The following is a 57401-nucleotide window of genomic DNA, read 5'->3' as shown; positions in this document are numbered from 1 at the left end:
TAACTAGGCCGCGCAACAGGTCGAGCAGGCGGGCCTGGACCGAGACATCGAGACCGCCTGTCGGCTCATCCATGAACACCAGCCGTGGTCCGGTAACGAGGTTGCGGGCGATCTGCAGGCGCTGGCGCATGCCGCCGGAAAAGGCGCGCGGCTCGTCGTCGATGCGATCCTCGTCGATCTCGACGCGCGACAGCCAGTCGACGGCCGTGGCGCGGATCTTGCCGTAGTGACGGTCGCCAACCGCCATCAGTCGCTCACCGACATTGGCGCCGGCCGAGACAGTCATGCGCAGCCCATCCGCCGGGTTCTGGTGAACAAAACCCCAGTCGGTGCGCATGAGGAAGCGGCGCTCGGCCTCGCTCATACGGTAGAGCTCGCGAAACTGGCCGTCGCGCATGCGATAACTGGCGGTGCCGGAGCTCGGCAGCAGCCGTGTCGACAGGCAGTTGAGCAGCGTCGTCTTGCCGGAGCCCGACTCGCCGACGACCGCCAGAACTTCGCCCGGCCACAGGTCGAAGGAGACATTGTCGCAGCCGACGCGCGAGCCATAGAATTTGGACAGTGCCGAAACGCGCAGTAGCGGTTCGTCGGTCATTGCGCCGGCTCCCTGTTTCCTGGGGCAAGATGGGTATCGGGGGCAAGATGGCCGCGATGACCCTCTTCACGCCGCTTCTCGCAGTGATCGGTGTCGGAGCAGACGAACATGTGGCCGCCATGGTCGTCGAGGATGACTTCGTCGAGATACACGTTCTCGGCCGCGCAGAGCGCGCAAGGCTGGTCGAAGGTCTGCACCTCGAACGGATGATCGTCGAAGTCGAGGCTGACGACTTCGGTGAACGGCGGCACCGCATAGATGCGCTTTTCGCGGCCGGCGCCGAACAGCTGCAAGGCCGGCGAGCGGTGCATCTTGGGATTGTCGAATTTCGGCGTCGGCGACGGGTCCATCACGTAGCGGCCCTCGACCTTGACCGGATAGGCGTAGGTGGTGGCGATGCGGCCGTGCCTGGCGATGTCCTCATAGAGCTTTACATGCATCAGGCCGTATTCCTCCAGCGCGTGCATCTTGCGCGTCTCGGTCTCGCGCGGTTCGAGGAAGCGCAGAGGTTCCGGGATCGGCACCTGGTAGACCAGCACCTGGCGCTCCGTCAGCGGATGCTCGGGAATGCGGTGGCGGGTCTGGATGATGGTAGCCTTCGCCGTCTCGGTGGTGACGGCGACATTGGCGACCTTCTTGAAGAAGGCGCGGATCGAGACCGCGTTGGTGGTGTCGTCGGCGCCCTGGTCGATGACCTTCAAGACATCGTCGGGGCCGATGATCGAAGCGGTGACCTGGACGCCGCCAGTGCCCCAGCCATAAGGCATCGGCATCTCGCGCGAGGCGAACGGCACCTGATAGCCGGGGATGGCGATGCCCTTGAGGATCGCACGGCGGATCATTCGCTTGGTCTGCTCGTCGAGATAGGCGAAGTTGTAGGTGGCGATGTCGGTCATGGCGCGACTTCCAATTCTTTGGCGTAGCGTGCCAGCCGCTCAGTGAGCGTGCCGGTGTGCAATTCGAACATGTGGTTGTCGTCGTCGTAGAAATAGATCGAGCGGCCTTCGCCCTCGACGCGTGGGCGCGGCGGACGCATGTCGAGCCCTAGCTTGCCGATGCGCTCGGCGTAGCGGTCGAAATCGGCGTCATCGATTTTGAATGCGATGTGATTGTAGCTGCGCTCCGGCAGCTTCTCGCCCTCCATGATGGCGATCCAGATGTCGCCGATCAGAAAGAATTTTTCACGCGACAGCGAGAATTGCCTGGCGCCGCTGTCATAGACCTCGCGCGCGTCGAAAATCCCGGTCAGGATCGCGGTCATCCGGTCGAGATCGCGGACGATGAAGGTCATGTGGGACAGGCCTAGAATCATTCCGCGGCCTCCCGCTTCTCTTCGACCTTCGCGGGATTCTCGCGGGCATCGTACTCGGCGCGCATGCGGCGCACGAGGTCGAGTTCGGCCTGGAAGTCGACATAGTGCGGCAGCTTCAGATGCTCGACGAAGCCGGTCGCCTGAACATTGTCGGAATGCGAGATGACGAACTCCTCGTCCTGCGCTGCGGCGACGACATCCTCGCCCAACTCGCTGGCGCGCAGCGCCCGGTCGCAGAGCGCCATCGCCATCGCCTTGCGCTCGCTCTGGCCAAAAACGAGCCCGTAGCCGCGGGTGAACTGCGGCGGCGCCTTGGCAGACCCCTTGAACTGGTTGACCATCTGGCATTCGGTGACCCGCACGCTGCCGAGCGGGACAGCGAAGGGTAGTTCGGGCACGTCGAGCTCCAACTCGACCTCGCCGATGCGGATCTCGCCCACGAAGGGATGGTTGCGGGCATAGCCGCGCTGCGTGGAATAGCCGAGCGCCAGCAGAAAACCCTCGTCGCCGCGTGACAGCGCCTGCAGGCGGATGTCGCGCGCCATCGGGAATTCCAGCGGATCGCGGGTGATGTCGCCGGGGACATGGTCCTGCGGCATCTCCCCATCCGGCTCGATCAGGCCTTCGCGGGAGAGGATGGCGGAGACGCGCGGCATGGCTTGCGCTTCCGTCTCACGCCGCAGCGGCTCGGCGACATCGCCGCCAGCGGCAAGCTCGGGATCGAGCAGCCGGTGCGTGTAGTCGAAGGTCGGGCCGAGCAACTGGCCGCCGGGCAGGTCCTTGTAGGTCGCTGAAACGCGCCGCTCGACCAGCATGGTGGCGGTGTCGATCGCCTTGGAGTAGCCGAAGCGCGGCAACGTGGTGCGATAGGCGCGCACCAGGAAGATCGCTTCGATCAGGTCGCCGCGCGCCTGGACGATGGCAAGGGCGGCCAACTCCCGGTCATAGAGCGAACCTTCGCTCATCACCCGGTCGACGCCGAGCGCCAGCTGCTCGACGATCTGGTCGAGGCGAAGCGCCGGCACCGAACGGTCGCCGCGCCGGCGGTCGGCAAGCAGGCTGTGGGCGTTGGCAATGGCCGCCTCGCCACCTTTTACCGCGACATACATCCTAGGCCTCCATCGTCTTGATGCGCGTGGTGCGCGGCAGGCAGGCGACGCCGTCTGATGTGGCGAGGATGATGTCGACGCCCCGCGGAAAGCGCTGGTTGTTCTGCTTCCACTGCTCGATGAAATGACGCGGCATCTGCGCCGGCGCGATCGTGGCACTGGTTTCGATGCCGGGACCTTCGAGCAGCAGCGGGGCGCCGGAGACGAGATCACTCACCAGCAGGATCAGCGTGGTGGAGCGGTCGGGATAGTCCTGCGTGCCTTGCGAAAAGCCGTCCAGAGCCATCATCTCTGCCGGCGTGGCGATCAAAGCGAAATGCGCATCGGCCGGCGTGTTGGCCAGCGGTGCGCCGGTGTGAAACCCAAGCCAGGATTTGATCGCGGTAGAGGCTTGCAAAGCCGGGTCGAGCCAGAGCGGCGTGTCGTTGTCGCAAAGTGCCAGTGCCACGGCGCCGGCGGTTGCCGAGAGCGGCGCCGGCGGGCGGGCGAAGGCGGGCAGGGGCTGCACGCTGCCCGGCCGCGCCATCGCGTCCATGACCGCGCGGAACACGGTCTGCGCGTTGAAGACTGGATCGGCAAAGCCGCCCTCGATCGATTGCGCTGCGATGTCCATCAGTCTTCTCCGCGAACCATGGTGAAGAAATCCACCTTCGTTGCCGCCGTCTCGGCGCGGCGCCGTTCATGCGCCGCGATCAGGGCCGACCGCAGCGGCGCTATGATCCCGGTCTCGACCTCGGTGCGGCGGGCCGGGTCCTGCCACAGCGCGTCGGCGATGGCCGCCAGCCTCGCCTTTTGCTTGTCGCGGCCAAGCGCATAGCAATGGCCGACCTGTCCGGACGGCAAACGAACTGTGGCGCGGGTAACGGTCGCCTCACCGACATTGAAGGGCGAGCCGCCACCGCCGATGCGGCCCCGCAGGGTGATCAGGCCGGTCTCGGGACCACGCAACAGTTCGGCTTCGGAAGGCAATCCGGCTTCATTCCAGAGCCGGACAATGTCATCGCCGCTGGATTGCGCCAGCGTTGCCATGGCGGCCTTGCGCTCGGCCTGGTCATGAGCTTCCTGTCCTCGCATGAGCAATATTCCTCTTGTCTGAAATTTGTCTATTGATATAGACAACTATACAAATTATATCTTTTATCTAGCGCGAGTCCATGACGTGTGGATGACAGGGATAGAAGGCTGGGGGCAATTGATGGTCGGGCAGCTGCCAGCTGACAGCATCGAGCGGCGTAGTGGTGTCTCGCTGTGGCGGCAGATTGCCGACAAGATCCTGCATGCGATCGCCATCGGAGATTTCGCCGAGAATGCAGCGCTGCCGCCGGAGGTTGCGCTGGCCGAACGCTATGGTGTCAACCGCCATACAGTGCGCAGCGCCATATCAGCCCTCGTACAGGAAGGAGTGCTGCGGGCCGAGCAAGGGCGGGGCACTTTCGTGTTGTCGCGCAAACGGCTGTCCTATCCGATCGGCGCGCGCACACGCTTTTCGGCAGGCCTGCAAGGGCAGGCGTCGGAACGGCATACAGTGCTGCTTGCCTCGTCGGTCGAGCCGGCCAGCCAGCGCGTCGCCGAGGGGCTTGGCATTGCCAGGGGGACTGACGTGATCCGGCTGGAAACGCGCGGCGAAGCCGATGGCCGCCCGGTGTCGCGGGCTGCCGGCTGGTTCGAGGCCAGGCGCTTTGCCGGCATCGATGCCGCCGTGGTGGAAACCGGCTCGATCACCGCATCGCTGGCACGTTTCGGCATCGACGATTATCTCAGGCAATCGACCATCCTGTCGGCGCGCCATGCCGATGGCGCCGACCTTGCCGACCTCGACCTGCAGCCCGGTGCCATCGTGCTGGTCACGGTCGCCGTCAACGTCACGCCCGACGGCCAGCCGATCCAGTTTTCGGAGTCGCGCTTCCCGGCCGAGCGGGTCGAGCTCAAACTATCGGCACTGTGAGCCGACACCGCCGCTTGGCTAAATTGTCTGACGCAAATACCCCCAGGGAAAGCGCCACGCGCTTTTCCCGGGAAAACCGCTTCACCCTTTTCCTGGAATTGCTCCTATCCGACCTCAATCACCGCCTTGATCAGGCCGGATTTCTCGTGCGCCCAGCGGGCGAGATCGCGCGGCGTGCCGGCCAGCGTGGTGCGGTGGGTGACGAGCTTGGCCAGCGGCACGGCGCCGTTGCGAATCGAGGCGGCGACGTGGTCGAAGTCGGCGCGCAAGGCATTGCGGCTGCCAATCAGTGTCATCTCGCGCTTGTGAAATTCCGGATCGGAAAAAGCGATGTCGTCCTTGACGACGCTGACCAGCACCAGTGTCCCGCCATGCGCGACATGGGCGAAGGCCGCCTGCACCGACTGGGTGTTGCCGGTCGCATCGAAAACCACATCGAAGCCTTCGCCGGCGGTTGCTTGCTTGACCAGATCGGGCACCGCGCCACGCGAACCGTCGAGGGTCTGGAAACCAAGTTCGTTCACGGCAAAGTCGAGCCTTTCGCTGCTCATGTCGAGCAACGTCACGTCAAGCCCGGCGATGCGGGCGAAGATGGCGGTACCGAGCCCGATCGGGCCGGCACCGATGACCAGTGTGCGGGCGCCGGGCCGACCCTGCGCGCGCCGCACGGCGTGCGCGCCGATGGCCAGGAACTCGACGGCGGCGGCGTCAGCCAGCGACAGGCCGTTTGCCGGATAGAGATTCTGTGCCGGCACCAGGATCCGTTCGCACATTGCTCCGTCGCGATGGACGCCGAGCACCTCGATCCTGACGCAGCAATTCGGCTTGCCTTGCCGGCAGGCAATGCATTTGCCGCAAGACAGATAGGGGTTGATGACGACCGGTTCGCCAATGGCAAGATCGACGCCGTCGCCAGTCTCGATCACGGTTCCCGACACTTCATGGCCCATGATGCGGGGATAGGCGAGGAACGGGTGCTTGCCTTCGAAGATATGATAGTCGGTGCCGCAGATGCCGACATGGCTGACAGCCACCAGCGCCCAGCCGGGAGCGGGCGCGTCCGGCGAGGGCCGGTCTTCCAGGACAAGATCGTCGGGCGAGCGGCAGACGACGGCTTTCATGCTTCAATCCATCTGTCATGAAATCGCCGGCCCGTCATGTGTGGAGGGCCGGCGGTCAGTTGCGGTCGACTTACTTGCCCCGGCGGCGCAGCCCGTCGAAGTAGACGATGATGATGATCAGCGCGCCGGTGATGATGCGCTGCCAGAACGAGTTGACGTTGAGCAGATTGGCGCCGTTGTTGATGGTGGCCAGGATGAAGGCGCCAAGCAGCGGCCCGTGCACCGAGCCGACGGCGCCGAACAGCGAGGTGCCGCCGATCACCGAGGAGGCGATCGCCTGCAGCTCCCAGCCCTCGGCCTGGGTCGGGTTGCCGATGCCGATGCGGGCGGCGAGCAGCACGCCGACGAAAGCCGCGCACAGGCCCGATAGCGTGTAGGCCATGTAGATGGTGCGCTGGACATTGACGCCGGAAAGACGCGAAGCCTCGGCGTTGGAGCCGACCGAGAACAAATACCGGCCCCAGCGGCTGTGGTGCAGGAAAATATAGGCCGGAATACCCACCAGGATGACCATCCAGAACAGGTTGGGAATGCCGATAAAGGAATTGCGTGAGAACGCCGTGAAGGTGTCGCTGTTGATGTTGATCGAGTTGCCGTTGGTCATCAAAAGGCCGATGCCGCGCAGCGAGGTCAGCGTCGCCAGCGTGATGATGAAAGGCGGCAAGCCCATCTTGACGATGCCGAAGCCGTGCAACATGCCGATGGCAACACCGACCAGCAGCGTCACCAGAATGGCGAGCCAGATGGGGAAGCCGGCATTGATCATCATGGCGACGACGACGGTGGCGAAGCCGACCACGGCGCCGACCGACAAGTCGATGCCGCCGGTGATGATGACGAAGGTCTGGCCGACCGCCATGATGGCGATCATCGAACCCTGGCGCAAAAGATTGGCGATGTTGTTGCCCGAGGCGAAACTCGGCGTAGCCACGGAAAGCACGATCCACAGCAGAACCAGCAGCGCCAGAAGCGTCAGTCCAAACAGGACGTTATAGTTGCGCTTCGGTTTTTCGACAGCAATCGCCTCGGTGCTCATATCTGTCCTCCCAGCTTTTCTTGTTTCTCGGCGAGCGCCTGCGTCAGCACGTCTTCGTGGCTGGCGGCGCGAAAGCCATGGCTTGCCACCAGTTTGCCGCGCCGGAACACATGCAGCGTGTCGGCGAGCTCATAGACTTCCGGCAGATAGGACGAGATCAGGATGATGCCGGCGCCCTTCGACAACAGCGCGCCGAACAGGCGGTAGATCTCGGCCTTGGTGCCGACATCGACGCCAACCGTCGGCTCGTCGAAGATGAACAGCTTGGCGCCGTGCGCCAGCCATTTGCCGATGACGATCTTTTGCTGGTTGCCGCCCGACAGGCTGGAAGCCAGTGCGTTCCGCGTTGGCGTCTTGATGCGGAGGTCGGCGATCTGGCGGTCGGCTTGCGTCTTCTCCTGCGCGCTCGAAATCAGCAGATTGTTCGAGATGCGCTTGTAGATCGGCAGGTTGAGATTGAGGCCGACCGGCAGGTTGAGGCAGAGACCCTGGTCGCGGCGGCTTTCCGGCGCCAATGCCATGCCGAGCTTGATCGCGTCGTGCTCGGAATTGATCTGGACGTCCTTGCCTTCCCAAAGGACCTGGCCGGCCGATTTGCGGTGGCGGCCGTAGAGCGTGGTGACGAATTCGCTGCGCCCGGCGCCGATGAGGCCGTAGAGTCCGACGATCTCGCCGGCGCGAACCGTCATCGAGACATTTTCAAACCCCTTGCCGGACAGGTTCCGTGCTTCGATGATCGGCGCACCTGGGGTGAAATGCTCCTTGTGGTAGACCTGCTCGATGGAGCGGTTGATCATCATCTTGACCAACTCGGCGTCGTTGGTCTCGGCAATGTTGCGGGTGCCGACCAGCGTGCCGTCGCGCAGCACGGAAACACGGTCGGCAAGCTCGAACACTTCCTCCATGCGGTGGCTGATGTAGATGATCGTCACGCCCTCGGTCTTCAGCCGGCGGATCAGGGTGAAAAGCTGGTCGGCCTCCTTGCGGGTCAGGTAGGCGGTCGGTTCGTCGAAGATCAGGAATTTGGTGCCGCGTACGGTGGCGCGGGCCGCTGCAATCAGCTGCTGCTGGCCGATGGTGAGATCGCCCAGCGTGACGTGCGCCGGCAGGTCGAAGCCGAGATCATCGATGATCTTCTGCGCCTCCTTGACCATGGCCCGCTGCTGCAGGATGCCGAAGCGCGAATTCTCCTCGCCGAGGAACATGTTGGCGGCGACCGTCAGATGACGGCAGAGCACGACCTCCTGGTGCACGGCATTGATGCCGAGCGCCATTGCCTCATGCGGCGTTGCCAAGGCTGCCGGCTGGCCCTCCCAGATCACCTCTCCGGAGGTGCGCGGCATGACGCCGGTCAGAAGCTTGATGAGTGTCGATTTGCCGGCGCCGTTCTCGCCGACGATGGCGTGGATCTCGCCGGATTTGAAGGCAAGGTTGACAGGCTTCAGCGCGTGGGTGCCGGGATAGCGCTTCTCCAGCCCGCGCAATTCGAGGATGGTCCGCCCTGGCTCCAGCACGGGAGCCGGATGCAGTTCCTGCGCCGTCGACGTCATGACAATCCTCCCAGATTGGTCTCACGATTGGCACGCGGCGAGGCAAGGATATGCCCCGGAAAACAGCCTAGCTTAAGCTTGTGGATTGCCAAGCCGTTTGTGCCGGCAATGGATGTTTCCGGGGCGCGAGGCCCCGGAAACGATTTGAATACGACGGCTCAGAGCTTCGGGTTGAGCAGTGCGTCGATCTTCGGGTCTTTCATGTTGTCCTTGGTCACCAGATTGGCGCCGGTGTCGACATTGGCCTCGACCTTCTCGCCCTTCGAGGCGGCGAGCGCGGTCTTGATGCCGTCATAGCCCATCCGGTACGGGTCCTGGACGACGAGGGCGGAAATGACGCCGTCATTGAGGAACTTGATCAGCTTCTCGTCGCTGTCGAAACCGACCAGCGCCAGCTTGCCGCCAAGGTTGTTTTCGGCGACAGCCTGACCGACGCCCTGCGCCATGATCAGGTTGGAGGCGAAGATACCCTTGAGGTTCGGGTTGGCGGTGATCAGGTCGGTGGCGATGTTGAGGCCGGTGGTGGCCTGGCCGTCGGCATACTTGTCGGCGACCAGCTTGAGGCCCGGATATTTTGCCTTGAGCTGTTCGGTGAAGCCCTGCTTGCGCTGTTCGAGCGAGCCGGCGCCCGGTGCGTTGGTGATCAGGGCGACGTCGCCCTCGACCTTGCCGCCGTTGGCGGCGCCAATGGCGGCTGCGAGACCGTCGGCGGCGACGCGGCCGCCCTGCACGTTGTCGGTGGTCAGGAACGAGGTGAAGGCCTTGGAGTCGGCGCCGGAGTCGATGCCGATAACCTTGACCTTGGCAGCGGCTTCATCGATCGGCTTGCCAAGTGCCTTGAACTCGGTGGGGGCGATCACGATGGCCGCCGGGTTGCTGGCAACAGCGTTCTCGAGGATCGAGACCTGGCCATTGACGTCGGTTTCAGCCTGGGCGCCGAGCTCCGGCACGTTGACGCCGAGATCCTTGCCGGCCTTGCGGGCGCCGGCCAGAACGATCTGCCAATAGAAGGACGTGGTGTCCTTGACGATGATCGGAATGGTCACGTCCGCCGCTGAAACCGGCGCCGAATGCATGACGCCGGCGAGCATCGACGCTGCTGCCAGTGCCATGACGGCGCGGCGGTTGAGAATGCTGGTCACGAATTTCATTAGGAATCCTCCCTAAGTCGCCCGGTGAACGTTACGGAAGCTCCGTCCGGATAGGCGTGGCCCAAACAGAACTTTATCAATAAAAAACAGTTGCCATGTTTTGATAGTGCATCGACCCGGCCGATGCAAGCGGTGTTTGACCAGTCCTCGCGGGCTTGGCAGAGCCAGATCCACCGCGCTGCTCTTCCCTTGCCGCCGTCAAACGCTCCCGTCTCCGTCCCGTCAACGCATGGAATATTAATTCCATTAATTCGTCAATATGGAATGTTCATTCTTTCATGGGATCGCAAGAATGTGAAGCCCGGGTCACCCGTACTCCGCGGGTGGATGCGGGTTCACACCAGCTCCTGCACCAGCGTATAGGGGCGGTATCTCGCGTATTCCGCATCCGGCACGTCGACGTCGAGCAGTTCGAGATTGCGGGTCAGGTTTGCCAGCTTGGCGGTGCCGGTCAGCACAGTGGCGACCGCCGGCTCATGCAAGGGAAACTGGAATGCGGCAGCGGCCAGGGGATAGCCGGCCTCAGTGGCGATCCTTTCCATCGCGCCGACGCGGTCGAGCACATCGTGGCTGGCGGGCAGGTAGTCGAAATGCGCGCCTTGCACCGGGCCGGTCGCGAGGATGCCGGAGTTGAACACGCCGCCGATGACCAGCGACGTCTGTTGCGCCCGGCACAGCGGCAGCAGTTCCGCTTCGGCACTGCGGTCGAGCAAGGAATAGCGGCTGGCGAGCAGGATGCAATCGAGTGGTGCCCGGCGCATCACGTCGAGGCAGATCTGGACCTCGTTGACGCCAAGTCCGTAGGCGGAAATGATGCCGGCTCGCTTCAGCTCCTCGAGTGCCTTGAGGCCGCCATCCATCAACTCGCGAAAATGCAGCTTGGTCCTCTCGACACCGTGCGTGTAGGCGCCGATGTCATGGACGAACAGGATGTCGATCTTGTTCAGGCCAAGCCGCGCATAGCTGAATTCGACCGAACGCATGATCCCGTCATAGGAATAATCATAGTCCAGCGCGAAGGGCAGCGGATCGACATAGGAGTGATCGGGAACCTGGTCGTCCGGCACCGGGCGGAACAGGCGGCCGACCTTGGTCGACAGCACATAGGAATCGCGCGGCTTGTAGCGCAGGAAGTCGCCGAAGCGGCGTTCCGACAGGCCGAAGCCGTAGAAGGGCGCGGTGTCGAAATAACGCAAGCCGGCCTCCCAGGCGCCTTGCAGCGTCTCCATCGCCGCCTCGCGCGAACAGGCGCGATAGAGCCCCCCGATCGCGGCGCCGCCAAAGCTGATCTCGGTGACCTCGAGCGCGGTCTGACCGATGCGGCGCTTGTTCATGCGAAAACCTCCCCGTTGCCGACCCTTGTCCGGCCCGCCGTCTACCAGATATCAGTTCAATCTAGAGCAATTCCAAGGGAAAGCGCATAGCGCTTTTCCCCGGGAATTGCGTAAAAACAAAGAGTTAGAGCGTTGCACCAAGATGCCAGGGCACGAACTCGTTGTCGCCGTAGCCAAAATCCTCGCTCTTGGTCTTGCGGCCGGAAGCCGTCTCGACGATCAGTTCGAAGATCTCGCGGCCCATGCCGGCGATGGTTTTCTCGCCAGAGGCGATGACGCCGCAGTTGACGTCCATATCCTCTTCCATGGTGTGATACATGGTCGAGTTGCTGGCGACCTTGATTGACGGCGTCGGCCGGCAGCCGAAGCATGAGCCGCGGCCGGTTGTGAAGACGATGACATTGGCGCCGCCCGCCACCTGGCCGGTGGCAGAGACCGGGTCGTAGCCGGGGGTGTCCATGAACACCAATCCGCTGCCGGTGACTTTTTCTGCATAGCCGAAGACGCCGTTAAGCGGCGTCTGGCCGCCCTTGGCGACCGCGCCCAGCGACTTCTCCAGGATGGTGGTGAGGCCGCCGCGCTTGTTGCCGGGCGACGGGTTGTTGTCGATCGAAGCGCCATGCTTGGCGACATGATCCTCCCACCACTTGACGAAACCGTCGAGCTTCTGGGCGATCTCCGGCGTTGCCGCGCGATAGGCGAGCAGGTGTTCGGCGCCATAGATTTCCGTCGTTTCGGAAAGGATGCCGATGCCGCCGACGCCGGCCAGGATATCGACGGCGGCGCCGAGCGCCGGATTGGCCGTAATGCCCGACATGCCGTCGGAGCCGCCGCATTGCAGGCCGACGACGATCTCGCTGACCGGGATCGGCTCACGCTGCAGCTGGCCGACTTCCTCGGCGATTTCCGCCAGCACCAGCATCGCCTTTTCCACCGATTTGCGCGAACCGCCGGCATCCTGGATGTTGAAATGACGTTTGCCGGCAGCGACACCCTTCTGGCCATAGAGGGTGAGCTGGTTGACCTCGCAGCCGAGCCCGACCATCAGCACGCCGCCGAAATTCGGATGGCGGGCATAGCCGGCGAGCGTGCGGTGCAGAACCATCATGCCGTCGCCGGTGCCGCTCATGCCGCAGCCCTGGCCGTGGACGATCGGGACGAAGCCGTCGATGCCGGGATATTTGGGCAGCAGCGTGCGGTTGGCCTGGTCGGCAATGGCATGGCAGACGGTGGCCGAGCAGTTGACGCTGGCGACGATGCCGATGAAATTGCGCGTCCCCGCACGGCCATCAGCGCGGCGATAGCCCATGAAGGTGCGGGCGCGGTCGGCTTCCGTCGCGTGCTCGGCCTCGCTCGGCGGCACGACTGGCAAGCGGCCGGATTCGAAAACCAGATTGTGCGAATGAACGTGCTCGCCCGCTGCGATGTCCTGTGTCGCGCGACCGATTGCCTGAGCGTATTTCACTACGGCCTCGCCGGCGGCGATCGGCTTGATCGCCACCTTGTGGCCAGGCTCGATCAGAGCGGTGGCGACGGCGCCGCCCGGCAGTGTGGTGCCGATCTCAATGCGGCCGTTGGCGACGGCGACATTGTCCGCGGGGGACAGAAGAATGCTGTTGGAGGCGTTCACGGGCGGTTTCCTGGGTGATCCTGGGATGCGCGGGCGGATTGACACGCGCCTGTTAAAAGATAATGTCTTTTATCGTGAAAAAACAGTTTTGCGTCAATTGTTTTTTCGCCGGGGAGTTCCGCATGTCCGTAGGTGTACCGAAAAGCGATTTCGCTTTTCAGAGGTCATGGGAACGGCATATTGCGCTTCAAGCCAGCAGCCGCAAGCGACGGCGTGCAACGGGTCAGGAATGTCGAAGAGCAACAACGTCTACAAGGATGCCTACAACAGGTGCCTCAGGCTGCTCGATGAAACACGCAGCCTGCCTTCGGAGCCGGAACTGGGTACATTGCTAGGAGTCAGCCGCACCACAGTACGCACCATCCTGGCGCGCATGGAAGAGACCGGGCTGATCGCCTGGAACAAGCGAGCCAAGACTGTGCTGCGCGAACCGCGTCCCGAGGATTTCTTCCCCGAGGAAGAGACCGACACATTGGCCGAGATCATCGAGCGGTCGTTCATGCGCCGGCTGCTCGCCGGCGGTGCCGAGGCCGGTATGCAGATCAACGAGCTCGAACTGGCGCGCGAGATCGGCGTCGGCACCACCAGCGTGCGCGAGTTCCTGATCCGCTTCTCCCGCTTCGGCCTGATCGAGAAGCGCCGCAACAGCCATTGGGTGCTGAAGGGTTTTACGCGCGCCTTCGCGCTCGAACTGACTGAAATCCGCGAAATGTTCGAACTGCGCTCGGCGGCTGCCTTCGCCGCCCTGCCGCTGGACAGCGCGGTCTGGGCCGATCTCGACCGTCTGGAGGGCGAGCATCGCCTGCTGGCAAGCGAGATCGCCGCCCGCTTCAACGAATTCTCCGAGTTGGACGAGCGCTTCCACCGGCTCATCCACCGGGCGTCGCGCAACCGCTTCATCGTCGATTTCTACGACGTCATCGCCATGATCTTCCACTACCACTACCAGTGGAACAAGGCACAGGAACGGGAGCGCAACGAGGTCGCCATCGGTGAGCATCTCGCCTATATCGAGGCACTCAAATCGCGCGATCTCGGCAAGGTGGATGCCGCCTGCCGCAAGCACCTGAAGTCGGCGCGCCAGACGTTGCTGACCTCGATCCCTGAAAGCCGGGCGTCACAAAAACCTTGATATGCCGCGTTGCCGCAGTGTCGATTTGGCGATTTTCGACCTTGGGCTGCCGTGGTAGGTATCTGTCGTTGATTGCTTGACGAGGCAGATCGTTTGAACAGGCAAGGCATTTGACCAAGAAGGGGAGACGGTGGAGCATGCCGGTCGCGCTTGTCGCGGCCTATCTGCTGTTGCTCCAGTCGACGCTCGGTGCGTTCGCCTTCGGCACCGGGCCGGATGCATCGCAACTCGATGCTTTCGGCAACGTCATCTGTACCCGTGAGGGTGCGACCCAGCTTCCTGGCGGCAACCCGCAGCCGTCACATCTGCCGGCATGCTGCGTGCTTGGGTGTGGTATGTTTTCGGGGGCCTTTGCGCCGCCGCCCGAGGCGGGGCTCGCACTTGGCAGCCTTTCCTTTGAAACACTCGCCTTCGTCTTTCCGGCGGCCATCCATCTCGACTTCGCGCGCGAGCGCTCGCCGTCGAACCCGCGTGCGCCGCCGCGAACGGCCTGAGCCTGTTTGCCCGACGGAACCTTTCGCGGGCGTCCCCATCCAAGGAACAGAACGGCTCGCGACCGGCAACGGCGTGACCATCACTTCATGGAGCAACCATGTCCCAACTTTTCCGCATCGCCGCGCGTCCTACGCTCGGCGGCATTTTCCGCAGCTTCGAGATGCGTCTCGGCATTGCCGTGTTGGCGTTTGCGCTGCTGTTCGCCGGCGCCCAGACTGGCTTCGCGCATGAGTTCAAAGTCGGCGATCTCGAGATCGGCCACCCCTGGTCGCGCGCCACACCGGCCGGGGCCAAAGTCGCCGGCGGCTATTTCACCATCACCAACAAGGGCAGCGCACCGGACCGGCTGCTGTCGATTTCCTCCGATGTCTCGGAAAAAGCCGAGCTGCACGAGATGGGCGTCAAGGACGGTGTCATGACCATGCGGCCGGTTGCCGGCGGCCTGGAAATCCCTGCTGGCGGCAAGGTGGCGCTGGCGCCTGGCGGCTATCATTTGATGTTCATCGGCCTCAAGCGGCAACCCAAGCAGGGCGAAAAATTCTCCGCCACGCTGACCTTCGAAAAGGCCGGCGCCGTCAGCGTCGACTTCGCTGTCGAAGGCATGGGTGGCGGCATGGACGACCATGCCAATTGATCCGGCCAGCAATTCCTGAAATCAGAGGGACCATCATGAACAAGCATCTTCTGTCGGCCGGCGCGTTTCTCGTCCTTGGGACAAGTGCCGCCTTCGCGCACATCACGCTCGAAACCCATGAGGCCGCCGTCGGCTCGACCTACAAAGCTGTTCTGCGCGTGCCGCACGGTTGCGATGGCAAGGCGACGACCGCCGTGCGCGTGCAGATTCCGGAGGGGGTGATCGCGGTGAAGCCGATGCCGAAGCCTGGCTGGACGCTGCAGACCAAGAAGGGAAAATACGACAAATCCTACCAGCTCTACGGTCAGGCGGTGACCGATGGGGTCAAGGAAGTCGACTGGAGCGGCGGCAGCCTGCCGGATGAATTCTACGACGAGTTCGTCTTTCGCGCGACGTTGACGGCGGATCTCCCCGTTGGCCAGAAGCTCTACTTCCCGGTGGTGCAGGAATGCGACGGTGCCGCGGATCGCTGGATCGAGATCCCGGCAGCGGGGCAGGATGAAGACGCACTGGAGAACCCGGCGCCCGGCATCAAGCTGTTGCCGAAGAAATAGTAATGTCTTTCGGCGGCGCGCTCCGTTCGCGGAATGCGCCGCCATTTCATGGCAATGGCAAGAACGCGATGTCCTCACGGCGGATGATTCATATGGCCGGCAAGTTCGTCAGCCGGGTTGCCGGCGGGCTGTTGGCCGTGGTCATGCTGCTCGTCGTCCTGGCCTCGACAAGTCCGGCCTTTGCCCATGCCGCACTGATCAAGACCGACCCGGCCGACGGTGCGGTGCTGGCGCAAGCGCCGGCGCAATTCTCATTGACCTTCAGCGAGCCGGTCTCGCCGCTGGTACTGACAGTGGTAAAGCCCGACGGCACGCCGGTTCCGCTGACCGCCTTCCGCCTCACCGACCAGACGGTCGAAATCGACAATCCCCAGATACTCAAGTCCGGCACGCATGTGCTGAGCTGGCGCGTCATTTCCGCCGACGGTCATCCGGTCGGCGGCTCGCTGCTGTTTTCCATCGGCGCGCCAAGCGAGCCGCCGGTCCTGTCCGAGGCTGTCGACTGGCCGCAACGGTCGGCGATCTGGATCGGCAAGGTCTTTCTCTACATCGGCCTTTTCCTTGGCGTCGGCGGCGCTTTCGCCCTTGCCTGGCTGGCACAGGGCGTGCCGTCCGGCCGGCGCTTCGTTATTGGGGCAATCCTTTGCGGGCTGATCGCGGCACCGCTGTCGCTCGGCTTGCAGGGACTGGACGCACTCGGGGCGCCGCTCTCCCATGTGGCGCAGCGGGTGATCTGGCGGACCGGGCTCGGCACCAGCTTCGGCTGGACGGTGCTGGTCGCCCTGATCGCGCTGGGACTCGGCCTGCTGTCGCTGGCCGGACCGCGCCCGGCTGCCAAGCCATTTGCGCTGGCCGGGTTGGCCGGGGTGGGGGTCGCGCTGGCCGCCAGCGGCCACGCCAGTGCCGCCGAACCGCAATGGCTGACGCGGCCGATGGTGTTCCTGCACGGCGTCGGCATCGCCTTCTGGGCCGGTGCATTGATGCCGCTCGGCCTGGCGCTGAAAGGTCAGTCGGCGGAGGCCGCGCCATTCCTGCGGCGGTTCTCACGCATGATCCTGCCTGTAGTGGCCGTGCTTGCCGTGGCCGGCATTGTGCTGGCGATCATCCAGGTGCAGACGCCGGCGGCACTGGTCAACACTGCCTATGGCAGACTGTTGTTGATCAAGCTCGGGCTGCTGGTCTTTCTCTTCACGCTCGCCGCCGTCAATCGCTGGAAACTCACCGCATCGGCCGAGGCCGGAGCGACGGAGGTGCAGCGCAGGCTCGCCCGCTCGATCGGCGTTGAAGTGCTGATCGTGCTCGCCATCTTCGGCGTTGCCGCGGGCTGGCGCTTCACGCCGCCGCCACGGGCACTGGCGATCGCGGCGGCGCAACCGGTCTCGGTCCACATCCACGCGCTGCAAGCAATGGCGGATCTGAGCATCACGCCCGGTCATGCCGGGCCGGTCGTCGCCTCGATGATCATCATGACCGGCGACTTTGGACCGCTCGACGCCAGGGAGGTGACTCTGGTGCTGTCGAAGCCCGATTCCGGTATCGAGCCGCTCAAGCGTGCCGCGACCAAGCCCGGCGATGGCAGCTGGCGCGTCGACAATCTCGTCATTCCGGTGCCTGGCCGCTGGACGGTGCGCATCGACATCCTGGTCTCGGACTTCGAGATGGTGAAGATCGAAGCACCCGTAGACATCAGGCCGTAATGCAGGACCGCCAAGCGCCTCGTACGAACTCGACCGAGAATCGATGCAACACAATTCGGCGAGGCGGTTGACGCGGCCCGAAAGGCCCGTCAATCATCTCGCCGAAGAATGGGCATCCCGGTAAACCGCGAGCTCGAACCAACAAGATCCGAAAGCAGGGAAGAAACGATGGAAAAAGCCGAAATCGGCCTGATCGGCCTTGGCACGATGGGCTCCAACCTGGCGCTCAACATCGCCGAGCATGGGCACCGGATCGCTGTCTTCAACCGCACCAGGGCACGCACCGACGCTTTCGTCGAAAATGCCGGCGCGCTGAAGGACATGGTGGTACCGTGCTACAGCCTGGAGGAACTCGCCGCGGCGATCCGGCCGCCACGCCCGATCATCATCATGGTGCTGGCCGGCAAGCCGGTCGACGAACAGATCGAAGCCTTGCGCGGCGTGCTGTCGGCCAACGATATCGTCATTGATGCCGGCAACGCCAATTTCCGCGACACGATGCGGCGCTTCTCCGAACTGTCGGGCTCGGGCCTGACTTTCATCGGCATGGGCGTGTCCGGCGGCGAGGAGGGCGCGCGCCACGGGCCGTCGATCATGGTCGGCGGCACCGAGGACTCGTGGAAGCGTGTCGAAAATGTGCTGACCGCGATCTCCGCCAAATTCAACGACGAGCCCTGCGCTGCATGGCTCGGAACCGACGGCGCCGGCCATTTCGTCAAGACCATCCACAACGGCATCGAATATGCCGACATGCAGATGATCGCCGAAATCTACGGCATCCTGCGCGACGGCCTCGGCATGGGGCCCAAGGACATCGGCACGGTGTTTTCCAACTGGAACGAGGGCAGGCTCAATTCCTACCTGATCGAGATCACCGCCAAGGTGCTGGCATCAGACGACCCGAAGACCGGCAAGCCGGTGGTCGACATCATCCTCGACCGCGCCGGCCAGAAAGGCACCGGCAAATGGTCGGTCATCGAGGCGCAGCAACTCGGCATTCCGGCGACCGCGATCGAGGCGGCGGTGGCGGCGCGCGTCCTGTCGTCGATCAAGGACGAGCGGCTGGCGTCGGAAAAAGCCTATGGCAACATCGGCGTGACGAAGATTTCCGGTGACACGGACGCATTGCTCAAAGACCTCGAGCTGGCGCTGTTCGCCGGCAAGATCGCCGCCTATGCGCAAGGTTTCGCGGTGATGAGCGGTGCCTCGAAGGAGTTCAACTGGAACCTGCCGATGCCGACCATCGCCAGGATCTGGCGGGCCGGCTGCATCATCCGCTCGCAGATGCTCGACACCATGGCGGAAGCCTTCAGCAAGGGCGGTGCCTCGACCAACCTTCTGATGGCGCCGGCCTTTATTTCGTTGATGCAGGAGGCGCACCCGTCGTTGCGGCGCGTCGTGGCAAGGGCATCGGAGGCCGGCTCGCCGGTGCCTGCGCTGTCTTCGGCACTTGCCTATTTCGACAGCTACCGCCAGGGCCGTGGCACTTCCAACCTGATCCAGGCGCAACGCGACTTCTTCGGCGCGCACGGTTTCGAGCGCATCGACGGACCGGGTGCGTTCCACGGGCCGTGGGGAAGTGGTGCGGCTGGCTAGGATATTGCCTGGCTGAGCGAAAGAACGTCACTGGCTGCGCTCAGGCTCTGCAACGAGCCGGGCGCGGCGCCGCCGATCCAGCCCAGCACGGAACGGGCAAGCTCGGAGCCTGCCAGCCGGAAGTTCTCGTTGACAACCAGCAATTCCGGCCGGAACAGGTGCAGCAGGTCCGACGACTGCTTGGAAACCACATCGACGTCGCGGCCTAGCTTGAGGCCGGCATCCTCGATGCCGGCGACGATAGCGAGTGTCGCGGCGGCAGCGCTGCTGACGAAGCCGTCCGGCCGGTTTTCGCGGCGCATCACCTGTGCGGTCCGGCTCCTGATCTGCTCGATCGTATGGTCGATGGAAACAGTGTTGAACGGAATTTCGCTGGCGCCAACCTCGCTCAGCGCATCGGCAAAGCCGTTCAGCGTGTGGCCATAGTAGGTCAGCCCGGGCGGCGGCGACAGAAGCGCCAGCTTGTGCCGACCCCTACTCGCCAAGCGGCGCACGGCTGCCACCGCGAAAGCATGGTTGTCGAAGTCATGGTAGGGATGGACGAGGCCCATGTCGGTGCGGCCATGCGTGGCAAAAGGCATGCCATGCTCCAGCATGTAGCGGGCGCGCGGGTCGTTCGGTTGGGTGCGCGAGATTATGACGCCGTCGGCGGAGCCGGTCTCGACCAGATAGCGTATGGGGTCGAGTGGATCCTGCGAGCGAGAATAGGGCGTGACGATCAGGTGATAGGGCGTTTCGGCGAGCACTTCCGAAACGCCGTAGATGATGTCCGAGACGAAGCTCATGATCTCGCGATCGGTGTTAAGCACGAGGCTGATGACATTGGTCCTGCCGGTGCGCAGGCGCACGCCGGCACGGTTCGGCCGGTAGCCGATCTGCTTGGCGACGAGCTGAACACGGCGCCTGGTTTCGGCGCCGATTTCCGGGGCGTCCTTCAAGGCGCGCGATACGGTGGTGACGCCGAGCCCGGTCATGAAGGCAAGCGTCTTCAACGTCGGCCGGCCCTGCGCCAACGCCTCCTCGTTCTTTTCCGTACGCCGTCTGTCCATTCGTCCCGCCCGTCAGGCGCATAGCAGCCGCAGGCCGGGTCGGCAATCGCCGCCATAGCGATACGATATGCGCTCCAGCCCCGTCGAGGCTTCAATATACTGAAACGTTACAGATTGCCAATGTCGAGATGCGCGACCGCTCTTGGCGAGATGCAGCGCTCGTTGCGAAACCCATTGGGATTCCAGAAGAAATCGCCCTCGCCACCACCTTTTGCCGGTTTTCACGCGTAATTCCGGTGTTTTGCACTGCAGCAGCCATGTTGCAGCGCACATGAGGTGGTTGCGCGTGCGAATTTGTTCGCGGCTCGAAAAAATGTCGAACTCGCTTCGTTCATGGGGTTGCGCAGTCCGCGCAATTCCCGTATCCAAAATCTGTAACGTTTCAGATTCTGGGAGGAACCGAAATGCGATACAAACTTTTGACCGCTGCGCTGGCAGCGACGGCTGCGCTGCAATTTGCCGGTCCGGCCGCGGCGACCGATCTGGAAGTGATTCACTGGTGGACGTCGAAGGGCGAGTCGGCGGCGGTCTCACAGTTCGCAAAGGCCTTCGACAATGACGGCCACGGTGACCGCTGGGTGGACAGCGCCATCGCTCTCGGCGAAACCGCCCGCTCGACCGTCATGCAGCGCGTGCTCGGCGGCGATCCGCCCGGTGCCGCCCAGTTCAACCCCGGTCGGCAGTACGAGGAACTGATTTCGGGCGGGAAGCTGCTCGACCTCACGGACGTCGCCACCGCCGGCAAGTGGGATGAGGTCATTCGCCCGAAGGCGATCGGCAGCGCCTGCCTCGTCGACGGCCACTGGTGGTGTGTTCCGGTCAACATTCATTCCAACTACTGGGCCTGGTACTCCAAGCCAGTGTTCGAGAAAGCGGGCGTGCCGGAGCCGAAGAGCCTGGCCGATTTCATTGCAGCCGCGCCGAAGATCAAGGAGGCAGGCCTCATTCCCTTCGCCATCGGTGGCGACGGAAACGGCTGGCAGATCCAGTTGCTCTTCCAGGATATGGTGACCGAAGCTCTCGGTGTCGCCAAACGCGATGAGATGTATACCAAGAAGAGCGCCGAAATTGCCGGCGGCCCGGAGATGAAAGCCGTCTTCACGCAGTTGCGGGCCCTGAAGCAATTCACCGACAACGGCTACGCCAACCGCAACTGGAACGACACCACCAACCTGGTGATCACCGGCAAGGCCGGGCTTCAGGTGATGGGCGACTGGGCGCGTGGCGAGTTCGCGGCGGCCGGCATGACCGGGGTCAAGGATTTCGGCTGCATGATCGGTCTGAACGAGGCCAAGCCAGTGGTCAGCACCGACGGCGACATCATCGTGTTCTTCAAGCAGGGCAATGCGGATGTCGAAGCAGCGCAGAAGCGTCTTGCGGCTCTGCTCATCAGCCCGGAGGTTCAGGTCGCTTTCAACAACGCCAAGGGTTCCATGCCCGTGCGTGGTGATGTCGACATGTCGACGGCCGATCCCTGCATGCAGAAGTCGCTGAAAGCGGTGGAAGACCCGTCCAACATCGTCACCGCGACGAACCGGTTCATCACCGAGAACACCAATCAGCAGATCAATGAACTCGTCGCGCAATTCTTCGCAGACGACTCCGTGACTGCTGACGACGCCACTGCGAAGTTTGCTACGATCATCGGCAATTCCGATTAGGAGCCGATCAGTACCCCGAGGCGTCGCCCTTGCGGCGCCGCCCCGGTCGCGTCCCGACCCCGACAGGAAGCTCCCTTTTCTCGGCGACGGGCTGACAATCGCGGGACGGGAAGCTGCGGCGGCCCGGAGCCCTGTGGTTCGGACAACGCTGACTTTCACGCCGGCAACTACCCCAAGGTGCCGGTGGAAGCGAGAAAGACGGACGATGCAGAAAAGCTGGAGGCACAGATTTCACCTGCCCGCCGTCATCGGAACGATACCGATGATTCTCGTTGCCGTCGGCGTGTTCGTGATCGGCATCGGCTTCTCGGTGTTGTGGTCTTTCACCAGTTCGAAGCTCTTCCCGACCTACGATTTCGTCGGTCTGGCGCAGTATCGGCGCCTTTGGGCCGATAACCGCTGGCTCGTCTCGGTCAACAACATCTGGTTCTTCGGCCTGATGTCCATCACCTGCAACATGGTGTTCGGCTACCTGCTCGCCGTTTTCATGGACCAGCGCATCCGCCAGGAGGACCTGTTCCGCTCGATCTTCCTGTATCCTTTCGCCATGTCGCTGATCGTCACCGGTCTGGTGTGGCAATGGGCTCTCGACCCGAACCTCGGCCTGCAGGAGGCGCTCCGCAACTGGGGCTGGTCGAGCTTCAGCTTCGCCCCCCTGGTCGATGCCGAGACCGCGCTTTACGCGCTGGTCGTGGCGGGCATCTGGCAGGGCTCGGGCGTGACGATGGCGATCCTGCTTGCCGGCCTGCGCGGCGTTGACGAGGATATCTGGAAAGCGGCGAGGGTCGACGGCATCCCAACGTGGCGCACGCACTTGTCCATCGTGGCGCCAATGATGAAGGGCGCCTTCGCCACCGCCTTCGTTCTCCAGTGCGTAAGCGTGGTGCGCGTCTACGATCTGGTTATTGCCATGACCGGCGGTGGTCCCGGCATCGCCACGTCCATGCCGGCAGTCTACGTCATCCAGCTCATTACAGTTCGCCAGAACGTCGGCCAAGGCATGGCTGCGGCAACGATGATGCTGCTGCCGGTCCTGATCGTGCTGGCTCTCAGCGGAATTCTACTATGGCGGCGAAATCGTCAGCGGGAAGCGGGCGCATGACCGCCGGCCAGATCACAGCAATTCAGCCTGTCCAGCAAGCGCCGGACCAGGCTGGCGTGGCGCCCTTCGGGCCGAAACCGCGACGGTTGTCGGCCGGCCGCATCGGCATTTATGCTTTCCTGGTCGTTGCGGCGCTCTTCTTCCTCATCCCGGTCTACATCATGATCGTCACCTCGCTGAAGGGGATGCCCGAGATCAGGCTTGGACATCTTTTCAACCTTCCGGGCGAGCCGACATTTCAGCCCTGGGCCGACGCCTGGCTCCATGCTTGCACCGGCCGCGACTGCAACGGCCTCAGTCCAGGCTTTTACAATTCGGTGAAGATCACCCTGCCGAGCGTGGTCATCTCGATCATCTGCGCGTCGATCAACGGCTACGCGCTGACCTTCTGGCCATACAAGGGTGCCAACTTGCTGTTCGGGTTGCTCGTGTTTGGTGCCTTCGTGCCCTATCAGGTCGTGATCTATCCATTGATCATCGGACTGAGCTCGGTCGGGTTGTTCGCGTCCCTTCCTGGCATCATCATCGTGCATACGATCTTCGGAATGCCCATCCTGACGCTGCTGTTCCGCAATTTCTACGCGGCAATACCGGTCGAGCTGTTCAAGGCGGCGCGCGTCGACGGTGCGGGTTTCTGGCGCATCTTTTTCTACATCATGCTGCCGATGTCGGTACCGATCACTGTCGTCGCCGTCATCCTGCAGGTTACCGGCATCTGGAACGACTTCCTGTTCGGCGTCGTGTTTGCCGGGCGGGCCAACTGGCCGATGACGGTGCAGCTCAACAACATCGTCAACACCACCACCGGCGTGAGGGAGTACAATGTCAACATGGCGGCGACCATTCTGACGGCTGCGGTGCCTCTGCTCATCTACTTCATCTCCGGAAGATGGTTCGTGCGCGGCATCGCCGCTGGCGCGGTGAAAGGCTAGTGGATATGGCGCAGAACGGTACCAGCGTTTCGATCCAGGACCTGTCGCTGAGTTTCGGCGTGGTGACAGTCCTGCAGACCCTCAATCTCGATGTCGCCGAGGGCGAGTTCATCGTGCTGCTCGGTCCCTCCGGCTGCGGCAAGTCGACCTTGCTCAACTGCATTGCCGGCCTGCTCGACGTCTCCGAAGGCAGCATCTTCATCAAGGGCAAGAACGTCACCTGGGAAGAGCCCAAGGACCGCGGCATCGGCATGGTCTTCCAGTCGTATGCGCTGTACCCGCAAATGACGGTGGAGAAGAACCTGTCCTTCGGCCTGCGTGTCGCCGGCACGCCGAAGGACGAGATTGCCAAGCGGATCGCACGGGCAGCCGAAATCCTGCAGATCGAGCCGCTGCTGCAGCGTAAACCTGCGGCGCTCTCCGGCGGCCAGCGCCAGCGCGTGGCGATCGGGCGGGCGCTGGTGCGCGATGTCGACGTGTTCCTGTTCGACGAGCCGCTCTCCAATCTCGATGCCAAGCTGCGCGCAGAGCTGCGCGTCGAGATCAAGCTGCTGCATCGCAGGCTGCAGAACACCATGATCTATGTCACGCACGACCAGATCGAAGCGATGACGCTGGCCGATCGTATCGCGGTGATGAAAGGTGGCGTCATCCAGCAGCTCGATGCGCCGCAGACCATCTACAACCGTCCGGTCAACCGCTTCGTCGCCGGCTTCCTCGGCTCACCCGCGATGAATTTCATCGATGGGCAAACGGAGGCCGGCGCGTCTGCGGCCTTCAAGACCGGAAATGTATCCATACCGCTCGACCGCTACGCTTTCGATGCGGCCGGCAACAGCAGCGGACCTTGCATGTTCGGTATCCGGCCTGAGCACGTCGCGTTCGGCGAGGCGGCGAATGCCATGCCCTTTGCCATCGATGCCGCCGTCGAGATCGTCGAGCCGATGGGCTCCGACACGCTGGTGTGGACGAAGCTCGGCGACCAGAATTTTTCTTTCCGCGTCGAGGCGGAAAAGACGCTGCGCAATGGCGAGCCGATCCGGATCGGCTTTGATCCTGCCCGCGCCTCGCTGTTCGACAGCCAATCCGGCAACCGCATGTAGCTCCCAAGCCCTACTACCCCATCCCCAAGCAGAACGGACAGAGACGATGAACTGGTCATTCCAACTTTACAGCGCCCGCAATTTCCAGCCCTGGGAAGGCGTCCTCGCGACGCTCGGCAAGCTCGGCTACACCCAGGTCGAAGGCTTCGGTGGCGTCTATGACGATCCCAAGGCCTTCCGCGCCGAACTCGACAAGAACGGGCTCGCCATGCCGACCGGGCATTTCTCGATCGACGCGCTTGAGAACGATTTCGACGGCGTGCGCAAAACCGCCGACGCACTCGGCATCACGCTGCTCATCTGTCCTTATCTGATGCCCGACCAGCGGCCGTCCGATGCGGCCGGCTGGCGCGGATTCGGCGAGCGCCTGGCCAAGGTCGGCGGCGCCGCGAAAAAGGCAGGCTACGCCTTTGCCTGGCACAACCATGATTTCGAGTTCAAGAAGCTCGCCGATGGCTCGGTGCCGCAGGATCTCATCCTCACGGCGGCGCCCGACATCGGCTGGGAGATGGACGTCGCCTGGGTGGTGCGGGGCGGCGACGATCCGCTGAAGTGGATCGACAAACACGGCCAGCGAATCAGCGCCGTCCATGTCAAGGACATGGCCAAGCCCGGTGAAGGGTTGGACGAGGATGGCTGGTCGGATGTCGGCCATGGCACCATCGACTGGGCCGGCCTGATCAAGGTGTTGCGCGCCAAGAGTGCGGCCCAATACTACGTCATGGAACAGGACAACCCGAACGACATCGAGCGCTTCGCGCGCCGCTCGATCGCAGCCGTCAAGACCTACTAGGAGCAATCAGCATGGCAAAGAAACTTGGCATCGGCGTCATCGGCTGCGGCAACATCTCGAAGGCGTATTTTTCGCTGGCGCCGCTGTTTCGTGGCATCGAGATGCGCGCCTGTGCCGACATCAACATGGATGCGGCGAAGGCACGCGCGAAGGAGTTCAAGCTGCGCGCTGAAACCGTCGACGATCTGTTGAAGGCCGACGACATCGACATCATCGTCAACCTGACCATCCCGGCGGTGCATTTTGAGGTGTCGAAGCAGGTGCTCGACGCCGGCAAGCATGTCTATTCGGAAAAGCCGTTCGTGCTGTCGGTCAAGGAAGGGCTCGACCTGAAGAAACGCGCCGGGGCGAAAGGGCTGCGCATCGGCTCGGCGCCCGATACCTTCCTCGGCGGTGCGCATCAGCTGGTGCGAGAGCTCATCGACACCGGAAAGCTCGGCAAGATCACCAGCGGCACGTGCCACGTCATGGGCCACGGCATGGAGCACTGGCACCCCAATCCCGACTTCTTCTTCCAGCCGGGCGCGGGACCGGTGCTCGACATCGGCCCGTACTACATCACCAATCTGATCCAGCTGATCGGACCGGTGAAACAGGTCGCCGCCTTCGCGTCGACGCCGGCCAAGGAACGCACCATCAGTTCAAAGCCGCGCGCGGGCGAAAAGATCCCGGTCAACACGCCGACGACCATCCATGGCCTGCTGGAGTTCGAGAACGGCGCCGTGATCACGCTCAACACCAGCTGGGACGTCTGGGCCCATGGTCACGCGCCGATGGAACTCTATGGCGAGACGGGTACGGTGTTCGTGCCGGATCCGAACTTCTTCGGTGGCGACGTGCGCTTCACCGAAGACAGCAAGCCGGTCAAGAAGCTGCCGAAATGGCAGCACCCGTTCGGCGTTCCCAACGAGATGCATTCGCAAGGCATGATGGCCAACTACCGCACCGCCGGTCTCGCCGACATGGCGGTGGCGATCGCGGAAGGCCGGCCGCACCGCTGCTCGATGGAACTGGCGCTGCATGCCGTCGACGTCATGACCGGCCTGCTGCGCTCCGGTGAAACCGGCAAGTTCGTCGCCATGCAAACCAGTTGCGAACGGCCGGCCGCACTTGGCGTCAAGGAAGCCAAGGAGCTGCTGGCGAAGAAGAAGTAGGTGCCTCAACCCTCTCCCCGTTCCGACGGGGAGAGGGTAAGGGTGAGGGGCAGAGCCCGACTCGCCGCGTTGTCGCGATGGCGGCCGACTGGCTCGCTTCCATTTGAGGATTTCCGATGCCCTACATACCCGCCGAAAACCGCTACGAAAAAATGGTCTACAACCGCTGTGGCCGCTCTGGCCTGAAGCTGCCGGCGATCTCGCTGGGGCTGTGGCACAATTTCGGCAATGACACGCCGCACAAGACCAAGCAGGCGATCGCGCGCAAGGCGTTCGATCTCGGCATCACGCATTTCGACCTCGCCAACAACTACGGTCCGCCGCCCGGCTCGGCGGAGACCGCTTTCGGCGAAATCCTGCGCACCGATTTCGCCGGCTACCGCGACGAGCTGATCATCTCGACCAAGGCCGGCTACGAGATGTGGGCCGGACCTTACGGTGAATGGGGCGGGCGCAAATACATGCTGGCCAGCCTCGACCAGAGCCTGAAGCGGATGGGGCTCGACTATGTCGATATCTTCTATTCGCACCGCTTCGACCCCGATACGCCGCTTGAAGAAACGATGGGCGCGCTCGACCATGCCGTGCGCTCGGGCAAGGCCCTCTATGCCGGCATCTCGTCCTACAATTCGCAGCGCACGCGCGAGGCCGCCGATATCTTGAAGCAGCTCGGCACGCCTTGTGTCATTCACCAGCCGAGCTATTCGATGCTCAACCGCTGGGTGGAGGAAGACGGCCTGCTCGACACGCTCGAAGGGCTCGGCGTCGGCTCGATCGTGTTCTCGCCACTGGCGCAAGGCATGCTGACCGACAAATATCTCGGCGGCATTCCCGACGGCAGCCGTGCCTCGCAAGGCAAGTCGCTGAGAACAGCCTTCATCAACGACAAGACCATCGCCAACATCAAGGCGCTTGACGCCATTGCCGGCAAGCGCGGGCAGACGCTGGCGCAGATGGCGCTGGCCTGGGTGCTGCGCAAGGGCAAGGTGACCTCGGCGCTGATCGGAGCCAGCCGGCCGGAGCAGGTCGAGGACTGCGTTGGCGCGCTCAAGGTGCCCGACTTCAGCGATGCCGAACTCGCCGAGATCGATACCTACGCGCGCGAGTCCGACATCAATCTGTGGGCGGCTTCGGCCGAACGCAAAGGCCCGCCGAGGAAATAAGCCACGCTCCAGTTATTTGTTCTTGCGGAATTCCGGACGGAAAACCGTCACAGACTTTTCCTGGAATTGCTCCTGACAAGCCGGCAAACAAGAACGGCGGGAACCTCTCCCGCCGTTATCATGCAAAACCTAATGGCCGGGCCTCAGGGCGTCTTCGGCTTCTGTGCAGTGCCTAGCCCAGCCTTGGGCTTTTCCGGTGCCGGTGCCGAGGTCTTCATCTTCGCATCGATCCAGCTCGTGTAGTTGGCCAGCCGTGTGTAGATGCCGTAGGCGTCCTTGTGGCCACAGGCCGCACTCCCGTCCGCCGGGCCTTCGCCCCAGCTGACGACGCCGACCTGGACCGGGCCGTCGGCGCCGGTCATGAACAGTGGGCCGCCACTGTCGCCATTGCAGGCATCGCGCACGCCGCTGGTGGTACCGGCGCAGATCATGTTGCTGGTCAGCGGGTCGGTCATGTCGGCGGCGATCGCATTGGCGGCCGCATCGATGCCCTTTTCCGAATAGCGCATGCGGTGGGACAGATCGCCCAACGCTGCCTTCAGATCATGCGCGTAGATGGCTTTGATGCCGCTGTTGCAGGCCTGGTTCGGCTGCAGGTCGAGATCGGCAACCATCAGCGTGGTTGGAAAGGTGCCATCCTGCATCTTGCCCCAGCCGGTGACGGTCGTCTTGCCGGTGTCGGGGGTCGCGCCATGGGTAAGCTTGATGGTCGGCGCATCGGCCGGTTCGGCAAGCCGGAGCAGGCCGAGGTCGCTGTCGAGCGTCTGCTCGCTGTAGCCATCGTTGACGATGACCTCCACCACCTTGTGGCGCTTGCCCTCGCTGAGATCGGTGGCGCCGGTCAGCACGGTGACGGCATCCGGCGAGATCGGCCGGCCCTTGTCGTTGAGGCAGTGCGCCGCCGTCAGCACCCATTGCGGCGCGATCAGGCTGCCGCCGCAGAATTGCGCATTGGCCTGCGAGGCCGGGTTCTCGTCCAGCCTGTCGGTGGTAAGCAGCGCGACCTGGAAAGGATAGGCGCCCTTTTCGGCCTGGTTGCCGCCATAGACGCGATCGGCGCCGTCGGGATTTTCCGCCGCGGCTTTCGCCCTGGCATCGGCGACACGGTTGATCGGCGAAACCGCCGCCTCCGGTCGGGCGGCACCTTCGTCCGCCTGGGTGGAATTGGCGGCCGCAAGGGCGGCAGCGATGCCGAGCAGCGACGCGGCGGCGATCGGCCTGAACCGATGGATGATGTGCACCTGAATCCTCCTGAGACACGTTCCCGAACGAGCCAGCCCCCGGCGCATGATCAACGAAACAGTCCCGGCAAGTCAGGCGTTGCTTCGCGGAGTGCGTTCCCGTGCGGAACCCGTTCAAAACCCTATAGCCCCCCACGGGCTACGTGGAAGCGAATTGTCATTCCAATGTTGTATTAATTTAGGCAGTATATCTGCGCGGGTATCTTTGGCGGGGGCCTTAGACAGACCGCATGGGGTGATGATCAGGTTCAGGCGCCGGTAACCAAACTCATTTTTCGGCTTCACCACGATCTCGACAATATTTCTGTATTTTGATCAAGTCCTTGCTGACTTTTGGGAGAGTCTCACCATGACAAAACTGACAAACGCTATCATTGCGTCCGCATTGCTTTCCACTGCGATGTGGACGGCCCCGGGTTTCGCCGCCGATCCTGGCTCCGCCAGTACCGGCAATGGCGAAAGCATGCGGGACGTGACTTCAGGCGACTACAAGCCCGGGCGGGCCAAACCAATTGCGCCGCCGACGCTGACTGACGAAGACAGCCGCGCCGCGCCGCTTGCTGACGAGGCAACGGCTGTCAAATCCTATGGCATCGTCGGACGTTCCGCCGATGGCAAGGAGATCAAGATCGAGCCAAGCGAAGCGCTGCGGGACCTTATCATCAAGGAACTGAATGCGCCGGCCAATGGAAAGGACGCGGGTCCGCGGAAGACCGAAGATCCCGATCTGGGCGAAGGCGAGGCTGGCCGTCAGGTTTTCGGGCCCGACGATCGCGAGCAGGTCAAGAACACCAAGACCTATCCGTTCTCGGCAATTGGTTATCTGGAAGCGAAATCGCCGAAGACGGGCAGCTTTGGCAGCTGCTCGGCGACGCTGATCGGCCCGCGCACGGTGCTCACCGCGGCGCACTGCCTCTACAGCCATGAAGACAAGGACTGGCTCTCCGATTATCTGTTCGTGCCAGGTCTCAACGGCAGCACTGCCGACGACGCACCGTTCGGCGCCTTCACCTTTGAAAGCGCCTATGTGCTGCAAGGCTTCATCGACAACTACCAGGGCTATTATGGTTCGGTCCTTCTGTGGGATCTCGGCATCGTAACCCTGAAGCAGGATGTCGGCACCAACCTCGGCTGGCTGGGCTACGCCAATTATGACGATCTGGGCGACTTCACCGCCAACCTCGTCGGCTATCCCGGTGACAAGCCGATGGGCACGATGTGGAAGGCAAGCTGCGAAGTGCATGCCGAGAACATCGCCCCGGAATATTTCCAGTATGACTGCGACACGTTCCCGGGGTCGAGCGGCAGTTCGGTCTATGCCTACGACAACAACTCCAAGCAGCGCATCATCACCGGCGTCAACGTGGCGGAAAGCCCCGACGCGAACACCGCCGTGCGCCTGAACGCCGCCAACGTCCAGTGGATCAACAGCCTGTATAAATAACGCTGCGGAATTCGCGGTTGAAACAAAAGGCGGCGGGGGCGACCCCGCCGCCTTTTTCGTGCCGCGGTTCAAATGCGGCTTCTCTTGCACGCGGCCGGCTCGCCGACTACGCTCGACCGGCCAAGGGGTTGGCATCCGAAGGGGTTCAAGGGATGGCGCGGGCAAGGGCAGTGTTGGGGATCGCGGCCGCATCGCTGCTGGCCGCGTTGATGGTTTCACCGGCTTTCGCCGATCCGGCCGCCGCGCCTGCCAGCGGTGCCTGGGCGGAACGGGTGCAGATCCTGTACCAGGCAGACACGCGCTCGGTGCTGCGCAGGATGGTCCGTGTGTGGGACTTCCATCCGGAACAGAATCTCGACTTCGCCTGGGAGCCGGCGGCCGGTCAGTCGCCCGACCGGACGATCGCCGAAGACGGCACCATCAACGGCAAGGGCAGGCTGGTGTGGCGGGTGCGCGGCTCGGCGAGCTATGACCCCAAGACCATCTATTCCAGCTATTTCGGTGACGTTCGGAATGGCCGGCCCGACGGACAAGGCCGGCTCGAGCTGCGCTCGGGCGAGGTTTTCGACGGGCATTGGCTTGCCGGGGAACTCAACGGAAAGGGCATCCATGTCGATGCCGACGGTAACCGTTACGAGGGGCAGTTCGTCGCCGGCGTGCCGAATGGTGAAGGCCGATTGCTGTCCAATACCGGCGAGATATTTGCCGGCTCATTTGTCGACGGGTTGAGGAACGGCAAGGGCCGTACCCGGCTGGCCGGAGGCACCGTCTACGAGTCGCAATGGGCGATGGGCAAGGAGGTCGGCGGCTCGCGCCCCGACGTGCTGGCCGATGCCAGGGTCGGCGGATTGCTCAAGGCGCAGACCGGCGGGGGCGATGCCGACAAGGTCGAGATCGGCGTGGCGGTCGACCAGCGCATGACCCAGCAATCCGACATGCAGTACCAGCATCTGGTGCGCGACGAGGATATCGCGATCTATCCGCAGGCGGACCAGTACAATGACAGCTGGAACGGCACCGGCCAGGTCACCACCAGCAATGTCTATGAAGGCATGGAGTGGGAGGATGCGCCGGCCTTTGCCGAGGTCGACCTGAAGACGTCAGACCAGTCCAGGGTCAAGCTCGACAGTCTGGAAATGAAGGTCGCCGCCAGCGACGCCTATCGCAAGCCGATGCTGTCGATCTCTGAGCATTTCGGATGCGTCGGCTTCCGGCCGGATTTCTCGATCGTCAACAATGGCTGGGGTGACGCCAAGGACATGAAGATGTCGATCCAGTTCACCACGGTCGATGACGAAGGCAACCCGACCGGTGACCCCAGCCGCATGTTCAGCAAGGAGGTCGGCAGTTTCGGCGAGGGCGTCGATGTGTCGATCAAGAGCGTGCTCACGGAAGCCGGTGTCGATACGGCGAGCCTGGAGACGGGCCGGTTTCCCTGTCCTTCGGTGGACAGTCTCAATGTCTGCCGCAGCCAGCTGACCAACAAGATCAAGTTCGGCGAGGTCGCCGACTATCTCGGCAACATGCAACAGGCGATGACGCTGAATGCGATCGGCAAGTTCGATTATTCCTGGGCGGATGATGAAGGTCATGTCTACCAGCAGAGCGAGCCGTTCCGCACCTCCATCACCATGGCGGTTTTCGAGACCCCGGAATCGATGGCCGAATGCGGCGATGGCGGCGGTGGCACACCGGAAGCGATGCGCTACCAGAACATCGAGTTCCCGATCGGCAAGCATGACTACACCATCGCCATGCCGGTGCGTGGCAACAAAAAGATCAGCGCCTACACGGCGCGGCTGAAGATGTGGTCGTCGATGTCGTCGATCCATAGCTTCAGCATCGCGGCGCACTTCGCCGATGGCAGCGTGCGCGAGAGCAAGCCGGTGACCTTCTTCTATTTCCGGCCGAAGCAATCGCTGTTCGAGACCAAAACCGAGCCGGCGGCCTGCTATCTGCCACGCGACATGGTCGGTTGCGGTTAGCTATTTGCGACCCATCTCGAAATAGTTGGGCAGCGGCAAAAGCCGGGTATAGATCGTGCCCTGGGCGAAGATGCGCAATTCCAGCATCGATCCCGATGACCGCTCGGCGCTCTGGTCGAAGAGGAAATTGCCGAGCGAATAGACCTCGGCCACGTCGCCGCCGGCTAGCGGAACGATCGCCTCGCTCGAGACATGCGGATGGCCGCCGACGATGGCCGAGACGCCACGCAGCCGCATCTGGTCGGCAAGCATGTCCTCGCGCACCGACGCTTCGGTCCTGTATTCGCGGCCCCAGTGGACGAAGGCGACCACCGGCCGCTCGGCATTCTGGTGCAGCAGCCGGTCGAGCAGGGCAGGCGTCAGCAGATCGGTGTTCTTCGAGCCGTTGGTGTCGATGTCGGTCAGGCCGACAAGGTCAAGATCGGCAAGCGCCAGCGTCTCACCCTGCCCGAAATGCGGGATGCCGGCCTCGTCCAGGGCGCGCAGTGTCTCGGCATAGCCTGACGGGCCGAGATCAGAGGCGTGATTGTTGGCGAGCCCGACGCCGGCGACATGCAGCCTTTTCAGCATGTCGGAAGCCAGACCTTGCGGCATCGCCAGGGTCATGTCGTCGATCGCTTCCGGCACGTTGGGCAGGATGACGCCTTCGAGGTTGACGATCAGCGGCCGTGAACCGGTGAGGGCCAGAACGCTGTCGACGATCCGGTCGGCGACGCCGTCGTGAACCAGAATCTTCTTCATCGCGCGGCCGAAATTCACGTCGCCGGCCAGATAGTAGATCCTGTCCTTTGGCCGTGCCGGGTTGTTGAAGCCGGGACCGAAGGCGCCGAACAGCGCCACCACATAGCTGGTGGTCCGCTCGACATAGTCCGAGGTGTGTCCCTGCGAGTTCTCGTTGGCGACGACCAGTGGCTGGGCGCCGAACAGTTCGCGCTGCAGCCTGGTCTGGATGTAGAGCGCACCGACGGAATCGGCGTGATCCGGCTGGCGAAGCGCCGCTATGCCGTCGAGCGATCCGGCGGCCAGCATGTTGAGCGTCTGCTGGTCGAAGCGTCGTGCGTCGTGCTGGGGCAGATAGTGCGAGAAGTCGGTGGATTCGACAATCAGCGTGTCCTGGTCGACGATGGGCTTCAGGGCCTCGGCCAGCCTGTCCCAGTCGCCACGGCGCGCCTTCACCGACATCGCCACGGGGACGATTTCCGCCTCGGGAAAATAATGATGCAGGAAAGGCAGCATGGCGCGCACGCCATGCTCCTTGTCGAACAGGCAGGACTCCTCGACCATGTCGCTGTTCGTCTCAAGGCGGCGCACCGCCTGTACGTCGGCGGCGACCGGGCCAAGCACGGTATCGAAGCCGCGCAGCGTGGTGGCGTACAGTTTGTGCGTCTTGTGGAAATGGTCCGGCGACAGGATGATGATGCGCTTGTAACGGAAGCCGGAGGCCGCCCGGAACCCGAGCGCCACGAGGTCTGCGGCCAAGAGATGATGCGGAACGGTGATGCCGGTGAGCCGCTGGTTGGAAGGCTCGACATTGGCGACGCTGGCGATGGCATCCTTGAACAGCGTGGCGTCGTCATAGAAGGGCGGGAAGTTTTTGGTGCCTGGCTGGCAGACGACAGGGGCGGCCCGTGTCGCGCCGCTGACGATAAAGAAAAAGACGATGATCGTCAGCAGGCGGGCCATCATGGCTCGGCCAGGACGATGTTCTCCACGCCGCCGACATAATAGAACGGCTTTTGCTTGGACGATGTCAGCCGCACCACTTCGCGCGAAATGTAGTCGGCAAGGCCGAACAGCGTGACGCCGCCATCGGACGTCCTCGCCTTGCCGCGCAGGCCTTCGAGGATCGAATAGGTGAAGACGCCGTGGCCGAGTTCCGGCAGTTCGGCGGCGGTGTTGTTGGCGGCGGTGGCCGAAAACACGACGATGCGCGCGTCCTGCGCGTCCTTCTCCAGGCGCGGATTGAAGGCGTTGGCGGCATGGCAGGTGTCGAGCAGCATGAACCGCATGCCCTTGGCCCGCTCGACCGATTTCTGGATGTCCGACCAGTCGACAAGCGAGGAGCGCTTCCAGCGCTCGGCATCCTGTTTGCGGCCGTCGGTCGGGATGAAATAGTAATCCTCGTCGATGTTGATGCCGTGGCCGGCGACGAAAATGATGGTGGTGTCGTGCTCGCCCGGTCTGTCGAGGAAATCGGCGAGCTGATCGTCGATCGTGTCGGAGTCGGGCTCCATGACGTTGTCGGCGCTGGCGATTGTATAGGTCTGCCTGGCCTTGTCGGGGGCCTCGTCGAGCGCTTCACGGTTGACCAGAACCAGTGTCTCCATGGATGAGAACAGTGGCGCCGATTTCTGCGAAATCACCTTGAGAAACTCGGTGGCATCATCGACGGGATAGCGCAGGTCGCAGGCGTGGCCCGAACAGGCGTCGGTCAGGAACGGATATTTGTCGACGCCAATGACCGCGACATAGAGCTTGCCCCTGGCCTCGGCCTTCTCGGTCTTTCTTGCCAGCGCTATTACGCTGCGTTCGGTCAGATAACCGAATTCGTTGGTGCCGGTGATGCGGATGGTGTTTTCGCCATTCTCGACCGGTATCTCGACGGTGGTGCTGTTGCCATCCACCACCGAGCGGGCGGTGACGTCGCCGACATTGCGGCTGTTCGACAGGATCGAGAAGCCAGCGACATCGGTCCCGCCCTCCCTGGCACCCGTGATCTCGACGGCGACATAGCCGTCACGCACCTTGCTCTGGTCGTCAGCGAGGCGGATGTCGAATTCCGGCGGCTTGCGCTGCAGCAGCTTTTGCAGCTCGTTGTCGACGCCCGGACGCATCTCTCTGACCGCCTGTTTGGCGCTGCGCAGGATGATGGCCCGGCGTACCATTTCCGGGCTCCAGAGATATTTCTTCAACTGGCCGGCGCGGATGAAGCGGCCCTCATGGTCGCGGCCCTGGTTGACCTGCCAGCCGATCAGCTTGTCGCCCTCGTCGGAGGAATAGTAGAAGCCCTGCGGCATCCAGGCGATCCATTGCGAGCCGGCAAAGAACATCGAGACGATCAGCTCATGCGTCTTCAGGTTCCACAGCCGGAGCGTCTGGTCGGCACTGCCGGTAATCAGAAGACCAGCTTTATCGGAAGCAACCATGGCGTTGATCTCGCCGGTATGGCCGGTGAACTCGCCAGACACTTTCGCGGTCGCGGTCCGGTATTCGATCAGCGTGCCATCACTGCCGCCGGTGATCACCCCAAGGCCATTGTCGATCAGCGTATAGGCCGAATGGACAAAGCCGTTGGTGGCATCGTTCTCGATGCTGTGCACCATCTTGCCGCCATTGGCGATCTCCAGCATGGCGTTTTCCAGCGCGTCCTTGCCGCCTGGCGCTGTGCGCAGCGACCACTGGCCGTCGGCCAGAGCGGCGCGGGCAAATGAGCCCGGCTCCGTCAGCGGCTGCGGGTCCTCGAAGAAACGCTCGGTGGTTGGTAGCACCAGCCTGTTGTCCAGCGCGCCCTGTTCTTCCGGACAGGAAACGCGCTCGGGGCATGGGTTGGCGTTGCTCCAGGCGATGACGTCGTTTGCCACGTCGATGCCGACGGCGGTCACCGGTTCGCCCACTCCCTGCAGCAGCGCCTTGCGCTCGCCGGTCGCGGGGTCCCAGACCTGGATGGCGTTGCGGGTGCCGCCGGCGGTCGCCACCAGCGAACCATCGGCATTGGCAGTGCTGGCATAGACCGTCCCGTCATGACCGGTGTAGTCGAGCACTTTCTCGCCGGTGTCGGTGTTCCAGACGATGGAGCGGTGCTTGTCGGCGCAGCGATAGCCGCAGGAGGCGACCAGCCGCGCCCCCTTGGCAAAGGTCAGCGAGCCGATGAGGAAATCCTGCTTCGGCATGGCGCGCACCAGCGTGCCGTCGGCGGCGTGCCAGAGCTGCACCTGCCCGCCCTTGCTGCCGGTGGCAAACAGGCTGCCATCCTGCGACACGGCCAGCGCCATGACACTGATGTCCCGCAGCGGCTCGGCTTCGGCCGGCAAGACGATCTCCTCGCCCTTCGCGACGTCCCAGAGCCGGATGCCGTTGTCGGTGGTGGTCGCCACCAGCCGGGTTCCCGCCGCTGCGAAGGCGAGCTTGTCGATGTGCCAGGAATCGGCATCGAGCTTCTTGTCCAGCGCCCAGCCGGTCGCGGACTTGTCGTCCAGCCGCCAGAGATAGACCACGCCATCGGCGCCACCGGCGGCCAGGCTTTTGCCATCGGGAGAGAAGCTGAGGTCGTAGGTCGCGTAGTCCGCGGCCGTGAGCACCGCCTTCATCTTGCCGGTGGCGAAGTCGAAAAGCCTGATGTCGCCATAAGGCGGCTTGTCCCCGAGGCTGGCGCCGAAATAGCCGCCGGCGGCGATCGTCTTGCCATCCGGCGAGACCGCGACCGCGAAGATCTTGCCGTCGCTGCCGTTGCCGAGATAGCCGCGAATGGTGCGCAGCGTCACCCCGCTCTGCCAGTCCCAGATGCGGATGGTCTTGTCGTTCGATGCCGAGACGATGTCCTCGCCGTCGGGCGTGAAGGCGAGGTCGGTGACCTGGGCACTGTGGCCGCCGGTGTCGAGATCGAGGTGGAAGTCAGGCGCCTCTTCGGCGCGAGCAGCCGATGAGACAACAAGCGCACCGGCCATTGCCAGCCAGCGGCAGGCGCGCATGAGGCGGACGCTCATGGCGAATTTTCCCATCGCTACTTGGCTTCGGCAGCAGGCGGCCCATTGCGCACATAGTCCTCGATCGCCGAGGCGAAAGTGGGCGAACCCGCCTTGCGCTGCTTGTCGACATAGCCGGCAAAATAACTCCAGAACGAGACGGCATAGTCGCGGAAATAAGCATCGGTCACTTTGCGCGAACACAGATCGCCGTCGACGCAGAAGGACAGGCGGTTGAGGAAATAGACAATGCGGTCGAAATTTTCGCTGAAATCGGCAAGCGGCATGTCGCCACCAGTGGCGGTCATCGCCTCGATGCCGATCCGCTGCCGGAACACCTGTTCCTCGGTCGGCGACGGGTTGGCGCTGAGCAGATTGTCGTATTTGGCGTTGAGGGCCGCAAGACGATCTTTCAGGGCGCGCTGCGCCTGCTGGTAGTCCTTGGTTTCCCAGAGCTCAACCAGCGACATGGTCTGCTCGACGCGCTTCTGCTCCTGGTTGGCCAGGAACTGGTAAACCGAGAACATCAAGGTGAAGATGATGGCCAGACGCACCAGAAGGCCCGACCAGGCATAGACCAGCATGCGCCAGTCGCGGTCGGTGAAGGGGTTCGCTTCCTTCTTGATCTCGTGGCTGCTCGGCCACGGAAAACCTTCGGTGGTTTCCGGCAGCGCCGGTTTCGTGGCTGGCGCCTTTGCGGGCGCGGCAGCTGCTGTTCTGGCGTTGCCCGTCGGCTTCTTCATCCGCAGCTGTCCAGTTCGATGACGGCAGAGGGGTCCAGCACGATACCGGGCGCCTCCAGCTTCTTTTTCAGGCATTCCAGCTGCAGGCGCGAAATCATGAACTGAACATCGGGCTCCGCCGGCCCCTTGTTCGGTGACGGCAACGCCTCGACCACGCCGCGCGAGGCGCAGTTGCTGAGATCGACGACAACGGCGCCGCTGCTGCTTTTGGCGATCTGGTCGTACTGATCGAGAAAACAGGTGGCCAGTTCCGAGTTGGTGACGATCTGCTTGGCACACAGGCCACAGGCCTCGTCGGCCGAAGCATTGGCGATCAGCATCAGGCTGCCGGCAAGGCCGGCAATCGTTCCACGCCAGGAAAACACAGAGTTCTTCACAATCGATCCTATCCGCTTCATCCGGCCGCCTGCGCCATGGCCGCGGCCGGAATGTTCTCATATCGCGCCGATCGCGCAAGAGCTCTTCAGGCGCGTGGCACCGTCTCCATCGGGAAGATCATCACCGCGCCCTTCGGGCCGCTCTTGTCGGCAAGCCGCATCACCGAGCGGGTTGCCGGCGCCATGCCGAGATCGGTCAACATGTCCGAGAAGCTGGCAGGCCCCAAGCCGCGCGTCATCGATGCGACGCCATCCTGCGCCAGGAAGCTCAAATCCTCCTTCTCGCTCTCCGGCGGCGCCTCGGTCAAAACCGCGATCATCCTTTCCATGCCGAAGCTGGTGTCCGTGAAGGCCAGCAGTCCCTCCTCGAGCGAGGCTTGCGGCGCGAGGCGTTCGGCGACGATGTGGGTGATCGAATAGTCGCTGCCGACATAGAGCACGTTGATGTCGACCAGAAGATCAGAGCCGTTCCTGGCCAGCACATGCACTTCGTCGCCCGGCGAGACGCGAGGCACCACCGAAGCCTGCAACGGTTCGAGGCCATCCTTGTCGCGACGCTTGACCTGGAACTGGACGTCGACGTCCTCGGGCTTGTAATCGGAGGCGGCCGCCAGCCGCGACAGCCCGGTGGCGCGGAAGATGGTGCGCAGATTTCGGGTCGTCGCCTCGACCAGCTTCTGCCGGTCATCCATGTGGATGATGATCAGCGGTGGCTTGCTGCCGTCCTTCAGGGTCACGTCGCCCGACGCCGGCAGGAACCACAGTGCGGGCTTGTCGGTCGCGTCCTTGGCCGCACCTGCAATGGCATTCTCGCGCATCACCGCGAAGCGAAGCTCGGCGCTGTTGCCGGGGTCGACCAGTTCGATGTTGAAGCCGGTCTCCTTGGCCGTGGCCAGTTCGTCGAGAACCGAATTGACGAGAGCGGTTTCCTTCTCAAGTCCCTTGGTCGCGGCCGGCCGCGCGACGACGAGCTTGTAGTCGACGGCGATCTCGGCCACCCGCGCATAGGCATTGGCGGGAATGTCGGCGAGCTTGAGCACCGGCTTGTTGTCGAACTCGACCGGCTTGACGCGGCTTTCCAGGTTCTTGGCAGATTGCACTTCGAGATAGCCGACCGCGTCGGAAAGCGGCGACAGCGCCGAATTCAGGATGGCGAGCTTGCTGCCGGGGGTGAGGCGATGCAACAGGCCGGCGCCGATCGTCGCGTCACCGTCCTTGATGACAACAGGCCACTGCATGACCGCGTCCGTCTTGTCGGTGCCGAACACGCGTGCGTCGAGTTCGCCCTCGAACAGCGGTGTCGGTCGCGTGCGGCTGTCGGCCGAATATTGCTGCAGCACGGCCTGGCCGAGCTGGCGATAGGTGATGTTGGGGTTCTCGGCCAGCTTCGACAGGATGGTGAAGGTGAACAGACCGAACCGTGGTGCATCCGTCGCGCCTTTGGGCAGCGGCATCTCCGGCGTCGTCTCCACCGTCTGCGCGGCATAGAAGGCGACCAGCTTGCCCTTGGTGATCGGTTCGCCGCCGGTCGGGGTCAGGTTGAAGGCGGGCTTGCGCTTGCCGTTCTCGTCGACGCCGCGCGAGCCGGCGGCCGATGTGACCTCGTCATAGGCCTTGATCGCGGCGGCCCGCTCGGCCTCGTTGCCGCCGACTAGGTCGGCGAACTCGACCTTGCGCTCCATTTCGTCGTCGACCTCGACGGCGCGTGTCGCGGTGCCGGAATGGCAGCAGTCGAACACCACCCAGACGAAGGCGCCTTTGTTGCGGATGGCGTCGAGCGCAGCACCAATCTCGTTGTCGACCAGCGCATTCGGCACGCCGGCATCGCGGTTGATCCACTTGTCGATGTCGACGGGCAGGAAAATCTCGTCGAGCCCGTCGGTCTCGTCGCCCTTGACCATCTCCGGCTGCTGGGCGCCGTGGCCGGACAAATGCAGATAGACGAAATCGTCGTGCTGCACCTTGGCGGCGAGGTCGGCCAATGCAGCCTTGATCGCCGCATGGGTCGGCAAGCCGCTGGCGTCCGGGACATCCTTGGCCAGCAACGTTACGTTCTCCGGTGCGAACCGCACCGGATCGGGCACGTTCTTCAACAGATATTCGTGGACGAGGCCGGCATCGTTCTTCGGCCCGATCAGCCAGTTCCTCTGCGGCAGGTTCGGATATTCGGTGCAAGCGATCAGCAGCGCATGATAGGTGCGCGATGCGGCCATGGTCCTGAACGACACCATGCCGGCCATCGTGAGCGCGGACGTGCCGACCAGCAGCGTCCGCCGCGTCAATTTGATCATGATTGCTTCCCCAAGCCCGATCGAATTTCCAAGCGCGGCAACTGTTGCCGAGGATTTTGTCAGTATTTTGAATGTTGCGTCGGAGAGCAACCCGCCTGTTACCTCCGCTCCGGTCGACGACGGTTGGTTGTCGACAGCCTTCCGGGCGGAGATGTTGGAAACAGTAGCAAAAATGCCTGTTCGTCGCTATCTGGTTGGGACAGGGATCGTTTGCGCGCGGAAATGATGCGCAAGCGACGCAAGACAGGTTGGAACAGGATCATGGCGGCAAGGGATGTGCTGACGAAGAACCAGCTGTGCGTGCTCGAGAAACTCGAGGCCGCCAGCGGGCCGCTCAGCGCCTATACCTTGCTCGACCAGCTGCGCGAGCGTGGTTTTCGCGCGCCGCTGCAGGTTTACCGGGCGCTCGACACGCTGGTGAAGTCCGGCTTCGTGCATCGCCTGGAAAGCATCAACTCCTTCGTCGCTTGTGCCGAGCCGCATGACCACAGCCATTCGATGACCGCTTTCGCCATCTGCGACACATGCGGGCAGGTGACCGAAATGTCCGACCACGATGTCGACCATCGGCTGGACGAATGGGTGCGCTCGACAGGCTTTGCCGCCAAGAAGGCGGTGATCGAATTTCGCGGGACGTGTGCCAAGTGCCTGGCTGAGGCCGCCTAAGCTACGTCTCGAACTCGTTCAAGAATGTCTCATAAATAACATATCGCGTGGCTCCGGGGGTGAGTTGCTCCAAAAGCAGGGGCTTAACCTCGTCCTGCCACGACAGCTTGCCCAACCCAGACCCGATTTTTGGCAAAGCAACGGATTCTATCAGGTTCCTGTCAGCCCACTTGGCAAGCCCACGAACCGCTTTGCGTAGATAGGGAAGTGTGGCGTGATACATGTCGGGCTGGGTCGCCAGATAGACAAAGCCGGGCTGCTCGCCATCCGGCTTCAGGACCCAGACTTGCCCTCCCGTAAATTTACCTGCCCGCGCGTGTTTCTTGAAAGCGGCCTGTACATTGGGCCATTTTCTCGAAATCTTCAGTGCGAGGCCGGTGCCAAGCCCCTCCTGATTGCCCTCCGCGACGCCCTGAGCGATATAATTTTCTTTTGCTGCCAGCAAATCCCCCTCGACAAAGACAATCATCGGATTTTCAGTGCGCTTCGTCCCAGTTGTTGGCGGCTCGGGCGTCGACATGCAGCGGCACCGACATCGATACCGCCGGCATCGCCGCGTTTTCCATGACGTGACGCACGACCGGGATCGTCGCCTCGACCTCCGCCTCGACCGTCTCGAAGATCAGCTCGTCATGCACCTGCAGCAGCATGCGGGCGGAGAGCTTCGCATTCTCCAGCGCCTCGTCCATGCGCACCATGGCGCGGCGGATGATGTCGGCGGCGGTGCCTTGCAGGCGGGCATTGATCGAGGCGCGCTCGTTGAAGGCTCGCAGTGAAGGGTTCGACGAGCGGATATCAGGATAGTGGATGCGGCGGCCGAAGATCGTTTCGACGAAGCCGTGCTCGCGGGCATAGGCCTTGGTCTCCTCGATGTAGTCGCGGATACCGGGGAAGCGCTCGAAGTATTTCTTGATGTAGTTGCCTGCTTCCTCGCGTGGGATCGACAGCTGGTTGGCGAGGCCGAAGGCGGAAATGCCGTAGATGATGCCAAAATTGATCGCCTTGGCGCGGCGGCGGATTTCCGAGGGCATGCCTTCCACGGGCACGTTGAACATTTCCGACGCGGTGATGGCGTGGATGTCGGCGCCATCGGCGAAGGCTTGCCGCAATTGCGGGATGTCGGCGACATGGGCGAGCACCCGCAGCTCGATCTGGCTGTAGTCGGCCGAGACCAGCCGGTTGCCCTTGTCGGCGATGAAGGCGGTCCTGATCTTGCGGCCCTCGGCGGTGCGCACCGGAATGTTCTGCAGGTTCGGATCGGAGGATGACAGCCTGCCCGTCGTCGTCGCTGCCAGCGCATAGGAGGTGTGGACGCGCCTGGTGTCCGGATGGATGAAGCCCGGCAGCGCATCGGTGTAGGTGGATTTCAGCTTGGTCAGCTGGCGCCAATCGACGATCTTGCGCGGCAGTTCATGGCCTTCGGCGGCGAGATCTTCGAGAAGCTGCGCCGAGGTCGACCACTGCCCGGTCTTGGTTTTCGAACCGCCGGGCAGGCCCATGCGCCCGAACAGGATGTCGCCGAGCTGCTTGGGCGAGCCGATGTTGATGCGCTCGCCGACGAGTTGGTAGATTTCCTCTTCCAGCCGGGCGGCGCCCTGCGCCAGCTCACCCGAGAGCCGCGATAGGATCTGCCGGTCGACCGAAATGCCGCGCTGTTCCATGCGGGCCAGGACAGGCACCAGCGGCCGCTCCAGCCGCTCGTAGACCGACACCAGGCCCTTGGCGGCGAGCCGTGGCTTCAGCACCAGCCAGAGCCGCAGCGTCACATCGGCGTCTTCGGCGGCGTGAGCGGTCGCCCTGTCGATGTCGACCTGATCGAAACCAACGGAGCTTTTGCCGGAGCCGGTCACGTCCTTGAGCTGGAGAGGGGTGTGGCCAAGCCATTTCTCGGCAAGCGAGTCCATGCCGTGACCATGAGGGGTGCCGGCATCGAGCACATAGGAGATCAGCATGGTGTCGTCAAAGGGCGCGACATCGATGCCATAGCGGCTCATGACGACAAGATCGTATTTCAGGTTCTGCGCGATCTTGAGAACCGACTTGTCTTCCAGCAGCGGTTTCAGCACGGCCAGCGCCTCGCGAAGCTGGATCTGGTTTTCGACCACGCCGCCACCGAGCAGGTCACCGTTGCCGCTCTTGTGGGCAAAAGGAATGTAGGCGGCGCGACCGGGCGCCGTGGCGATGGACATGCCGATCAACTCGGCTTGCATCGGATCGGCCGACGTCGCCCTCACGTCGAAAGCAGCAAGGCCGGTCTCGGTTGCCTCGGCGACCCAGGCTTTCAAGGTCGCGACATCGCGGATGCGGTGATAGGCCGACGTATCGATCTTGCGAGTGGCCGCGCTCTCCAACCGGAGCGCGGCGAGCAGGGAAGGGGTGTCCCCCTGCTTTGGCGTTTCCGTCGCCGGTGTGGTTGCAGCTCCGCCGGCCTGCCCCAGTTCGGTGCCGGCCGCGCTTCGGGCAACGGCGGGCGCACCAGATCCGACATCCGGGCCATGCGCGGCGTCGGCACGCTCGACGGTCACCGCGACGGCCTGGACGTCGCCGGCCTCGGTGCGGGTCGCCTCCGCCACGCGGCGGGTCAGCGAGGTGAATTCCATGGTCTTGAGGAAGCCGATCAGCTTCGGCCCGTCCGGCGCGTGCAGGACGAAGTCGTCCAGTCCTTCGGACACCGGCACATCGTTCTTCAGCGTCACCAACTGGCGTGAAATGCGCGCCTTGTCGGCATTGGCGATGATCGATTCGCGCCTTTTGTCCTGCTTGATCTCGCTGGCGCGGGCAAGCAGGCCGTCGAGGTCGCCGAACTGCTCCAGCAACTGCGCCGCCGTCTTCGGGCCGATGCCGGGCACGCCAGGCACATTGTCGACGGAGTCGCCGGTCAGCGCCTGCAGATCGACCATCTTTTCCGGCGGCACGCCCCATTTCTCGACGACTTCCGGAATGCCGATCTGGCGGTCCTTCATCGGGTCGTACATGCCGACCGTGGCGCCAACCAGTTGCATCAGGTCCTTGTCGGAGGAGATGATGGTGGTGTCACCGCCCGCCTCGCAGGCGAGCCTTGCATAGGTGGCGATGAGATCGTCGGCCTCATAGCCTTCGATCTCGATGCAAGGCAGGTTGAACGCCCTGGTCGCCTGGCGGATCAGGCCGAATTGCGGGATCAGGTCTTCCGGCGGCGCCGAGCGGTTGGCTTTGTATTCGGGATAGAGATCGTTGCGGAAGGTTTTTGACGAATAGTCGAAGATGACGGCGAAATGCGTCGGCACAATGCCTACATCGGTGTTGCGGGCATCCAGCATCAGCTTCCACAGCATGTTGCAGAAGCCGGAAACGGCCCCGACCGGCAGACCGTCGGATTTGCGGGTCAGCGGAGGCAGTGCGTGGTAGGCACGGAAGATGTAGCCGGAGCCGTCGATAAGGAAGAGATGATCGCCTTTTTTCATGTCGGCAGGGATAGCGCGGCTCGATGCTGCGGTCCATGCCAAAGGCGCCGGCACCCACCGGTTCCGGCAACACCCTGACAGAACGGCCGCGGGCCGGCCGGCTCACGGCCATGTTAAAAAAGTGTAATTTTCGTGCCCTTGAATCGCCACGTTCAAAGACACAAATAAAGGTCATCGGCAGTTTTCGCCGAGTCCGGAGCAAGGCCCGTCCCCCGCCTATCCCGGACACCTGCGGCAGCCTATCCCCCCTCTCCGGGCTGCCGCATCGTTTCGAGTAGAAGAAGGCCGCCGTGGTTCCCCCTCCACCACGGCGGTCTTTTTTTGTCGTTCGACAGGCGTTCACAGTCCCGTGGTCCAATGATCGCGGGCTTTTCGTTTTCCTGTCCTGCCTTTACGGTCGCGGTTCTGAATCGAAAGGCTTGCAAAAAATGTCCGCAGTTTCTCCCGTCCTCGACCGTCTCGACACGAATCTCGACCAGAGCCTCGAGCGCCTGTTCGGTCTGCTCAGGATCAAGTCGATCTCCACCGATCCGGCCTATGCCGCCGACTGCCGCAAGGCTGCGGAATGGCTGGTGGCCGAGCTCAAGGTGATCGGCTTCGACGCCAGCGTTCGCGACACGCCCGGACATCCGATGGTCGTTGCACACCATGACGGACCAGCCGGTTCGCCGCATGTGCTGTTCTACGGCCACTACGACGTGCAGCCGGTCGATCCGATCGAATTGTGGGAAAGCGATCCGTTCGCGCCCGCGGTCAAGGAGGTTGAACCCGGTCACAAAGTGATCACAGGGCGTGGTTCGGCCGACGACAAGGGCCAGTTGATGACCTTCGTCGAGGCTTGCCGCGCCTGGAAGCAGGTGCATGGCAATTTGCCGTGCCGCATCACCATCCTGTTTGAGGGCGAGGAGGAATCCGGCTCACCGTCGCTGAAGCCGTTCCTCGAGGCCAATGCCGACGAACTCAAGGCCGATTTCGCGCTGGTCTGCGATACCGGCATGTGGGACCGCGATACGCCGTCGATCTGCGTCGGATTGCGTGGACTGGTCGGTGAAGAGATCACGGTGAAGGCCGCAGATCGCGACCTGCATTCCGGCCTCTATGGCGGTGCCGCCGCCAACCCGATCCGCATCCTGGCCAAGGTTTTGGCCGATATCCACGACAAGGATGGCCATATCACCATCCCCGGTTTCTATGACGGCGTCGAGGAAACGCCGTCGCAGATCCTGAAATCATGGGAAACGCTTGGGGAAACGGCCGAGACATTCCTAGGCCCCGTCGGCCTGTCGATCCCGTCGGGTGAGAAGGGCCGCTCGGTGCTGGAATTGACTTGGGCGCGGCCGACGGCCGAGTTCAACGGCATCAACGGCGGCTATACCGGCAAGGGTTTCAAGACGGTAATCGCGGCGGAAGCCTCCGCGAAGGTCTCTTTCCGCCTCGTCCACAAGCAGGATCCGGCCAAGATCCGCGCCGCGTTCCAGAAATTCGTCAAGGAGCGCATTCCGGCCGACTGTTCGGTCGAATTCCACCGGCATGGCGGCTCGCCGGCAATCCAGCTTTCCTATGACTCGCCGTTCCTGGCCAAGGCCAAGAACGCGCTGTCCGACGAATGGCCGAAGCCGGCGGTGACGACGGGCAGCGGCGGCTCGATCCCGGTGGTCGGCGATTTCCAGACCTATCTCGGCATGGAATCGCTGCTGGTCGGCTTCGGCCTCGACGACGACCGCATCCACTCGCCCAACGAGAAATACGAGCTGAGCTCCTTCCACAAGGGCCAGCGCTCCTGGGCGCGGATTCTCGAAGCGTTGACGCTCTGAGCAGTGGCACCCAAGTTTTCCTGTTGATTTTTCAGCGGATCGCAGCGAGGACGGGCCACGAGAAAAAGCGCCGCGGCGTCCCTTGCCGGTCAAGGGACGCCAAGGTTCGATCGGAGAAGACAATGGCCGACATCCGTTTCCACAAGAATGACCTGCCCGACCTTTCGCACTACGATGTCGAGGCGGTGGCCATCGACACCGAGACGCTGGGGCTGAACCCGCATCGCGACCGGCTGTGCGTGGTGCAGATTTCGCCGGGCGACGGCACCGCCGACGTGATCCAGATCGCGCCCGGCCAGAAGAAGGCGCCGAACCTCGTCAGCCTGCTGAGAAATCGCAGCGTGACCAAGCTGTTCCACTACGGGCGCTTCGATCTTGCCGTGCTCTACAATGCGTTCGGGGTGATGCCCGAGCCGGTGTTCTGCACCAAGATCGCCTCGCGGCTGACCCGCACCTACACCGACCGGCACGGGCTGAAGGACATCTGCTTCGAGCTTCTCGGCGTCGGCCTGTCCAAGGCGCAGCAATCGTCGGACTGGGCGGCCGAAACGCTGTCGCCCGAACAGCTCGAATATGCCGCATCCGATGTGCTCTATTTGCACCGATTGCGCGATGTCTTGGCCGGACGGCTGGCGCGAGAGGGGCGGACCAAGGAGGCCGATGCCTGCTTCCGCTTCCTGCCGACGCGTGCCAAACTCGATCTGATGGGCTGGGGCGAAGAGGATATCTTCGCCCACAGCTGAGGCCCGCGCGAGGATCGGCTCCAGCGGCCAGTTGGAACCGGATGCGGACCAACGCGTTCTGTCGGCTCAGTTTGTCGGTTCAAGGGGGATGACGTGGCGGACAGAAAGCCGATATCGACTGCGCCGAGGGACGGCTCAAAGGTCTCCGTCACCTGGAAGGACAGCGACGGAGTCGTCAACGAATCCATCGCGCAATATCGGGACGACGGCTGGTGGGTCTACACCGATAGCCACACACAAAAGAAGGTCGAACCGACCAGCTGGCGGCCTGCCGCAAGCGACGATGACGATCAGTGAGCGCGCCGCTGGCGAGGCTGGCGGCTTTCGAATAGCCTGAACTCGTTGATATCGAGGCCGATTCGGAGCTTTCCGTTCCGCCGTCGCCCTCTTGCTCGGAGGAAATCGCTATGGGTGTCGAAAGCCTGATCGTCTTCATAATCATTGGTGCCATCGCCGGCTGGCTCGCCGGCCTCATCGTCTCGGGTTTTGGGTTCGGCCTGATCGGCAACATCATCGTCGGCATCGTCGGCGCGTTCATCGCCGGCTGGCTGTTCCCGCGGATCGGCTTCTCCATAGGTGGCGGCGTTCTCGCCTCGATCATCCATGCCACTATCGGCGCCATCATCCTGTTGGTGCTGGTCAAGGTCCTGAAGCGAGCTTAGCTCGATAACCGAAAGAGCGCGCCATGAAACAGAATACGCTCTATCTCGTCATTGGCGCGCTCGTCGTCGTGGTCATTGCGCTCGGTATCTATGTCTATCGGGAGCAGACCAAGCCGAAGGGCGTCGAGCTCAAGATCGACGACAAGGGCATCTCGATCCAGCAGAATTGATAGCATCGGACCCGCCGCCGATCGTCGTGTCGGGCATGCGGGCGGCGCGCTGATGCGCCGTTCGGGCCGATCCGTCAGCAATTGAATCCACATTGCTTTGATTTTTCCCGACTTAACCCGCCCTTAAATCGCCGCATCTACTCTTCAACCCGAACGCCATAGGCATCGGGGATATCAAGCACAGCGCATGGCGAACCGCAGAGACAGCCGCATCGAACCCAGTTTCGAGGCACCGCCGCAGGCGAGATCCTCGGCGGGTCTTTCGGCGAACGAAGAGGATCGCGTCGTGCCGAGCAATCGCAAAGCCTCCGCAAAACGCAAATCATCGAAGGCGAAATCGTCACGCGGTGGACGTGGCAGAAGCCGGCGCGGCCTGTTCGGGGTGTTCGGCCGGCTGTTCTACTGGTGCTTCGTGCTCTCCATCTGGGGCGGCATCGCCGTGGCCGGCATCGTCGTCTACTACGGCGCCAAGATGCCTGCGGCGACGACCTGGTCCATCCCCGACCGCGCTCCCAACATCAAGATCGTCTCAGCCGATAACCAACTGCTCGCCAATCGCGGCATGAGCGGCGGCGAGGCCGTTGGCCTGCACGAAATGTCGCCCTATATCCCCGAAGCCGTCATCGCCATCGAGGACCGCCGCTTCTACTCGCATTTCGGCATCGATCCGATCGGCCTGTCGCGTGCGATGGTGACCAACTTGCTTGGTGGGCATTTCTCGCAGGGCGGCTCGACGTTGACCCAGCAATTGGCCAAGAACCTGTTCCTGACGCCCGACCGCACGCTGGAACGCAAGGTGCAGGAGGTGCTGCTGGCGTTGTGGCTGGAGCACAAGCACACCAAGGACCAGATCCTCGAAATGTACCTCAACCGGGTCTATTTCGGCTCCGGCGCCTATGGCGTCGAGGCGGCTTCGCGCCGCTATTTCGGCAAGAGTGCGCGCGACGTCACCTTGTCTGAAGCAGCACTGCTCGCCGGCCTTCTGAAGGCGCCGTCGCGGCTGTCGCCGGCGCGCGATCCGAAGGCCGCCGAGGAACGCTCGCAGCTGGTGCTTGCCGCCATGCGCGACGAGGGCAAGATCAGCGGCAAGGAGCTGGCCTCGGCGATGAGCGCGCCGGCAACGCGCGCACCGTCCTACTGGACCGGCTCGGAGAACTACGTCGCCGACACCATCATGGAAGAACTGCCTGACCTGATCGGCGACGTGCGCGGCGACATCATCGTCGACAGCACCGTCGATCTGACGCTGCAGAAACTCGCCGAACAGTCGATCCGCAAGCTGATCGACGACAGCGGCAAGAAGCTCAACGTCACCCAGGGCGCCCTGGTGTCGATCGACGATTCCGGCGCGGTTCGCGCCATGGTCGGCGGCTACGACTATTCGACCAGCCAGTTCGATCGTGCCTCGGAGGCACGCCGCCAGCCGGGTTCGGCGTTCAAGCCGTTCGTCTACATGGCGGCACTTGAGGCCGGCCGCACGCCCGACAGCGTGCGCAACGATGCGCCGATCAAGATCGGCAACTGGACGCCCGACAATTACGGCGGCAAGTATTTCGGCAAGGTGACGCTGGCCACGGCGCTGGCGAAATCGCTGAATTCGGTCGCCGCCCAGTTGACCATGGAGGTTGGGCCGAACGCGGTTGTCGAGGCGGCGCACCGCATGGGCATCCAGTCCGACCTGCAGTCCAACACCTCGATCGCGCTCGGTACCTCGGAGGTGACGCCGCTGGAGCTGACATCCGCCTATGTGCCGTTTGCCAATGGCGGCTACAAGCCGGACATCCATTTCATCCGCCGCGTGACGACCACCGACGGCAAGGTGCTTTACGACAGCGGTGGCGGCAATGCGCCGCGTGTCGTCAAGCCTGAGATCGTCGGCATGATGAACTCGATGATGACGGGTACGGTCGAGATCGGCACCGCCAGGAAAGCGGCTTTCGCCTGGCCATCCGCCGGCAAGACCGGCACCAGCCAGAATTCGCGCGATGCCTGGTTCGTCGGCTACACCGCCAATCTCACCACCGGCGTCTGGTTCGGCAATGATGATGGCAGCCCGATGAAGAAGGTCACCGGCGGCGCGCTGCCGGCGCAGGCCTGGCACGAGTTCATGGTCGCCGCGCATGAGGGCGTGCCGGTGCGGCCGCTGCCCGGCATCTGGAAATCGACACCGGCCGACACCATCGTGCCCGACGAGATACCCTCGGCCAACAACAGCCAGCCGGCGCCGGTTCCGTCCGCGTCCGTTGGCCGGCAGGCGCCTGATGCGCAGGCAGCGGCGCCGGTTGCCCAGGCGCCAGCACCGGTCCGCGCGGTCCGTCCCGCCCAGACGGTCGATGCCGATGGCCTTGCCATGCCGGAGGACGACGGCGCCACCGCGTCGATCAAGCACCCGGTGCCGCCCGGCAATGTCGGCGGCCCGCTGAAGAAGAAGCAGACCTCGATCCTCGACATACTCGGCGGCGGCTGAGCGGCAACTCGCCTCTCGCCACCTCGACGTGGTTCAGCTACATCTCCGGCCCGGAGATCTGACATGGCTGAACTCGACACCAGAAAAACCATCGTGCTGACCGGCGCCAGCCGCGGCATCGGCCACGCCACGGTCAAGCGGTTTTCGCGCGAAGGCTGGCGCGTCATCACCTGTTCGCGCCAGGCCTTTGCCGAGGATTGCCCATGGCCGGCCGGGCCGGAAGACCACATCAAGGTCGATCTCGCCGACCAGGAAGATGTCGGCATCGCCGTGTCGGAAATCCGCCACCGGCTGGAAGCGCATGGCGGCCAGCTGCACGCGCTGGTTAACAATGCCGGCATCTCGCCTAAGCTCAAGGACGGCAACAGCCGGATGGACTCGATCGAGACGCCGATGCATGTCTGGCGCGACGTGTTCCAGGTCAATTTCTTCGCGCCGATCATGCTGGCGCGCGGGCTGTTCAAGGAATTGGCAGCGGCCAAGGGCTCGATCGTCAACGTTACCTCGATCGCCGGCACCCGCGTACATCCCTTCGCCGGCACCGCCTATGCGACATCGAAGGCGGCACTCGGCTCGCTGACGCGCGAGATGGCGCATGATTTCGGCCCGCACGGCATTCGCGTCAACGCCATTGCGCCGGGCGAGATCGACACCGCGATCCTGTCGCCGGGCACGGACAAGATCGTCGAGACGATACCGCTGCGGCGCCTCGGCACCACGGCGGAGGTAGCCGACATCATCTTCTTCCTGTGCTCGCAGCAGGCATCCTACGTGACCGGTTCCGAAATCCACATCAATGGCGGCCAGCACGTCTGAGCCGGTTGGCGGTCAGATCGTCCTTGCCCGTCCGGCAAGAGCACCGAAAGCCGCCATCAGCAAGGATGCGACGGCGCAAAATGCCAGGGCCGCGCTCCAACCCCCGGTCGCATCACGCGCAAGGCCGACAAGCGGCGGACCCGCTGCCGCCAGCGAATAGCCCAGACTTTGTGCCATTCCAGAAAGCGCCGCCGCTTGATGGCTGTTCGAGGCTCGCAGGCTCACAAATGCCAGGCCGAGGACGAAGGCGGCAGCCGCGCCGAATCCGAACAGCGCGACCCATAGCGGTGCCAGGTCTGGAAGCTGCCATAGACCGAGCAGCGAAAGGCATGCGAGAACCGATACGCCGATGGCGAGGGCCTGCTGGTTCTTCATGCGGCGGACGGCCGGACCGAGGATCAAACCGGGAACCGCGGTCGCCAATTGCAGCAGCCCATGCATAGAGCCAGCACCGGCCGCGGAATAGCCCGCCTCCATAAGAATGGCCGGCAGCCATCCAACGACGACGTAGAACACCAGCGAGGTCAGGCCGAGATAGGCAGTCACCTGCCAGGCGAGCGATGACTGCCAGATGTGGCCGGCACTGGACGCAGAAGTATTCTCCGCGGTTGAAACCGAGCTGAGCCGCAGTTGAGGAAGCCAGGCCATCAGCGCCATTGCCGGAAAGATCAACGTGCCGGCGAGGGCAAGATGCCAGTTCGACCCCGGCAGCGCGGCAAGGGGGATCGCTGCTGTCGATGCGAGCGCCTGGGCCAGTCCGGAGGTGATGGCGTAAGCCCCCGTCAAGCTGGTGATCCGGTCCGGAAAATCCCGTTTGAGCAGGCTCGGAAGCAGAACGTTGGCGACGGCAATTCCGCCTCCGAGGATGGCCGTGCCGAGGAATAACGCCCAGATCGAACCGGTCGAACGCACGACGATCCCGGTCGTGATCACAAGCAAAGCGCCGAACAGCGATCGTTCCATACCGTGTCGGCGCGCCAGGATGGGCGCGAACGGTGAAATCGCGGCGAATGCGAGCAATGGCAGGGTCGTCAGGAGCCCGGCCTCGGCCGCGCTGATCCCGTTGGTCTCGCGGATCATTCCCAGCATGGGTGCCACGCCAGTGAAGGGCGCGCGGAGCGTCGCGGCGATCAACATGATGCCGACCACGAGAAGGCCATGGCCGCTGGAAGTCCGAACGATCTCTCTTATCGTCATCGCGCGCTCCTGATCTGAGTAGGTGCGACCATGGTGAGAACGGCCTTGCCGCTGAAGCTGCGCTGCCGGAGGGCTTCCAGGGCTTGGGCGATGTCTGTCCACGGCACGGTCAAGGCCACGCGTGTTTCAAGCCTGCCGACCGCGACCAGGGCGAGCAGCGAGGCGATGTCCGCGCCAATGCCTGAGCCGGAAGTGTAGTAGGCAAAGGTGTGAAGCCTCGCCCCCTCGTGACCCGGAACGAACTGGCGAAATCCAATGGGCGTGAGTTCGCCGCTGCTCGAGCCGAACATGACAATGGTGCCGCCCGGCGCCACCCGTTCGATCGCGCGTGCGAGGCTTGCGCCGCCGACCGACTCGGTGATCAGCGCAAACGGCCCCCCGGCCATTTCGATCGCTTCGACAACCCGCTCAGCGCCCAGGCCGCGGAGATCCTCGGCATGCCGGGCTGCGGCGATCGCAGTCACCGACGCGCCCTGCTCGCGGGCGATCTGGACCTGGAAGCGACCGACCGCGCCACTTGCACCGGTGATCAGGACCCGCTGGCCGGCAAGGTCACCGCCGAGGCGCAGGGTGCGCAGCGCGGTCGTTCCCGCGACCGGAAGCGTGGCGGCGGAGACGAAGCTGACGTCATCCGGGAGGACGGCGAGACGGTCGGTTGGAACGGCCACACGTTCGGCCCAGCCGGCCTGGTCGACCAAAGCCACGACCCGGGCGCCTGCAACTGGTCCAGAGCCATCGGTTGCTGCGCGTTCGACAATCCCAACAATGTCCTGGCCGGGTATCCAGCCATTCGGACGTATGGCGAGCAAGCGCAATTCGCCACGGTTCAAAGAGGTCGCGTGGACCGAGATCAGCGCTTCGTTCGATGCCGGCTGAGGCTCGTCGAACTCCGCTAGCTGTAGCCCGGTGGGGCTATCGGGAGAGATGACTAGGGCGAGCATGGTTCATACCTCATTGCTGCGTGGTGGACGCGTCGCGGCGGCGGGTCTTTCCGGTTCGCAGGCGGCCGGTGATCGAAGAGCCGGAACCTATCGACTTTCCCTCCTGAATAATTTAGATATCAAAGCAATCGATCGCTAAAAATCGTCAATCATGAGACAACCCCTCCGCTTCCCCTGGCCCGATTTCGATGTGGATGAGCTTTCCGAGCCGGTGATTGCCGTGCGCGTCGACGTCACCGAGACCAGGGCTGAGGTTCCCTCCCATTGGCACCGCAAAGGCCAACTTGTGTTCGCGCTCGGTGGTGGCGTCACCTGCCGCGTCCCCAGCGGTCTATGGATGGTTCCGCCGCATTGCGGCGTGTGGGTTCCCGGCGGTATGGAGCACAGCAATATCGCCACCGCCAATGCCCGGATTTTCTTCGTGTACATCGAGCCGGGATCCGCCGATCTGCCGGACCGGTGCTGCACGCTGTCGATCTCGCCTCTGCTGCGCGAACTGATCGTCGAACTGGCCGACCATGGCCAGGACGACGATTCGCGCATGGCTGTGCTGGCCAAGGTTCTGCTCAGCGAACTGCCGCGCATGCCTGTCCAGCAACTGCATATGCCGATATCGTCAGAGCCGCGCTTGAGGCGGATCGTCGATGCCTTGGCTGAAAATCCTGCCGACCGCAGCAATCTGGCAGAATGGGCCCAGCGTGTCGCTCTCAGCGAGAGCAGCCTGGCACGCCTGGTGGTGAGAGAGACAGGCCTGAGTTTCGGACGCTGGCGCCAGCAATTGCATCTGATCGTCGCGATACGGGAGTTGGCCTCGGGCGCGAGCGTGCAGCAGGTTTCGGCAGATCTCGGCTACGAGTCCGTCACGGCCTTCATCACCATGTTCAAGAAGGCGCTGGGCAAGCCGCCTGCGCAGTATCTCAGCAGCGTCGCGCAGAATGGCGGCTCTGCATTCGTTGCGTGATCAATTCGATTGAGGGTAGGTTGTCGAGTTCGACAGGCCAAAATGTCGCCGGTCACCGACCCATCCCTTGGCATGCGGAAGCTCAGGCCGCGGCCTGCGGCTTGTGACCGAGGACCTCTTCGACAATGCCGCGGGCGATCTCGCGCTCGCCCATGATCACCGTGTCGGCGCCGAGCCCTTTGAGGTGATCGACCTCGGCGTCGGAATGGGCGCGGGCGATGACGTTGATGCCGGGATTGGCGGCCCGCGCCCGCAGGACGATCTGACCGGCCTCGAAGGCGTTGGGGATGGCCAGGATCAGCCGCACGGCACCTTCAGGATTGGCGGCGGCGAACACTTCGGCATTCGCCGCATTGCCGGATACGGTCTCGATGCCGTCAGCCTTCAGTCTGGCCAGTGTCTTGTCGGCGTCCTCGATGACGAGGAAGGGCAGGGCGGCCTCTTTCAGCGCCGCGCCGACGAGGCTGCCGACACGGCCATAGCCGATCAGGATGGCGTGGTTGGCGAGGGTTGTCCTCGGCGGTGGCCCGTCCTGCTTGTTGGTCGCCGCAACTGAGGCCACCTGGCCAGGTTCCGTCGCCGGGCCGACCGGCTTTGCCTCGACCGGCGGCGCCGTCCTGGCGGCACGCCGCTCCAGCCACGGCTTCATCCAGTCGATGGCCAGGAACATCAGCGGGTTGAGGACGATCGACAGGATGGCGCCAGCCAGGATCAGGTCGCGGCCCTGTTCGGGCAACAGCTTCAGCCCAACACCGAGCTCGGCCAGGATGAAGGAGAATTCGCCAATCTGGGCCAGGCTTGCCGAAATCATCAGCGCAGTGGCCAGGGGATAGCCGAAGGCAATGACGATGACGAATGCCGCCAACGATTTGCCGATGACGATGATGGCCAGCGTCGCCAGGATCGGCCAGCCATTGCTGATCAGGCTGAACGGGTCGAACAGCATGCCGACCGAGACGAAGAACAAGACGGAGAAGGCATCGCGCAGCGGCAGCGATTCCTCGGCGGCGCGATGGCTGAGCTCGGACTCGCTCATGATCATGCCGGCGAAGAAGGCGCCCAGCGCCAGCGAGACACCGAACAGTTTCGCCGCGCCGAAGGCGACGCCGAGCGCTATGGCCAGCACGGCCAGCCGGAACAGCTCGCGCGAGCCGGTGTGGGCGACGTAGTGCAGGATCCAGGGAATGACCCGGCGGCCGACCACAAGCATGACGACGACGAACGCGGCGACCTTGGCCAGCGTGATACCGACGACGCCCCAGATGCCGTAGCTGGCCGGCAGAGACAGCAAGCTGCTCGCGTGGGCATCCGCCTGCTCCTGGCCGCCGAGCACGCCGGCAAGAGCCGGCAGCAGCACCAGCGCCAGCACCATGGCCAGATCCTCGACGATCAGCCAGCCGACGGCGATGCGGCCGCGTTCCGTCTCGATCATCCGCCGCTCCTGCAAGGCGCGCAGCAGCACGACGGTCGAGGCGACCGAGAGCGCCAGGCCGAAGACCAGGCCCGCGCCCATCGACCAGCCGAGCATCCAGGACAGGCCGGCACCGAGTGCGGTGGCAAAGCCGATCTGGACGATGGCGCCGGGCACGGCGATGGCGCGGACCGACAGAAGATCCTTCAGCGAGAAGTGCAGGCCGACGCCGAACATCAGGAGAATGACGCCGATTTCGGCCAGTTCATTGGCGAGGCCGGCGTCGGCGACAAAGCCCGGCGTGTTCGGCCCGACCAGGACGCCGGCTACGAGATAGCCGACCAGCGGCGGAATTCGGAAGCGATTGGCGAGAGCCCCGAAGACGAAAGCCAGCCCCAGACCGGCGACGATGGTGGCGATAAGGGGCGTGTCATGCGGCATTGTCTATGGAGCGCCTTTCAAACCAGGGATGTCGGATGTGCGCCGCCCGAAGCCGCCGCCTGTTTGCAATATGGTGGAAGGGGTGTCGGCGATGCAACCCGCAGGGGCGCGAAATCGACGACGAGGCCGCAAATACTCCACCGGCGGCCGAGGAAGCCGCCAGTCAGCCCGGAGTTCCGAAATGGCCAACGATCAGGCTGCCTGGAGCAGGGCCTCGATCTCGAATATGGCGTGGTTGGTCAGTGTCTTGGGAATTTCGGCGGTCACTTTGTCCTCAACTTCCTTGTGCAGTTTCTTGCGCATGGTTCCGAGCACCATGGGCGGTGCGACAAGCACGATCTCGTTGAACTCACCGCTGTGCGCGAGCTTGTAGAGCCGGGCGGCAATCTCATCGGCGAAGCGCTCCTTGCCGACCTTGTGCCAGTCCGTGTCCTCGACCGCGCTGCGATGCACTGATGGACCATCATTGTATCGACCGGGGCTGTCGGTGCCTTGCTCACGTGTGGGCGGGTTGTCCTGTTTCATCTCATGCACCACCTCCAGGTTCGGAAATTTGTTGTCGCCCGCATTTCTCAGGAAAAGCGCCTTCTCGCCATCGGCTACCATGACCCAGATGCCGTGCTTCATGTTGATCGTGTTCATGGATGACTTGTTCCTTGTTCGACTGCCGCGGCATTTCGTGAGCCCTGCGCAGCCGGGTTTCGATGTGACGTGATGGACGTATGGGCAACGCGCCCGGAACCGGTAATGTTCCGCCAAAGGGCCGAGCCGACGTTCGTCATCACACGCGGAACGGCGTCATCCGATGCATATGACTTTAATCTACTAAATTGGTAGAATTTAGAAAAAACTGTTTTGCGACATTTCGCGCTGGGCGCTAAAAGAGGCGCAAATCAAGGCCTGCGGCAGCAGCTTGAATCCGCGCCATGCGCCAATGGGGAATATTTTTCTCTTGGCCGGGAAGCTTTCAGAAAAGCGATTGCATCCCGACAAACGATGCGCGAGTGCGTTCCTTCAGGTTTTCCGCGCCCACGCGTAGAACTGCAAGCCTGTTCAGG

General features: G+C 63.3%; 50 protein-coding genes (1 of these 50 cut by a window edge). 25 read left to right on the top strand and 25 right to left on the bottom strand.

The annotated features are described in order from the left end of the window. The 6 genes in view from phnK to phnG are tightly spaced (at most 1 nt apart) and all read right to left on the bottom strand, a layout consistent with a single transcriptional unit that may run on beyond the window. A protein-coding gene (gene phnK / locus AC1D10_RS29120) for a phosphonate C-P lyase system protein PhnK (RefSeq protein ID WP_477278064.1) crosses the window boundary here: on the bottom strand, window positions 1-595 show its 5' portion. The gene continues 182 nt to the left of window position 1, outside the view; the window shows 595 of its 777 coding nt (coding positions 1-595); it begins with the start codon at window positions 593-595; the stop codon falls past the left edge of the window. Further along, entirely contained in the window at window positions 592-1491 is a 900-nt protein-coding gene (locus AC1D10_RS29115; protein WP_477278062.1) for an alpha-D-ribose 1-methylphosphonate 5-phosphate C-P-lyase PhnJ, read from the bottom strand. Before AC1D10_RS29115 ends, phnK begins: the two co-directional genes overlap by 4 nt. Further along, complete coding sequence (gene fosX, locus AC1D10_RS29110) at window positions 1488-1907, bottom strand: FosX/FosE/FosI family fosfomycin resistance hydrolase (protein ID WP_477278060.1); 420 nt, start codon at window positions 1905-1907, stop codon at window positions 1488-1490. Before fosX ends, AC1D10_RS29115 begins: the two co-directional genes overlap by 4 nt. Further along, the gene (locus AC1D10_RS29105; protein ID WP_477278058.1) at window positions 1904-3016 is read right to left on the bottom strand and encodes a carbon-phosphorus lyase complex subunit; all 1113 of its coding nucleotides are present in this window, start codon (window positions 3014-3016) and stop codon (window positions 1904-1906) included. The genes fosX and AC1D10_RS29105 overlap by 4 nt, the downstream gene beginning before the upstream one ends. 1 nt (window position 3017) lies before the next feature. Then, window positions 3018-3629, bottom strand: a complete 612-nt coding sequence (gene phnH / locus AC1D10_RS29100) for a phosphonate C-P lyase system protein PhnH (protein ID WP_477278056.1) — start codon at window positions 3627-3629, stop codon at window positions 3018-3020. Next, a complete protein-coding gene (gene phnG, locus AC1D10_RS29095; protein WP_477278054.1) occupies window positions 3629-4090 on the bottom strand; it encodes a phosphonate C-P lyase system protein PhnG in 462 nt (153 codons plus the stop codon). Before phnG ends, phnH begins: the two co-directional genes overlap by 1 nt. 121 nt (window positions 4091-4211) lie before the next feature. Between phnG and phnF the strand changes: the two genes are divergently transcribed. Further along, window positions 4212-4961: a phosphonate metabolism transcriptional regulator PhnF gene (phnF, locus tag AC1D10_RS29090; RefSeq protein WP_477278152.1), complete on the top strand. Its 750-nt coding sequence runs from the start codon at window positions 4212-4214 to the stop codon at window positions 4959-4961. Window positions 4962-5065: 104 nt separating this feature from the next. On the opposite strand, the gene AC1D10_RS29085 is transcribed toward phnF, so the two are convergent. From AC1D10_RS29085 to AC1D10_RS29060, 6 genes are all read right to left on the bottom strand, one after another. Continuing rightward, window positions 5066-6082 carry a zinc-binding alcohol dehydrogenase family protein gene (locus AC1D10_RS29085; protein WP_477278052.1) on the bottom strand — a complete coding sequence of 339 codons (1017 nt, stop codon included), beginning with the start codon at window positions 6080-6082 and terminating at the stop codon, window positions 5066-5068. Window positions 6083-6152: 70 nt separating this feature from the next. Next, the gene (locus AC1D10_RS29080; protein ID WP_477278050.1) at window positions 6153-7118 is read right to left on the bottom strand and encodes an ABC transporter permease; all 966 of its coding nucleotides are present in this window, start codon (window positions 7116-7118) and stop codon (window positions 6153-6155) included. Beyond that, window positions 7115-8668, bottom strand: coding sequence for a sugar ABC transporter ATP-binding protein (locus tag AC1D10_RS29075; protein WP_477278048.1), 1554 nt, complete (start codon window positions 8666-8668; stop codon window positions 7115-7117). The genes AC1D10_RS29080 and AC1D10_RS29075 overlap by 4 nt, the downstream gene beginning before the upstream one ends. A 158-nt stretch (window positions 8669-8826) precedes the next feature. Next, the gene (locus AC1D10_RS29070; RefSeq protein ID WP_379103096.1) at window positions 8827-9819 is read right to left on the bottom strand and encodes an ABC transporter substrate-binding protein; all 993 of its coding nucleotides are present in this window, start codon (window positions 9817-9819) and stop codon (window positions 8827-8829) included. 335 nt (window positions 9820-10154) lie between these two features. Next, a complete protein-coding gene (locus tag AC1D10_RS29065) occupies window positions 10155-11153 on the bottom strand; it encodes an aldo/keto reductase (protein ID WP_477278046.1) in 999 nt (332 codons plus the stop codon). 124 nt (window positions 11154-11277) lie between these two features. Continuing rightward, window positions 11278-12783, bottom strand: a complete 1506-nt coding sequence (locus AC1D10_RS29060) for a UxaA family hydrolase (RefSeq protein ID WP_477278044.1) — start codon at window positions 12781-12783, stop codon at window positions 11278-11280. 229 nt (window positions 12784-13012) lie between these two features. Between AC1D10_RS29060 and AC1D10_RS29055 the strand changes: the two genes are divergently transcribed. The 6 genes from AC1D10_RS29055 to gndA all read left to right on the top strand — a co-directional run bounded on the left by AC1D10_RS29055 (window position 13013) and on the right by gndA (window position 18891). Beyond that, window positions 13013-13915: a GntR family transcriptional regulator gene (locus AC1D10_RS29055; protein ID WP_477278042.1), complete on the top strand. Its 903-nt coding sequence runs from the start codon at window positions 13013-13015 to the stop codon at window positions 13913-13915. A 137-nt stretch (window positions 13916-14052) separates the two neighbouring features. Beyond that, the gene (locus tag AC1D10_RS29050) at window positions 14053-14409 is read left to right on the top strand and encodes a DUF2946 family protein (RefSeq protein ID WP_477278040.1); all 357 of its coding nucleotides are present in this window, start codon (window positions 14053-14055) and stop codon (window positions 14407-14409) included. A gap of 98 nt (window positions 14410-14507) precedes the next feature. Continuing rightward, window positions 14508-15044 carry a copper chaperone PCu(A)C gene (locus AC1D10_RS29045; RefSeq protein WP_477278038.1) on the top strand — a complete coding sequence of 179 codons (537 nt, stop codon included), beginning with the start codon at window positions 14508-14510 and terminating at the stop codon, window positions 15042-15044. A 35-nt stretch (window positions 15045-15079) separates the two neighbouring features. Then, window positions 15080-15598 carry a YcnI family copper-binding membrane protein gene (locus tag AC1D10_RS29040; RefSeq protein ID WP_477278036.1) on the top strand — a complete coding sequence of 173 codons (519 nt, stop codon included), beginning with the start codon at window positions 15080-15082 and terminating at the stop codon, window positions 15596-15598. A 92-nt stretch (window positions 15599-15690) separates the two neighbouring features. After that, window positions 15691-17295, top strand: a complete 1605-nt coding sequence (locus tag AC1D10_RS29035; protein ID WP_477278034.1) for a copper resistance CopC/CopD family protein — start codon at window positions 15691-15693, stop codon at window positions 17293-17295. A gap of 168 nt (window positions 17296-17463) precedes the next feature. Beyond that, a complete protein-coding gene (gndA, locus tag AC1D10_RS29030; protein ID WP_477278032.1) occupies window positions 17464-18891 on the top strand; it encodes an NADP-dependent phosphogluconate dehydrogenase in 1428 nt (475 codons plus the stop codon). Here gndA and AC1D10_RS29025 read toward each other — a convergent pair. Continuing rightward, on the bottom strand, window positions 18888-19940 hold the full coding sequence (locus AC1D10_RS29025) for a LacI family transcriptional regulator (RefSeq protein WP_477278030.1): 1053 nt from the start codon (window positions 19938-19940) through the stop codon (window positions 18888-18890). The two genes, gndA and AC1D10_RS29025, sit on opposite strands and share 4 nt — an antisense overlap. A gap of 404 nt (window positions 19941-20344) precedes the next feature. Here AC1D10_RS29025 and AC1D10_RS29020 point away from each other — a divergent pair, with 404 nt between their 5' ends. The 7 genes from AC1D10_RS29020 (at window position 20345) to mgrA (ending at window position 27848) form a co-directional block, all read left to right on the top strand. Beyond that, window positions 20345-21601: an ABC transporter substrate-binding protein gene (locus tag AC1D10_RS29020; RefSeq protein ID WP_477278027.1), complete on the top strand. Its 1257-nt coding sequence runs from the start codon at window positions 20345-20347 to the stop codon at window positions 21599-21601. Between the two features lie 205 nt (window positions 21602-21806). After that, a complete protein-coding gene (locus AC1D10_RS29015; protein ID WP_477278025.1) occupies window positions 21807-22703 on the top strand; it encodes a carbohydrate ABC transporter permease in 897 nt (298 codons plus the stop codon). Beyond that, window positions 22700-23635, top strand: a complete 936-nt coding sequence (locus tag AC1D10_RS29010; RefSeq protein WP_477278023.1) for a carbohydrate ABC transporter permease — start codon at window positions 22700-22702, stop codon at window positions 23633-23635. Before AC1D10_RS29015 ends, AC1D10_RS29010 begins: the two co-directional genes overlap by 4 nt. 5 nt (window positions 23636-23640) lie before the next feature. Next, window positions 23641-24738 (top strand): ABC transporter ATP-binding protein, encoded by a 1098-nt coding sequence (locus AC1D10_RS29005; protein ID WP_477278021.1) that lies wholly within the window; start codon window positions 23641-23643, stop codon window positions 24736-24738. A 46-nt stretch (window positions 24739-24784) separates the two neighbouring features. Beyond that, window positions 24785-25531 (top strand): sugar phosphate isomerase/epimerase family protein, encoded by a 747-nt coding sequence (locus tag AC1D10_RS29000; RefSeq protein ID WP_477278019.1) that lies wholly within the window; start codon window positions 24785-24787, stop codon window positions 25529-25531. An 11-nt stretch (window positions 25532-25542) separates the two neighbouring features. Then, window positions 25543-26685, top strand: a complete 1143-nt coding sequence (locus AC1D10_RS28995) for a Gfo/Idh/MocA family protein (RefSeq protein ID WP_477278017.1) — start codon at window positions 25543-25545, stop codon at window positions 26683-26685. A gap of 116 nt (window positions 26686-26801) precedes the next feature. Next, window positions 26802-27848 carry an L-glyceraldehyde 3-phosphate reductase gene (mgrA, locus tag AC1D10_RS28990; RefSeq protein WP_379103066.1) on the top strand — a complete coding sequence of 349 codons (1047 nt, stop codon included), beginning with the start codon at window positions 26802-26804 and terminating at the stop codon, window positions 27846-27848. Between the two features lie 143 nt (window positions 27849-27991). On the opposite strand, the gene AC1D10_RS28985 is transcribed toward mgrA, so the two are convergent. Continuing rightward, window positions 27992-29089: a S1 family serine peptidase gene (locus tag AC1D10_RS28985; RefSeq protein ID WP_477278015.1), complete on the bottom strand. Its 1098-nt coding sequence runs from the start codon at window positions 29087-29089 to the stop codon at window positions 27992-27994. Between the two features lie 349 nt (window positions 29090-29438). Here AC1D10_RS28985 and AC1D10_RS28980 point away from each other — a divergent pair, with 349 nt between their 5' ends. Beyond that, complete coding sequence (locus AC1D10_RS28980) at window positions 29439-30533, top strand: trypsin-like serine peptidase (protein ID WP_477278013.1); 1095 nt, start codon at window positions 29439-29441, stop codon at window positions 30531-30533. A 152-nt stretch (window positions 30534-30685) separates the two neighbouring features. Beyond that, window positions 30686-32518 carry an MORN repeat-containing protein gene (locus AC1D10_RS28975; RefSeq protein WP_477278011.1) on the top strand — a complete coding sequence of 611 codons (1833 nt, stop codon included), beginning with the start codon at window positions 30686-30688 and terminating at the stop codon, window positions 32516-32518. Here the strand turns inward: AC1D10_RS28975 and amrB are convergent, their stop codons facing one another. The 5 genes from amrB to AC1D10_RS28950 all read right to left on the bottom strand — a co-directional run bounded on the left by amrB (window position 32519) and on the right by AC1D10_RS28950 (window position 40611). Further along, entirely contained in the window at window positions 32519-34204 is a 1686-nt protein-coding gene (gene amrB / locus AC1D10_RS28970; RefSeq protein ID WP_477278009.1) for an AmmeMemoRadiSam system protein B, read from the bottom strand. Continuing rightward, on the bottom strand, window positions 34201-37221 hold the full coding sequence (locus AC1D10_RS28965) for a caspase family protein (RefSeq protein WP_477278007.1): 3021 nt from the start codon (window positions 37219-37221) through the stop codon (window positions 34201-34203). The genes amrB and AC1D10_RS28965 overlap by 4 nt, the downstream gene beginning before the upstream one ends. Window positions 37222-37238: 17 nt before the next feature. Further along, complete coding sequence (locus AC1D10_RS28960) at window positions 37239-37943, bottom strand: DUF4760 domain-containing protein (protein WP_477278005.1); 705 nt, start codon at window positions 37941-37943, stop codon at window positions 37239-37241. Beyond that, complete coding sequence (locus tag AC1D10_RS28955; RefSeq protein WP_477278003.1) at window positions 37940-38263, bottom strand: hypothetical protein; 324 nt, start codon at window positions 38261-38263, stop codon at window positions 37940-37942. Before AC1D10_RS28955 ends, AC1D10_RS28960 begins: the two co-directional genes overlap by 4 nt. A gap of 143 nt (window positions 38264-38406) precedes the next feature. Continuing rightward, window positions 38407-40611 carry a caspase family protein gene (locus tag AC1D10_RS28950; RefSeq protein WP_477278001.1) on the bottom strand — a complete coding sequence of 735 codons (2205 nt, stop codon included), beginning with the start codon at window positions 40609-40611 and terminating at the stop codon, window positions 38407-38409. Window positions 40612-40872: 261 nt separating this feature from the next. Here AC1D10_RS28950 and AC1D10_RS28945 point away from each other — a divergent pair, with 261 nt between their 5' ends. Further along, a complete protein-coding gene (locus tag AC1D10_RS28945; RefSeq protein ID WP_095084745.1) occupies window positions 40873-41277 on the top strand; it encodes a Fur family transcriptional regulator in 405 nt (134 codons plus the stop codon). A 1-nt stretch (window position 41278) separates the two neighbouring features. Here the strand turns inward: AC1D10_RS28945 and AC1D10_RS28940 are convergent, their stop codons facing one another. Both AC1D10_RS28940 and polA read right to left on the bottom strand, forming a co-directional pair. Continuing rightward, window positions 41279-41797, bottom strand: coding sequence for a macro domain-containing protein (locus AC1D10_RS28940; protein ID WP_477277999.1), 519 nt, complete (start codon window positions 41795-41797; stop codon window positions 41279-41281). Further along, window positions 41754-44720 carry a DNA polymerase I gene (polA, locus tag AC1D10_RS28935; protein ID WP_477277997.1) on the bottom strand — a complete coding sequence of 989 codons (2967 nt, stop codon included), beginning with the start codon at window positions 44718-44720 and terminating at the stop codon, window positions 41754-41756. The genes AC1D10_RS28940 and polA overlap by 44 nt, the downstream gene beginning before the upstream one ends. A gap of 428 nt (window positions 44721-45148) precedes the next feature. On the opposite strand from polA, the gene AC1D10_RS28930 reads away from it, so the two are divergent. The 7 genes from AC1D10_RS28930 (at window position 45149) to AC1D10_RS28900 (ending at window position 51392) form a co-directional block, all read left to right on the top strand. Then, window positions 45149-46534, top strand: a complete 1386-nt coding sequence (locus AC1D10_RS28930) for a M20/M25/M40 family metallo-hydrolase (protein ID WP_477277995.1) — start codon at window positions 45149-45151, stop codon at window positions 46532-46534. 122 nt (window positions 46535-46656) lie between these two features. Then, the gene (locus AC1D10_RS28925; protein ID WP_477277993.1) at window positions 46657-47277 is read left to right on the top strand and encodes a ribonuclease D; all 621 of its coding nucleotides are present in this window, start codon (window positions 46657-46659) and stop codon (window positions 47275-47277) included. Window positions 47278-47370: 93 nt separating this feature from the next. Beyond that, on the top strand, window positions 47371-47574 hold the full coding sequence (locus AC1D10_RS28920) for a hypothetical protein (protein ID WP_477277991.1): 204 nt from the start codon (window positions 47371-47373) through the stop codon (window positions 47572-47574). Between the two features lie 110 nt (window positions 47575-47684). Then, the gene (locus AC1D10_RS28915; RefSeq protein ID WP_379103042.1) at window positions 47685-47939 is read left to right on the top strand and encodes a GlsB/YeaQ/YmgE family stress response membrane protein; all 255 of its coding nucleotides are present in this window, start codon (window positions 47685-47687) and stop codon (window positions 47937-47939) included. A 23-nt stretch (window positions 47940-47962) separates the two neighbouring features. Further along, window positions 47963-48109, top strand: coding sequence for a hypothetical protein (locus AC1D10_RS28910; RefSeq protein WP_013529552.1), 147 nt, complete (start codon window positions 47963-47965; stop codon window positions 48107-48109). Window positions 48110-48296: 187 nt separating this feature from the next. Then, on the top strand, window positions 48297-50576 hold the full coding sequence (locus AC1D10_RS28905) for a transglycosylase domain-containing protein (protein ID WP_477277988.1): 2280 nt from the start codon (window positions 48297-48299) through the stop codon (window positions 50574-50576). A gap of 63 nt (window positions 50577-50639) precedes the next feature. Then, window positions 50640-51392 (top strand): SDR family NAD(P)-dependent oxidoreductase, encoded by a 753-nt coding sequence (locus AC1D10_RS28900; protein WP_477277986.1) that lies wholly within the window; start codon window positions 50640-50642, stop codon window positions 51390-51392. Window positions 51393-51404: 12 nt separating this feature from the next. Here AC1D10_RS28900 and AC1D10_RS28895 read toward each other — a convergent pair whose 3' ends face one another. Then, window positions 51405-52529 (bottom strand): MFS transporter, encoded by a 1125-nt coding sequence (locus AC1D10_RS28895; RefSeq protein WP_477277984.1) that lies wholly within the window; start codon window positions 52527-52529, stop codon window positions 51405-51407. A gap of 56 nt (window positions 52530-52585) precedes the next feature. Continuing rightward, window positions 52586-53530: a zinc-binding dehydrogenase gene (locus AC1D10_RS28890; protein ID WP_477277982.1), complete on the bottom strand. Its 945-nt coding sequence runs from the start codon at window positions 53528-53530 to the stop codon at window positions 52586-52588. A gap of 151 nt (window positions 53531-53681) precedes the next feature. Between AC1D10_RS28890 and AC1D10_RS28885 the strand changes: the two genes are divergently transcribed. After that, on the top strand, window positions 53682-54491 hold the full coding sequence (locus tag AC1D10_RS28885) for an AraC family transcriptional regulator (protein WP_477277980.1): 810 nt from the start codon (window positions 53682-53684) through the stop codon (window positions 54489-54491). A gap of 82 nt (window positions 54492-54573) precedes the next feature. Here the strand turns inward: AC1D10_RS28885 and ybaL are convergent, their stop codons facing one another. Next, the gene (ybaL, locus tag AC1D10_RS28880) at window positions 54574-56343 is read right to left on the bottom strand and encodes a YbaL family putative K(+) efflux transporter (protein ID WP_477277978.1); all 1770 of its coding nucleotides are present in this window, start codon (window positions 56341-56343) and stop codon (window positions 54574-54576) included. Window positions 56344-56535: 192 nt separating this feature from the next. Beyond that, on the bottom strand, window positions 56536-56985 hold the full coding sequence (locus tag AC1D10_RS28875) for a baeRF12 domain-containing protein (RefSeq protein WP_477277976.1): 450 nt from the start codon (window positions 56983-56985) through the stop codon (window positions 56536-56538). Window positions 56986-57401 lie beyond the last annotated feature (416 nt).

Source organism: Mesorhizobium sp. P2_A8, assembly GCF_056404935.1.
The sequence above is the reverse complement of the archived record's forward strand: the minus strand, read 5'-3'. Positions and strand labels throughout refer to the sequence as shown.

Coding starts and splice junctions, on each gene's coding strand:
- AC1D10_RS29115 (WP_477278062.1), bottom strand. CDS start 1,491: ATGACCGACATCGCCACCTACAACTTCGCCTATCTCGACGAGCAGACC.
- fosX (WP_477278060.1), bottom strand. CDS start 1,907: ATGATTCTAGGCCTGTCCCACATGACCTTCATCGTCCGCGATCTCGAC.
- AC1D10_RS29105 (WP_477278058.1), bottom strand. CDS start 3,016: ATGTATGTCGCGGTAAAAGGTGGCGAGGCGGCCATTGCCAACGCCCAC.
- phnH (WP_477278056.1), bottom strand. CDS start 3,629: ATGGACATCGCAGCGCAATCGATCGAGGGCGGCTTTGCCGATCCAGTC.
- phnG (WP_477278054.1), bottom strand. CDS start 4,090: ATGCGAGGACAGGAAGCTCATGACCAGGCCGAGCGCAAGGCCGCCATG.
- phnF (WP_477278152.1), top strand. CDS start 4,212: ATGGTCGGGCAGCTGCCAGCTGACAGCATCGAGCGGCGTAGTGGTGTC.
- AC1D10_RS29085 (WP_477278052.1), bottom strand. CDS start 6,082: ATGAAAGCCGTCGTCTGCCGCTCGCCCGACGATCTTGTCCTGGAAGAC.
- AC1D10_RS29080 (WP_477278050.1), bottom strand. CDS start 7,118: ATGAGCACCGAGGCGATTGCTGTCGAAAAACCGAAGCGCAACTATAAC.
- AC1D10_RS29075 (WP_477278048.1), bottom strand. CDS start 8,668: ATGACGTCGACGGCGCAGGAACTGCATCCGGCTCCCGTGCTGGAGCCA.
- AC1D10_RS29070 (WP_379103096.1), bottom strand. CDS start 9,819: ATGAAATTCGTGACCAGCATTCTCAACCGCCGCGCCGTCATGGCACTG.
- AC1D10_RS29065 (WP_477278046.1), bottom strand. CDS start 11,153: ATGAACAAGCGCCGCATCGGTCAGACCGCGCTCGAGGTCACCGAGATC.
- AC1D10_RS29055 (WP_477278042.1), top strand. CDS start 13,013: ATGTCGAAGAGCAACAACGTCTACAAGGATGCCTACAACAGGTGCCTC.
- AC1D10_RS29050 (WP_477278040.1), top strand. CDS start 14,053: ATGCCGGTCGCGCTTGTCGCGGCCTATCTGCTGTTGCTCCAGTCGACG.
- AC1D10_RS29045 (WP_477278038.1), top strand. CDS start 14,508: ATGTCCCAACTTTTCCGCATCGCCGCGCGTCCTACGCTCGGCGGCATT.
- AC1D10_RS29040 (WP_477278036.1), top strand. CDS start 15,080: ATGAACAAGCATCTTCTGTCGGCCGGCGCGTTTCTCGTCCTTGGGACA.
- AC1D10_RS29035 (WP_477278034.1), top strand. CDS start 15,691: ATGGCCGGCAAGTTCGTCAGCCGGGTTGCCGGCGGGCTGTTGGCCGTG.
- gndA (WP_477278032.1), top strand. CDS start 17,464: ATGGAAAAAGCCGAAATCGGCCTGATCGGCCTTGGCACGATGGGCTCC.
- AC1D10_RS29025 (WP_477278030.1), bottom strand. CDS start 19,940: ATGGACAGACGGCGTACGGAAAAGAACGAGGAGGCGTTGGCGCAGGGC.
- AC1D10_RS29020 (WP_477278027.1), top strand. CDS start 20,345: ATGCGATACAAACTTTTGACCGCTGCGCTGGCAGCGACGGCTGCGCTG.
- AC1D10_RS29015 (WP_477278025.1), top strand. CDS start 21,807: ATGCAGAAAAGCTGGAGGCACAGATTTCACCTGCCCGCCGTCATCGGA.
- AC1D10_RS29010 (WP_477278023.1), top strand. CDS start 22,700: ATGACCGCCGGCCAGATCACAGCAATTCAGCCTGTCCAGCAAGCGCCG.
- AC1D10_RS29005 (WP_477278021.1), top strand. CDS start 23,641: ATGGCGCAGAACGGTACCAGCGTTTCGATCCAGGACCTGTCGCTGAGT.
- AC1D10_RS29000 (WP_477278019.1), top strand. CDS start 24,785: ATGAACTGGTCATTCCAACTTTACAGCGCCCGCAATTTCCAGCCCTGG.
- AC1D10_RS28995 (WP_477278017.1), top strand. CDS start 25,543: ATGGCAAAGAAACTTGGCATCGGCGTCATCGGCTGCGGCAACATCTCG.
- mgrA (WP_379103066.1), top strand. CDS start 26,802: ATGCCCTACATACCCGCCGAAAACCGCTACGAAAAAATGGTCTACAAC.
- AC1D10_RS28980 (WP_477278013.1), top strand. CDS start 29,439: ATGACAAAACTGACAAACGCTATCATTGCGTCCGCATTGCTTTCCACT.
- AC1D10_RS28975 (WP_477278011.1), top strand. CDS start 30,686: ATGGCGCGGGCAAGGGCAGTGTTGGGGATCGCGGCCGCATCGCTGCTG.
- amrB (WP_477278009.1), bottom strand. CDS start 34,204: ATGATGGCCCGCCTGCTGACGATCATCGTCTTTTTCTTTATCGTCAGC.
- AC1D10_RS28965 (WP_477278007.1), bottom strand. CDS start 37,221: ATGAGCGTCCGCCTCATGCGCGCCTGCCGCTGGCTGGCAATGGCCGGT.
- AC1D10_RS28960 (WP_477278005.1), bottom strand. CDS start 37,943: ATGAAGAAGCCGACGGGCAACGCCAGAACAGCAGCTGCCGCGCCCGCA.
- AC1D10_RS28955 (WP_477278003.1), bottom strand. CDS start 38,263: ATGCTGATCGCCAATGCTTCGGCCGACGAGGCCTGTGGCCTGTGTGCC.
- AC1D10_RS28950 (WP_477278001.1), bottom strand. CDS start 40,611: ATGATCAAATTGACGCGGCGGACGCTGCTGGTCGGCACGTCCGCGCTC.
- AC1D10_RS28945 (WP_095084745.1), top strand. CDS start 40,873: ATGGCGGCAAGGGATGTGCTGACGAAGAACCAGCTGTGCGTGCTCGAG.
- AC1D10_RS28940 (WP_477277999.1), bottom strand. CDS start 41,797: ATGTCGACGCCCGAGCCGCCAACAACTGGGACGAAGCGCACTGAAAAT.
- polA (WP_477277997.1), bottom strand. CDS start 44,720: ATGAAAAAAGGCGATCATCTCTTCCTTATCGACGGCTCCGGCTACATC.
- AC1D10_RS28930 (WP_477277995.1), top strand. CDS start 45,149: ATGTCCGCAGTTTCTCCCGTCCTCGACCGTCTCGACACGAATCTCGAC.
- AC1D10_RS28925 (WP_477277993.1), top strand. CDS start 46,657: ATGGCCGACATCCGTTTCCACAAGAATGACCTGCCCGACCTTTCGCAC.
- AC1D10_RS28915 (WP_379103042.1), top strand. CDS start 47,685: ATGGGTGTCGAAAGCCTGATCGTCTTCATAATCATTGGTGCCATCGCC.
- AC1D10_RS28910 (WP_013529552.1), top strand. CDS start 47,963: ATGAAACAGAATACGCTCTATCTCGTCATTGGCGCGCTCGTCGTCGTG.
- AC1D10_RS28905 (WP_477277988.1), top strand. CDS start 48,297: ATGGCGAACCGCAGAGACAGCCGCATCGAACCCAGTTTCGAGGCACCG.
- AC1D10_RS28900 (WP_477277986.1), top strand. CDS start 50,640: ATGGCTGAACTCGACACCAGAAAAACCATCGTGCTGACCGGCGCCAGC.
- AC1D10_RS28895 (WP_477277984.1), bottom strand. CDS start 52,529: ATGTTGATCGCCGCGACGCTCCGCGCGCCCTTCACTGGCGTGGCACCC.
- AC1D10_RS28890 (WP_477277982.1), bottom strand. CDS start 53,530: ATGCTCGCCCTAGTCATCTCTCCCGATAGCCCCACCGGGCTACAGCTA.
- AC1D10_RS28885 (WP_477277980.1), top strand. CDS start 53,682: ATGAGACAACCCCTCCGCTTCCCCTGGCCCGATTTCGATGTGGATGAG.
- ybaL (WP_477277978.1), bottom strand. CDS start 56,343: ATGCCGCATGACACGCCCCTTATCGCCACCATCGTCGCCGGTCTGGGG.
- AC1D10_RS28875 (WP_477277976.1), bottom strand. CDS start 56,985: ATGAACACGATCAACATGAAGCACGGCATCTGGGTCATGGTAGCCGAT.